The organism is Micrococcus sp. MS-ASIII-49, assembly GCF_000946635.1.
GTDB classification, from domain to species: domain Bacteria; phylum Actinomycetota; class Actinomycetes; order Actinomycetales; family Micrococcaceae; genus Micrococcus; species Micrococcus luteus.
This window is the reverse complement of record NZ_JXSP01000114.1, coordinates 1-48,197: the sequence shown is the minus strand read 5'-3', so window position 1 is coordinate 48,197 and position 48,197 is coordinate 1. Positions and strand designations below refer to the sequence as shown.

Here is a 48,197-nt window from a genome sequence, read left to right as displayed (position 1 = left end):
CCACCCGATACCGCCCCCGAGGCGTGTCGGGGGCCCCGGGCTCGGCTCCCTAGAGTGGGGTGCATGGCCCACGCATCCGAGACCCCGCTCGCCTACCGCGCCCCCGCCCCGCAGCCGGACGACGACGGCGGCCCGCGCCGGGACGCCCGCGAGGAGAAGTCGGGACGTCGGCGGCGCCTCGAGTACCCGCCCGCGCCGGAGCCGCTGCCGGTGCCCGTCGTGGACAACCACACGCACCTCGACTTCCGCGACGGCCTGGTCCGCGTGGACGTCCACCAGGCGATGGACGCGGCGGAGGCCGTGGGCGTGGTCGGCGCGGTCCAGGTGGGCTGCGACGTCACCTCGGCCCGGTTCACGATCATGGCGATCGAGGCCGAGCCCCGCCTGCTCGGCGCCGTGGCGCTGCACCCCAACGACGCGGCCCGCCTGGCCGAGCGCGGCGAGTTCGAGGAGGCGTTCGCGCAGATCGCGGAGCTCGCCCGCCACCCCCGCGTGCGCGCCGTCGGCGAGACGGGCCTCGACTACTTCCGGACGCAGGACGAGGCCGGCCACGCGGCGCAGCAGGAGTCCTTCCGCCGGCACATCCGACTCGCCCGCGAACTCGGCACGGCCCTGCAGATCCACGACCGGGACGCCCACGACGACGTCGTCCGAATCCTGCTCGAGGAGGCGGCCGACGGCGGGCTGCCCCCGCACGTGGTGTTCCACTGCTTCTCGGGCGGCCCCGATCTGGCCCGCACGTGCACCGAGCACGGCTGGCACATGTCCTTCGCCGGCCCTGTCACCTTCAAGGCCAACGACGAGCTGCGCGAGGCGCTGCGGACCGCCCCGGCCGAGCTGCTGCTCGTGGAGACGGACGCGCCCTTCCTCACGCCGCATCCGCACCGGGGCCGCCCCAACGCGCCCTACCTGGTCCCGCTGACGCTGCGGGGCATGGCGGCGACGCGCGGCGACGACGTGGACGCCCTCGCCCGCGCGGTGAGCGAGAACACCGCCCGGGTGTACGGCTCGTTCTGAGCCGATCCAGACCCGGCCCCTAGGATGGACGACGTGCTGACCCGACTCCTCAAAGCCCGGCTGCCCGAGGGAACGCAGTACCTGGTGGACCGCCCCATGCGGATCCGCCTCGTGTTCGTGGTCCTCGGGTCCGTCCTCGTGGCCGGCCTCGAGATGGTGGCGCTCGCCTCGATCCTCCCGCTGGTCAGCCTGCTGACCTCGGGGGAGCTGGGCTCCCCGGCGCTCGAAGGGCTGCTGGCCCGGTTCGGGGCCGTGACGGTGCCGGAGCAGACGGTGGCCTTCGCCGTCGTGATCGTGCTGGCCTTCCTGCTCAAGGCGATCCTGGTGCTCGCGTTCCGCTGGTGGACCATGGGGTTCACCAACCAGAACCTGATCCGCACGTCCGCCACGCTGCTGCGCTACTACCTGCGGGCCGACTACGGCCTGCACCTGACGCGCACGGTGGGCACCCTGGTCAACAACGTCACCGGCACCTCCAGCATGGCGTACACGGGCGTGGTGAACGCGTCTGTCACGTTCCTCACGGAGGCCGTGACGCTCGTCGCGGTGGCGGTCGTGGTGGGCGTCTCCATGCCGCTGACGGGGCTCGGGATGGCCCTGTACTTCCTCGCCGTCGCCTGGGTGATCAAGACCGTGATCCGCCGCCCGGCCTCCCGCCTGGGCTGGACCCTGGTGACCGCGGGGGAGCGGGCCAACACGGCGGCGCTGCAGGGCCTGGAGAACTACAAGGACGTGAAGATCCGCGGCAACGACTCGGCCTTCATGGAGGAGTACCGCGCTGCCCGCATGGAGAGCGCCGAAGCCACGCGGCTCAAGATGATCCTCACGATGATGCCGCGCTACGTGCTCGAGGTCGCCTTCGTGGCCGCCATCGCGGCGCTCGTGGCCGTGGCCTTCATCCAGGGCCGCGGCGGGGAGGCGTTCGGCTCGCTCGCCCTGCTCGCGATGGCCGGCTTCCGCGTGCTGCCGTCCATGGCCGCGCTCATGGCCACCACCAACGAGATCCGCACGTCCTGGCCGGCCTTCGAGCGCACGACGGCGGAGCTCGCCGCCGCGCAGCCGGTCCTGCACGCGGCGGACCGGCCCTACGAGCGCGTCACGTTCGAGGAGTCCATCGAGGTGCGGGACGCGTCCTTCACCTACCCCGGCAAGACCGAGCCGGTCCTGCGCGACATCGACCTGCGCATCCCCTTCGGGTCCTCGTACGCCTTCGTGGGCGGCAGCGGTGCCGGCAAGACCACCCTGGTGGACCTGGTCATCGGCTTCCACCACGCCCAGCGCGGTGGGGTCCACGTGGACGGGGTGGAGCTCGAGGCCAACCCGCGGGGGTGGTGGGACAACGTGGCGTTCGTCCCGCAGTCCGTCACCGTGGTCAACGGGACGGTGCTGCACAACGTGCTCCTGGACGTCGAGGCCGCCCAGACGGCGGACCGGGCCGAGGTGGAGCGCGTGCTGCGCGAAGCCCAGCTGGGCCAGTGGCTGGACGAGCTCCCCGACGGCCTGGACACCGTGATCGGCGAAGGGGCCGTGGGCGTCTCCGGCGGCCAGCGCCAGCGCCTGGGCATCGCGCGCGCGCTCTTCCGGCGCCCCCGCCTCCTCGTGCTCGACGAGGCGACGTCGGCCCTCGACAACCTCACGGAACGCCGGGTCACCGAGGTGATCGAGTCGCTGCGCGGCCGGATCACGGTCATCGTGGTCGCCCACCGTCTCTCCACGGTCAAGCGCTGCGATCAGATCGTGCTGATGGACCAGGGGCGGATCATCGGCCAGGGCACGTTCGCCGGGCTGCAGGAGACGAGCCCCGAGTTCCGCGAGCTCGTCCGGCTCGGTGACCTCTCCACCTGAGCGGACCCCGCGCCGCTGCGTCCCGGCTACCCCGTCCGGCGCCCCGATAGACTCGCGGGCATGGTCCAGCCCTCCCCGCACCCCGCCCCCGCCCCGCTGCTGAGCGCCGCGGACGTGCGGCGCATCGCCGCCGAGCTGGACCTGCGTCCCACCAAGCAGTGGGGCCAGAACTTCGTGATCGACCCGAACACGATCCGGCGCATCGTGCAGGCCGCGGACGTGACCGCGGACGAGCACGTGCTCGAGATCGGCCCCGGTCTGGGCTCGCTCACCCTCGGCCTGCTGGACGCGGCCGCCGCCGTCACCGCCGTCGAGATCGACCCGGTCACCGCCGCCCGCCTGCCGCGCACCGCCGCCGAGTTCCGCCCCGGGGCCGAGGACGCCCTCGCCGTGCTGCACGCGGACGCCATGACGCTGAGCGAGCAGGCCCTGGCTGAGGTCCGGCCCGCCGCCGCCGGCGGCCCCACCGCGCTCGTGGCGAACCTGCCCTACAACGTGGCCGTGCCCGTGCTGCTGCACGCGCTCGCGGTCCTGCCGGGGCTGCGGCACGGCCTGGTCATGGTGCAGGAGGAGGTCGCGGACCGTCTCGCGGCCGGGCCCGGCTCCAAGGTCTACGGCGTGCCGTCCGCCAAGGCGGCGTGGTACGCGGACGTGCGCAAGGCGGGCACCATCGGCACCCAGGTGTTCTGGCCGGCTCCGCGCATCCACTCCGGGCTGGTCGCCTTCACCCGGCGCGAGCCGCCGGCGGGCGGCGCTTCCCGCCGGGAGGTCTTCGCCGTGGTGGACGCCGCCTTCGCCCAGCGCCGCAAGACCCTGCGCGCCGCGCTCGCCTCCTGGGCGGGGTCGCCGCAGGCGGCGGAGGATGCCCTGGTGGCCGCCGGCGTGGACCCGCGCGCCCGCGGCGAGGCCCTGGACATCGCGGCCTTCGCGCGGATCGCCGAGCACGGCCCGCGGCGTGCGGCGGAGGAGGTGAGCGCATGACGACGGAGGACCTCGGCCTCGACCCCACGGCCCGGCACGTCACGGTCAGCGCCCCCGGCAAGGTGAACCTGTCCCTGCGGGTGGGACCCCCCGGCGCGGACGGCTACCACCCCGTGGCCACCGTGTACCTGGCCGTCAGCCTGCGGGAGACCGTCACGGCGATCGCGCGCACGGACGGGAGGATCACCGTCGGCCCGTCGGCCCGCCACATCAGTCTGGTGGACACCCAGGACGTGCCCTGGGACGAGCGCAACCTCGCGCACCGCGCCGCCGCGCACCTGCGGCGCACCCTCGGGCTCGATCCTGACACCCACGGCGTCCACCTCGAGGTCGCCAAGCAGGTCCCGGTCGCGGGCGGCATGGGCGGCGGCTCCGCCGACGCGGCCGCCGCGCTGCTCGCGTGCAGCGCCCTGTGGGAGACCGGGCACACCCGCGCCGAGCTCGCCGAGCTGGCCGCCCCGCTGGGCGCGGACGTGCCCTTCAGCGTGCTGGGCGGCGCCGCCGTCGGGCTCGGAACGGGGGCGGAGCTGACCCCCGTCGCGGCCCGCACCCCGGTGCACCTCGTCCTCGTCCCGGCGGACGCCGGGCTGTCCACCCCCGTGGTGTTCCAGACCCTGGACGAGCTGCGCCGGGAGGGCCACCTGTCCGACGGGCCGACGCGCCCGGAGGTGAACGAGGCCGTCCTGCGGGCCCTCACCGCGGCCGATCCGCTCGAACTCGCCACCGCCATGGACAACGACCTGCAGACCCCGGCCGTCGTCCTGTTCCCCGAGCTCTCGGACGTCCTCGACCTCGGTATGGACGAAGGCGCGCTGCGCGGCATGGTCTCCGGCTCCGGCCCCACCCTGCTCTTCGTGGCGCAGGACGAAGACTCCGCGCTGCGGCTGGCCTCGGCCATCGAGGAGCGCACGGGCGTGCGCGCCCTCCCCGTCCACGGCCCCGTGCCCGGCGCCCACGTGCTCTGACACCCGGCGGCGCACCCCGCCGCACCCGACCACCCCTCCTCCGTCCGGAAAGGACCCCCTCCTCCATGGCCCACCTGCTCGGCGCCGAGAACATCGGCATCGCCTTCGGCACTCGCACCGTCCTCGAGGGCCTCTCCCTCGGCGTGGATGAGGGGGACCGGATCGGACTCGTGGGCCGCAACGGCGACGGCAAGTCCACGCTCATGCGCATCCTCGCTGGCCTCCAGGAACCCGACACGGGCCGCGTCACCCGCCGCGGCGGCGTCCGCGTGGGCGTGCTGGACCAGCAGGACCGGCTCGACCCGGAGCACACCGTGCGTCAGGCCGTGGTCGGGGACGTGGAGGACCACGTGTGGGCCTCGGACCCCAAGGTCCGGGACGTCCTGGGCGGTCTCCTCGACGGCTTCGACCTCGAGCAGTCCGTGCGGGGCCTCTCCGGCGGCCAGCGCCGTCGCGTGGCCCTGGCCCGTCTGCTCGCCGGGGACGACGACGTCCTCTTCCTCGACGAGCCCACCAACCACCTGGACGTGGAGGGCGTCGCGTGGCTCGCCCGCCACCTGAAGCAGCGCTGGCGCCCCACCGACGGCGGCCTCGTGGTGGTCACCCACGACCGGTGGTTCCTCGACGAGGTCTGCACGCGCACGTGGGAGGTGCACGACGCCACGGTGGACCCGTTCGACGGCGGCTACGCCGCGTGGATGCTCGCGCGTGCGGAGCGCTCGCGGCAGGCGGCGGTGACGGAGCAGAAGCGTCAGCAGCTCGTGAAGAAGGAGCTCGCCTGGCTGCGCCGTGGCGCCCCGGCGCGCACGTCCAAGCCGAAGTTCCGCATCGAGGCGGCCAACGCCATCATCGAGGACGTCCCCGCCCCGCGCGACTCGGTGTCCCTGGCGAAGATGGCCACGGCCCGGCTCGGCAAGGACGTCCTCGACCTCGAGCACGTGAGCCTGACGCTGGGGGAGAAGCCGATCCTCGACGACGTCACCCTGCGCCTGGCGCCCGGCGAGCGGCTCGGCGTGGTCGGCGTCAACGGTGCGGGCAAGTCGACCCTGCTGCGCCTGCTCGACGGCCGCATCGCCCCGGACTCGGGGCGGGTGAAGCGCGGCAAGACGGTGGTCTCGGCCACCCTCACCCAGGACGTGAAGGAGCTCGACGACGTCGCCCACCTGCGCGTCGCCGAAGTCATGGCCCGCGAGGGCTCGTCCTTCCAGGTCGGTGACCGCGAGATGTCCTCCGGCCAGCTGCTCGAGATGCTCGGCTTCGGCACCTCCCGGCAGTGGACTCAGGTCTCCGAGCTCTCGGGCGGCGAGCGCCGGCGCCTGCAGCTGCTGCGCCTGCTCGTGGGCGAGCCCAACGTCCTCATGCTCGACGAGCCGACCAACGACCTGGACACGGACACCCTGGCCGCCGTCGAGGACGTGCTCGACGGGTGGCCGGGGACCCTGGTGGTGGTCTCCCACGACCGTTACCTGCTCGAGCGCGTCACCGACCACCAGGTCGCCCTGCTCGGGGACGGCAAGGTCCGCGGCCTGCCCGGCGGGGTGGACCAGTACCTCGAGCTGCGCGCCGCGATGGACGACGCCGGCGGCCCGGCCCGCGGAGCCGGCGCGGCCCGAGGCCGCAACGACGTCGTCGGGACGTGCGCGGGCATGGGAGGGCCGGAGGAGGACACCGGGCCCACCGAGGCGGAGCGACGGCTGGCCCGCAAGGAGATGGCCCGGCTCGAGAAGCAGATGACCCGGCTCCGGGACCGCAGGTCCGGCCTCGAGGCGCGGATGGCCGAGCTGGGGCAGGCGCAGGACTTCGACGCCCTCACCGCGGCCTCCGCCGACCTGAAGGAGCTCGACGCGCAGCTGGACGTCCTGGAGGAGGAGTGGCTGCAGGCCGCTGAACTCGCCGAAGGAGACTGACCGGCGGGCGCGCACAGGAGGGTGCGGCGGCCATCACAGCCATTCACAATTTCCGCCCTATAATCGGGGGCCGGGGCACAGCACCATGCCCGACCCCACATGACGTGGACCATCCCCTGCGTCAGGACGGAGGAGCAGAGCGTGATCGCGAGTCCCGGTGATGAGTCGACCACGCACCGCATGGGCTCGACCGCCCACGGTCGTGTCCTGGGTCGGCCCTGGGAGCAGGGACTTCCGCTGCTCGTCCTGGTCGTGGACGTGGTCGCGGTCCTGCTCGCCACCTTCGTGTCGGCCCAGCTCCGCTTCGGCGGATCGCGGCGCATCACCCTCCCCGGCACCGAAGCCATCGACTACAGCGTCATCAGCCTCGCGCTGAGCGCGGCCTGGGTGCTCGCGCTGACCATCCAAGGCTCCCGGGACATCCGGATCCTGGGGGTGGGCAGCGAGGAGTACAAGCGGGTCCTGCAGGGCACCCTCTACCTCTTCGGCACCGTCGCGATCCTCGCCTATGCGGCAGGTCTCGAAGTGGCGCGCGGCTACGTGGGCCTGGCCCTGCCGCTGGGCGTGCTCCTGCTCCTGCTGGGCCGGTTCCTCGTGCGCGGGTGGGTGGCGCGGCAGCGACACCGCGGCAGGTTCCGGCGGCGGCTCCTGCTCGTCGGCGGCCCGAAGGCGGTCCGGCACATCTTCCAGACCCTCGACTCCGAGGCCGGCGCCGGATACGCCCCCGTGGCGGCGGCCCTCCCCGGATACAAGACCCGGCAGGAGGACTACCTCCCGATACCGGTCTCCACGGACCTGGACACCGTGGAGGACGTGGTCGCCCTCGTGGAGGTCCGCGACGTCGACGCCGTGGTGATCACCTCGGGCCACTCGTTCGTCCCCGGGGACGTCCGCCGACTGGGCTGGGAGCTGCAGGAGCGAGGCGTCTCCCTGATCATGGCGCCCGCCCTCGTGGACGTCGCCGGACCCCGTCTCCACACGCAGCCCCTCGCGGGTCTGCCGCTCATCCACCTCTCCACCCCGCGCCTCTCCGAGGGCAAGGCGTTCGTCAAGCGGACGTTCGACGTCGTCGCGTCGGGTCTGGGCCTGATCGCCATCTCGCCGCTGCTGATCGCCGTCGCGATCGCGGTCAAGGCCACGGACGGCGGGCCGGTGCTGTTCCGGCAGGAGCGCATCGGTCTCGGCGGCAGGCCGTTCACCATGCTCAAGTTCCGTTCCATGGTGGTGGACGCCGAGGAGATCCGGCAGCGGCTCGTCTCGGACGGCGGGGATGCGGACGTCCTGTTCAAGATGAAGGACGACCCGCGCATCACCCGGGTCGGCAAGCTCATCCGCCGCACCAGCATCGACGAGCTGCCCCAGCTCGTGAACGTGCTGCGGGGAGACATGTCCCTCGTGGGCCCGCGACCCCACCTGCCGCACGAGGTCGAGGCCTACGAGCAGTACGTGCACCGCCGCTTCCTGGTGCAGCCCGGCATCACGGGCCTGTGGCAGGTCTCCGGCCGGTCCGACCTCCCGTGGGAGGAGGCGGTCCGCCTGGACCTCTACTACGTGGAGAACTGGTCCATCCTGGGCGACCTTGTGATCCTGGGGCGGACCGTCAAGGCCGTGATCGCCGCCGACGGCGCCTATTGACCCCGGATCCGCGCGACCTGTGTGGAAGAATGGGCCGTCGTCGCCGCCCCCTGGGGTCCGGCGCTCCGCCCTGGTGTAATGGCAGCACGCCGGCCTTTGGAGCCGTGCGGTCTAGGTTCGAATCCTAGGGGCGGAACCCCCGTCCTCTGACCCCCACCGGTGCAGGAGCCCCCATGTCCCAGCCGTCCGCCCGTCCCTCCGCCGTGATCGTTCTGGCCGCGGGTCAGGGCACCCGCATGAAGTCGACGACGCCGAAGATCATGCATGCGATCGGGGGGCGCTCCCTCGTGGGCCACGCGCTCGCGGCGGCCTGGTCGCTCGCGCCGGAGCACCTCGTGGCCGTGGTCCGGCACGAGCGGGCCCGCGTGGCCGAGCACATCGAGACGGTGGCGGCCCAGCTGGGCATCGACGCGCTGGCGATCGCCGACCAGGACGACGTGCCGGGCACCGGCCGCGCCGTCGAGCTGGGCCTGGCCGCCCTGCCCGCGGACCTCGAGGGCACCGTCGTGGTGACCTACGGCGACGTCCCCCTGCTGACCCCGGAGACCCTCGCCCGCCTCGTCGCGGACCACGAGGCGGACGGCAACGCCGTCACCGTGCTCACCGCCACCCTCGAGGACGCCACGGGCTACGGCCGCATCGTCCGCGACGCCGAGGGCCTCGTGGAGCGGATCATGGAGCACAAGGACGCCCTCGCCCACGCCGAGTCCACGGGGGACGACTCCTTCGTGGCGATCCGCGAGGTCAACTCCGGCATCTACGCCTTCGACGCTGCCCTGCTGCGCCGCACCCTGCCGGAGATCTCCACGGACAACGTGCAGGGCGAGAAGTACCTCACGGACGTGCTCGGCATGGCCCGCGCCGAGGGCGGCCGCGTCGCCTCGGTGGGCACGGACGACGTGTGGGAGGTCGAGGGCGCCAATGACCGCCTTCAGCTCTCCGACCTGGGCCGCCAGCTCAACGACCGCGTGCTGCGCGGCTGGATGAAGGAGGGTGTCACGGTCGTCGACCCGTCCTCCACGTGGGTGGACGTCACCGTCTCCCTCGCCTCGGACGTCACGCTCAAGCCCGGCACCCAGCTGCATGGGGCGACGTCGGTGGCCACGGGCGCCGTCGTCGGCCCGGACTCCACCCTCACGGACACGCAGGTGGGGGAGGGCGCCGTGGTGAAGCGCACCGACGCCACGGAGGCCGTGATCGGCGCGGGCGCGACCGTCGGCCCGTTCACCTACCTGCGCCCGGGCACGGTGCTGGGGGAGGACGGCAAGATCGGCGCGTTCTACGAGACCAAGAACGTGACCGTGGGCCGCGGCGCCAAGCTCTCCCACCTGGGCTACGCCGGGGACGCCGAGATCGGCGAGTACACCAACATCGGCTGCGGCAACATCACCGCCAACTACGACGGCGTCGCCAAGCACCGCACCGTGATCGGGGCCCACGTGCGCACCGGCTCGAACACGGTGTTCACGGCCCCGGTGACCGTGGGCGACGGCGCCTACACCGGCGCGGGCGCCGTGGTCCGCGAGGACGTGCCCGCCGGGGCCCTGGCGCTGAACGCCGTGAGCCAGCGCACCCTCGAGGGCTGGGTGCCGGCCAAGCGCCCGGGCACCTCCTCGGCCGAGGCCGCGCGGGCCGCCGGCGCGGAGGGCTCCGGCGCTCAGGGCTGACCCCGCGCGCCCGACAAGAGGTCGGCGTGTCACAACCGTACCGATTCCGGTACGGTTGTGACACCAGAGATGAGGTGGTGATCCCGTGACGTATCGTGACGATCTGTGGGACGTGGCTGCGGGGAACCACGGGGTCATCACCACTACGGAAGCGGAGGAGGCGGGCGTGCCCGCCGTCGAGGTCCGCAAGCTCGCCCAGCGCGGCGTTCTGCGGAGGCTGGCCCACGGGGTGTACCTCCATCGCCAGGTTCCCCGCGACCGGTTCACGGACGCGGCGGAGGCCGTGGCCACGGGCGGTGAAGATGCATTCCTGGACTGGGACGCAGTGCTGTCACTGTACGACCTCGCCCTGGTCGATCCCTCCGTCGTACGGGTGGGCGTGACGAGGCGGTACCGCGGCTCGCCGCGCGCGCATGTACGAGTGACACGACGCCGTCCCCCGCCGGGCGACGAGGACCTCACCTTTCACGGCGGCGTGCGAGGCCTCACGATCAACCAAGCCCTTCGTGAGGCACTCGACCGCATCCCTCTCGAGCGCGTCGCCGCTGCGATCGAGGAGGCCCGCGCGCGCGGGCTGCTCACGGTGGGCGAGGCGAGGAGCTTGAAGAAGGACCTGGAGGCGCGGCAGAACGGTGGACATCGTGGCGGTCGATGACGTGGTCGTGGGCCTGGGCGATCTGGGAGCTCGAGGTGCGCCCAGGAGCGAAGGCCAACTCAACCGTCGACTGGAGGCGATCGCTGACGCGATGGGCGTTCCGGTGGACCGGGCGCGCCGGTTGCTGGGAGCAGTGATCGTGGCGCAGATGTTGCCGGAAGGCGTCGTAGTCAAGGGTGGAAATGGCGTTCGACTCCGACATGGAGCCACCGGGACGCGGGCGACCCGGGATCTCGATCTACTGGCTCGCGATCCCCAGCAGGCGCTGAAGGACTTGACCGGGTTCGTCGACCGGGGATGGGGGGCCGCGCCCGGGAGCAAGAGGGAACTCAAGGCCGACCCGGCTGCGACCCGGGTGGCCTTCTTCGGCACGGTGCATGAGGACGATCCTGCGGAGCCTCTCGGAGTGCCCGATCCCTACGTCCTGTCACGAGCGAAGGTGACCCTGCATTTTCTCTCCGCGAGGACAAGTTGGGTGTCGGTCCCGATCGAGATCGGGCGCGACGAATTCGAGGGCAGCACGCTGGCGCAGCCAGTCGAGGTCGTGGCACCCCAGGTCGCGGAGGCGGTCACCGCGTTGGGATGTGGAACACCGCGGTCTGTGGCCGTGATGGCTGTCGAGCAGCAGCTCGCACAGAAGATCCATGCCGTCACGGATCCACATCAGACGCGAGGCCACGATCTCGTGGACATCCAGTTGCTCTGGCATGGGGCGGAGGCCGAGGGTGGTGTCGACATCCCGTTGCTCGCAGATCTCGTCAGCCGTACTTTCATGTTTCGGTCACCCGGCCGGACTGCGGCAGGACACACACCGCATGAGTGGCCGCCTCCGGTCGCTCACGTCCGGACTCTCGAGCAGGGGTACCTGGATGCGCTGGAGGAGACACGAGTGGGTGCGGAGGGACAGGCCAGGCTCCTGCAGCCGCGCGTGTCCGACGCGGCGGATTGGCTGGAGTCGTTGATCACAAGGATCGCGCGGGCCGCCGGCGCCGAGGGCTCCGGCGCTCAGGGCTGACCCCGCGCGCCCTAGGATGGGTGCGAGGACCGGGCCGCCCCGGGCGGCCGACACCGACGCCGGACGCCGTCGGTCCTGAAACGCGAGACCACGAAGGATGTTGAGGACGTCATGACGGAGCTGAGCCGCAGCGAGGACAAGCGACTGGTGCTGGCCACGGGCCGTGCCCACCCCGAGCTCGCGCAGGAGATCGCCGAGGAGCTGGGCACCGAGCTGCTCCCCATGAGCGCCTACGACTTCGCCAACGGCGAGATCTACGTGCGCTCGGGCGAGTCGGTGCGCGGCAAGGACGTGTTCATCATCCAGTCGCACCCGGCGCCGCTGAACAACCACCTCATGGAGCAGCTGATCATGGTGGACTCCATGAAGCGCGCCTCCGCCCGCCGCATCACGGTGGTCTCGCCGTTCTACCCGTACGCCCGCCAGGACAAGAAGGGCCGCGGCCGCGAGCCGATCTCGGCCCGCCTCGTGGCGGACCTGTACAAGACCGCCGGCGCCTCCCGCGTGATGAGCGTGGACCTGCACACCGCCCAGATCCAGGGCTTCTTCGACGGCCCGGTGGACCACCTGTTCGCCATCCCGCTGCTGGCGGACCACATCCGCTCCAGCGTGGAGGGCGAGGAGGTCACGGTGGTCTCCCCGGACACCGGTCGCGTGCGCGTGGCGGAGCAGTGGGCGGACCGCCTGGGCGGCGTGCCGCTGGGCTTCGTGCACAAGAGCCGGGACCTCACCGTTCCGAACAAGGCCGAGTCCAAGACCGTGGTCGGGGACGTCGAGGGCCGCGTCTGCGTGCTGATCGACGACATGATCGACACCGGCGGCACCATCGCCGGCGCCGTGCAGATCCTCAAGGACGCCGGCGCCAAGGACGTCATCATCGCCGCCACGCACGCGGTGTTCTCGGACCCGGCCGCCCAGCGTCTCGGCGAGTGCGGCGCCCGTGAGGTCGTGGTGACCAACACCCTGCCCATCCCGGAGGAGAAGCGCTTCGAGACCCTCACCGTGCTCTCGATCGCCCCGCTGATCGCCCGCGCGATCCGCGAGGTCTTCGAGGACGGCTCGGTCACCAGCCTCTTCGACGGCGTCGCCTGACCATGGCCGAGCGCGTCGAGCCGGCCCACGGGGAAGACGGCGGCGCGGTGGCCGCGCCGCAGCCTCATCGTCCGCGCCTGCCGTTCTGGGCCTCCCTGCTGCTGAACGTGGTGGTGGCCCTCGCGGTCGTCGCCGTGGTGCAGGCCCTGTGGGTGAAGGTGTACTCGGTGCCGTCCGGCTCGATGGAGAACACCCTCGAGGTGGGGGATCGCATGCTGGTCAACCGCACCGCCTATCCGGACGGGGCGGCCGACGCCCAGGACGTGGTGGTCTTCACGGCGAACGAGGACTGGGCTCATCCCATGCCGCCGGAGGGGGCCGTGGAGAACGCCGTCCGCACGTTCGGCGACCTCACCGGCATCGGCCGCTCGCACGAGCAGGCGCTGGTCAAGCGCGTGGTCGGCACCGCGGGGCAGACCGTGGAGTGCTGCACCGCCGAGGGCGCCGTGACCGTGGACGGGGAGCCCCTGGATGAGCCGTACATCCACAACGACCTGCCGTTCATCCGGGACGAGCTGGACTGCGAGTCCGAGGTGATCTCCGCGCGCTGCTTCGGCCCGGTCACCGTGCCGGAGGACTCGATGCTCGTGCTCGGCGACCACCGCTCGAACTCGGCCGACTCCGTGATCGCGTGCCGCGGCATCCCCGCCGACCAGGCCGGGGACTGCGCGCGCTTCGTCACCCGCGAGGACATCGTGGGCGAGGTCTTCGTGACCGTCTGGCCGCCCACGCACTGGGGCGGGCACTGATCTCCTGAGGGGGCGGGGCGTCCTGGGCGCCGGCCGCCTCCGGGCCGTGCCGGCTCAGCCGGTCGTGGCCAGCTGCGCGGTGACCAGGGCGTCCATCGCCTCCCGCACCCGGGCCTCGGCGTCCTCGGGCACGGGCCCTTCGGCGCGGAGGCGGGCCACCACGTCGGCGGCCGTCCGCGGCTCGTCCAGCAGGAGCCAGACGGACGGGCCCAGACCTTCGAGCACGACCAGGCGGTCCGAGGCGAGCAGGACCAGGCGGCCGCTGTCGGTCAGGATGCCGTCGTCGACGGTGCAGCGGGACACCGCGCCCGGGGCCGCCGCACCGACCGAGGCCCGCAGCTCTTCCTCGGTGAGCGCCTCCCAGGCGGGGGTGACGGGCGTGGGCGGGGCCGCCAGGAGGCCGTCGACGACATCCCGCAGGTCCTCCGCTTCGGCGTAGACCAGGCGTTGGGCGCCGCCGACCGTGTCGAGGACGCGGCAGAGCGTCACGAGACCGCGGGGGAGCAGGGAGAGGGAGGAGGTCTGGGGGACGAGCGCCTCGAGCGCGGCCACGAGTTCTATGGCCTCCGCCCGCGGCGTCACCGGGCCTGCCGGATCCCGCACGCGGTCCAGCACGGCGATCCGGGCCAGCCGGGCGTCGGGGAGGGTCGGACCTAGACCCAGGTCGTCCGGGCCCCGCTGGGTCTTCGGGCGCACCCCCCGTGACCCCAGCAGGGACAGCGGCTTGGGGTAGGGCGTGACGGTCAGGCCGTCCGGTGCGATGATCGCCGTCTCGTCGGTGAGGTAGGCGAAATGGGGTCCCAGCCGGCGCGTGGCCGTCGTCTTGCCCGTCCCGGACGCCGCCACCAGGACCATCGCCGCCCCGGTGTCCGGTGCGGCGAGGCACGCGGCATGGAACAGCAGGTGGGTGCCGCGGGCGGACTCGATCGCCCGTGAGGTCGCCAGGAACACCAGGTCCTCGTGCCACTGGAGCCACGGAGACGCGGTGTGGGCGCCGCGGTGCGCATCGGTGTGGGTGGGCGGCTGCACGACCTCCACACCGCACCGGTCCCAGGACGCGATGACCTCCGCGCGCTCGTCTCCTGTGAGGCCGCTCACCGTCACGGCATCGAGACCGGTGCCGATGCGCAACGCGGTGGTCTCGCTCATGGCTTCGTCCTCCCCCTGGGCGCCGGGCATGGCTCACCCTTTCCATCCCGTGGCTGTCCGGTCAGTGTACTGAGCGCCGTGCGGGCGGCCATGGCGTCGCCCCACCGGCTGGCACGGGTCTTCGCCAGAGCCTCCCTATACTCGACACAGGTTCTCGGGCGCTGAGTGCGCCGTCCATCCGAGCTGAGGGAGGAGCCCGCGTGGCAGCCCAGTCGCCCACGGCGGCGGTGACCGTGGTGATCCCGCACTACGGCGATCCGGCCCCCACCCTCGCCCTCGTCGACCGCCTGCTGACCGATCCCGGAGACGCGCTGGCCGCCGTCGTGGTCTCGGACGACGCCTCGCCCACCCCGTACCCCGAGGCGCACGATCCGCGTCTGACCGTGGTGCGCCGCGAGCGCAACGGCGGCTTCGGGGCGAATGTGAACACCGGCCTGGCCGCGGTCACCACCGAGCTGGCCCTGGTCCTCAACTCGGACGCCGAGATCACGGGGGCGCAGATCGACGCGCTGGTGGCCGCTGCCGCTCCGTATCAGCCGGCCGTGGTCAGCCCGCAGGTCGTCAACGAGGACGGCACGCCGCAGTGGTCCGGGCGGCACTTCCCGACGGTCCTGCACCAGACCGTCGAGTGGCTGACTCCGCTGGCCCGCTTCCGTCACCTGGACGTGCTTCACGAGGCCGTGGGGCACGACGTCGCGGCGGCCCGGTCCGCCTCGCCCGTGGCGGTCGACTGGGTGATGGGCGCCGTGCTGCTCCTGCCGATGGCGCAGGTCCGCGCCGTCGGCGGGTTCGACGAGGAGTACTTCATGAATTCCGAGGAGGTCGACCTGCAGCGCCGCCTGCGCGAGCGCGGCGTCCCGTCGATCGTGGTCCCGGCCGTCCGTGTGCCGCACGGGCTGCACGGCTCCTCGGATCCGCTGCGCCGACGCGGCTGGCTGGTGGACTCCCGGTACCGCTACGCCCGGAAGTTCGGTCACCCCCGGGTCCTCAAGGCCGCGCTCACCGCGGCGACGGGGGCGAACTTCGCCGTGAACGCGCTCCGGCAGGCCCGGGGTGTGGACGTGGACGCCCGCGCCGTGCTCCGGGACGAGCACGCGCTGGTCTGGAAGGGGCAGCGCCGATGAGCGCCACCGGCTACACCGTGCCGGCCCCGCCCGACGCGCGGGGCGGCCGCTCACCGGAACGGCTGTTCCTCGTCTCGCCGGCGTTCCACGGCTATCACCGCTCCATCGCAGCGGCGTGGGCGGCCCAGGGTTTCGACGTCACGGTGCACTGCTACGACGCCTACGCCACGCTCGGGATGAAGCTGCGGAACAAGGGGCTGCTCGAGCTGCCGCAGAAGGCGGGCGTGGACCGCACGGCCGCGCGGGTCGCCTGGGACACGGGGCGTGCCGTGGCCGCGCTGCGCGAGGCCCGGCCGGACCGTGTGCTCGTCATCAAGGGCGACTCGCTGGGTGAGGACTTCTGGTCCGAGATCCTCGATGCGGGCCTGCCCCGCATGCTCTGGCTGTACGACGACCTCGCGCGGCACGACTACTCGATGGAGTTCCTGCGCTCCGTCGGGCCGGTGCTCAGCTACGCCCGTACCGAGGCCGAGCTGCTGGCCGGCGAGGGCGTGGACGCCCATTACATGCCCAACGGCTTCGACCCGGCGATGGCGCTGCCCCAGGTGCCGCGGCGCGACGAACTGGTCTTCGTGGGCTCGCGCTACCCGAATCGCGTGGAACTGCTCTCGCGCCTGGCCGCGGCCGGGGTGCCGGTGCGCGCCTACGGGCGTCAGTGGAGCCACCACCCGGTGGACCGCCTGCGCACGTGGGAGCTGACCCGGCCGGACCTGCCGGCCGAACGGGACATCCCCCTCGAGGAGGCGTACGCCGTGCAGGCGGCCGCCGCGGGCGCCATCAACATCCACGGCCTGCAGGCCGGCCACGCGATGCGGACCTTCGAGGTGCCCGGCATGGGCGGTCTCCAGCTGGTCGATCGGGCCGACGTGGCCGAGTTCTACGTCCCGGACGAGGAGGTGCTCGTCTTCGAGGACGCGGACCACCTCATCGAGCTGGGCCGCCGGATCGTCGCGGACCCCGCCTGGGGGGCGCTCATCCGCGAGGCCGGCCGCCGCCGGTCGCACGCGGAGCACACGTTCGCGCACCGGGCGGCCATGGCCCAGGGGTGGTGGGCATGACCGACGCGCCCCTCTTCTGGCGCTCCGAGGACCTGCCGCGCTGGCACGCCTGGCAGCGCGCCCAGTGGCCGCTGACCCGGCGGGTCGCGGACACCGCGCGCTCGGCTGTGCGCGGCGTGGCCGGCGCCGTGACGCGCCGCCGGTCCGCCGGCGACGGCGTCCCGCGCCTGCTCCTGCCGGCGGGGGACGTGCATACGCTCGTCGCCCTCGAGTCCTTCGGCCCCACACAGCTGGCCGCGCTGGCCTCGCCCGTGGCCGCCCTGGCCACAGCACGGCCGGAGGCCGCCGCCGGGGTCGGCTGGGTGCTGCCCCCCGGTGACGCACCCGCCCTGCCCGGGGCCGCGGGCCACCGGGAGCACGCCGCCACCGCCGACGTCGTGACGGATCGCCTGTCCGGGCTCCGCCGCGTCCTGGTGGCGGGGGAGTACCTGCCCTCGGGCCGCGCCGCCGTGCGCTGGGCCCGGCAGCGGGGGGCGCGGATCGGCGTCGTCCAGCACGGGCTGCTGGCCGTGTCCACGCCGCCCGTCCCGCAGGACGCCACCCTGTACGCCTTCACGAGCACGGACGCGGACTGGTGGACCCAGGGCCGCGCCGATGTGGAGGCCGTCCCGGTGGGCTCGGCGCTGCTGGAGCAGGCCCGCCGGACCGCGCCCGCGCTCTCGGGTGCCGGGGACGACGGCCCCGGGGTGTTCCTCGGTCAGCTGCACGGCGCCGAGCTGCCCCGCCGGGACTTCGCCGCGGCCGCCGAACAGTACGTGCGGGCCACCGGCGCCGCCTACCGCCCCCACCCGGCCGAGCGGGACCGCCTCTCCCGCGGCCAGCACGCGGCCTGGCGCAGGTCCGGTGTGCGGATCGACGACGCCGGGGCGCCCCTCGTCGCCACGCGCGGGCCCGTGGCCGCCGTCTTCTCCACCGGGATCCTCGAGGCCGCGCAGGCCGGCAGACCCGCGTGGGCCGTCCACCCGGACCCGCCCGCCTGGCTCGAGGGGTTCTGGCGGCGCTACGGCATGACCCGGTGGCGGCCCGGCCGCACCCCGGAGCCCACCCCGCCCCTGGCCTCGCCGACCGCGGACCCCGCGGCCGCGATCGCCGAGCACGTCTGGAAGGAGTCCGCGTGAGCATCCTGTGCGTCATCCCCGTGCGCGGCGGGTCCCGGGGGCTGCCCGGCAAGAACATCCGCCTCCTGGGCGGCCACCCGCTCGTCGCCTGGACCATCCAGGCCGCCCTCGAGGCGGAGGAGGACCTGCACGTGGTGGTCTCCACGGACTCGGCCGAGATCGCCGAGGTCGCCCTCCGCTACGGCGCGGACGTGCCGGGCCTGCGTCCGGCCCACCTGGCCCAGGACTCGACCCCCACCGAGCCCGTGATCGAGCACGTGCTCGCGGCCGAGCGCGCGGCCGGCGTCGAACCCGAGGGCGTGATGCTGCTCCAGGCCACCAGCCCGCTGCGCCTGCCCGGCACCCTGGACCGCGCCGTGCGGCAGTTCCGACAGACGGGGGTGGACTCGCTGGTCGGCGTCGTCCCGGTGTCCCCGTTCCTGTGGCGCCATCCCGAGGATCCCGACGGGGACCCGATCCCGGACTTCGACGTCACGGCGCGCAAGCGCCGGCAGGACATGACGCGCGCCGACCTGCGGTTCCGCGAGAACGGGTCCCTCTACGTGACGCGCCCCTGGGTCTATGACCGGCTGCACAACCGGCTCGGCGGCCGGATCGGCATGCTGGAGCTCGACGACCTCGAGGGCGTGGACATCGACACCGAGCTGGACTTCGCCCTGGCCGAGCAGCAGATGGACCAGTACCTGGCGGTCCAGAAGGTGCTCCAGCACCGCCCCGACCTCGGTGCCCCGTACACCGCCGAGACCCCCACCACCGGCCCGAACCGCACCCCCGGAGGCACGCAGTGATCATCGAACGCAGGCTCACCCCCTATCTCGTCTTCCCCGAGGACTCGCTCCTGGCCGCCCTGCAGAAGATGACCGACAACCGCGAGCGCACCGTGTTCGTGGTGGACTCCCACGGCTTCCTCGTCGGCTCCCTGACGGACGGGGACGTGCGCCGCTGGCTCGTGGCGCATCCGGAGGCGTCGCTGGACGTGGCCGCGGCCGACGTCGCCCATCGCGACCCGGCGACGGCGTCCCTGGGCGCCTCCCCGGCCGAGATGCGCGAGGCCCTGCCCGCCGGGGCGCTGCACCTGCCGCTGCTGGACGAGCGCGGCCGCCTGACGGCCCTGGCGATCAACCGGGAAGCGGAGCTGCGGATCGGCGGGCACCGGATCGGGGAGGGCCACCCGGCGTTCCTGATCGCGGAGATCGGCAACAACCACCAGGGCGACGTGGACCTGGCCCGCCGTCTCGTGGACCTGGCCGTCGAGGCGGGCGCGGACGCCGTGAAGTTCCAGCTGCGGGACATGGACGCCCTGTACCGGCAGTCCGGTGCGGCCACCGCCGGCGAGGACCTGGGGGCCCAGCGCACCCTGGACGAGCTGGCCAAGTTCTCGCTCTCCGCCGAGGACATGGTGCGGGTGTTCGACCACGTCCGGGACGCCGGCGTCGCCCTGATGTGCACCCCGTGGGACGCCCCGTCCATGCGGGTGCTGCGGGAGTACCCGGTGGACGGCGTGAAGATCGCCTCGGCGGACCTGACGAACCACGGTCTGCTGCGGGACGCGGCCGCCTCCGGCCTGCCGATGGTGCTCTCCACCGGCATGTCCCGGGAGGAGGAGATCCGCGAGTCGGTGGACCTCGTGCGCTCCTCCGGCGTCCCCTTCGCGATGCTGCACGCCCAGTCCACGTACCCCGCCCCCTACAAGGACGTGAACCTGGCCTACCTGGACCGGCTCGCGGAGATCGCCCAGACGCCGGTGGGCTACTCGGGCCACGAGCGCGGCTTCCACGTGGCCCTGGCCGCGGTGGCCCGGGGCGCCGCGATCATCGAGAAGCACTTCACCGTGGACCGGGGGCTCGAGGGCAACGACCACAAGGTCTCCCTCCTGCCGGAGGAGTTCGCGCAGATGGTGCGGCAGACCCGGGACATCGAGGAGTCGATCGGCGTCGGGACCGAGCGCGTGGTCTCCACCGGTGAGGCGATGAACCGCATCAACCTGGCCAAGTCCCTGGTGGCGGCCCGTCCGCTGCGGGCCGGCGCCACGATCACCGCCGACGACGTGACCGTGAAGTCCCCGGGCCGCGGCCTGCAGCCCAACGAGCTGCCGCGCCTGGTCGGCCGCACGCTGCACCGCGAGATGGCCGAGGGCGACTTCTTCTTCGCCGGTGACCTCACGGACACGGTGCCCACCGGGCGCCAGTTCCAGTTCCGGCGCCCCTGGGGCCTGCCGGTGCGCTACCACGACGTCGAGGCGCTGACGAAGGACTGCACCCCGGACTTCCTGGAGTTCCACTTCTCCTACAAGGACCTCGAGATCGACATCGACTCGGTGTTCCGCGAGCCCATGCCGATGGGCTTCACCACGCACCTGCCGGACATCTTCTCCGGTGACTTCCTCGTGGATCTGGCCAGCGACGACGACGCCGTGTGGGAGCGCTCGATCGCCGAGGTGCAGCGCACGATCGACATCACCCGGGACCTGAAGCGCTGGTTCCCGCACGAGGAGGAGCCCATCATGGTCATCACCATGGGCGGGTTCACCCTGGACCGGCACATCCGCCCGGAGGAGCGGCTGCCGAAGTACGAGCGCATCGCCGAGGCCGTGCAGCGCCTGGACACCTCCGGCATCCGGATCGCCGCGCAGACGCTGCCGCCGTTCCCGTGGCTGATGGGCGGTCAGCAGTACCACAACCTCTTCATGGACCCGGACGACACCGTGGCGTTCGTGGAGGCCACGGGGGTGCCGCTGTGCCTGGACATCTCCCACTCCAAGCTCTCGGCCACGTTCCTGGGGATCCCCTTCCCGGAGATGGTGGAGAAGCTGGCCCCGCACACCATCCACCTGCACCTGGTGGACGCCACCGGTGTGGACGGGGAGGGGCCGCAGATCGGCGAGGGCGACGTCGACTGGCCCGTGCTGTGCGAGCAGCTGGACCGCCTGGCCCCCGGGGTGAGCTTCATCCCGGAGATCTGGCAGGGCCACATCAACAACGGCGAGGGCTTCTGGACGGCCCTGGACCGCCTGGAGCAGTGGCTGTGATCCCCGAGGCCGCGAGGACCACTCCGGCCCCGCTGACGCTTTGGGTGGTGCCCGTCGCCGACCTCGGCGGCGTGGCCCGGCACGTCCTCGACGTCGCGCGCGTGGGCCTGCCCGGCCTGCGTCTGGCGGTGCTCTGCCCCGAGGGGCCGCTCGCCGAGCGCCTGCGCGAGCAGGGCGCGGCGGTGTTCACCGGGGACGTCGGGCCCGACGCCGGCCTGGCCGCCTCGGTGCGGACGCTCCGGACGGCGGTGCGCACCCTGCGCCCGGCCGCGGTCCACACGCACCTGGCCTACGCCGACCTCGCGGCCTTCACGGCGCTGGGCACGGGGCGGGCCCTGCGGCGGGCCGGTGCGCCGGCGCTGCTCAGCACCGAGCACGGGATCGCCCCGGACGACCAGCTGTACAACCGCGCCGCCGCGGCCCGGGTGAAGAACGCCGCGCACCGCGCCCGGCTGCGCGGCACGGACCTCGTGATCGCCGTGGCGCAGTCCACCGCGGACGTGCTCCGCCGCAAATGGGGCGCGGGGGCGCCCCTCACCGTGGTGCGCAACGGCGTGGACGGGCCCGCGGTGCGCGCCGCGGCCGCGGGGCAGCGGCGCGCACCGGGGGAGGGGTTGCGGATCCTCTCCCTGTCCCGGCTGGCCCCCGAGAAGAACCTCGACCGGCTGATCGCCGCACTGCCCGCCCTGCTGGAGCGCGACCCCGGGGCGCGGTTGACGCTGGCCGGCGCTGGCCCCCTGGAGGGGGAGCTGCGCGCCCAGGCCGAGGCACTCGGTGTCGCGGAGGCGGTCGACCTGCCCGGCTTCGTGGAGCCGTGGGGCACCATGGCCGAGCACGACGTGCTGGTGCAGCTCTCGGCGTGGGAGAACCTCAGCTACACCCTGCTCGACGCCGCGGCCGCCGGCCTGCCCGCCGTCGCCACGGACGTGGGCGGCAACGGGGAGATCCTGCCGCCCGAGCGCCTCGTCCACGAGACCGCGCCGGCGGCCATCGCCGACGCCGTCGTGCGCGCCGCCGCCGAGGGACCGGGCGAGGTGCGCGTGGGCGACGTGGAGACCATGGCTCGGGCCACCGCCGAGGCGACCCTCGAGGTGCTCGGGCGCCGGGCGGGGAAGGTGGGTACCCGATGACCGCGGCGAGCCCGAACGAGCCGGGGGCGGCCTCGGTGGTTCCGGCCGAGAAGCGAGTGCCGGGGCCCAGGTTCCGGGAGCTGGACGGGCTTCGGGGGATCGCGGCGCTGGCCGTGGTGTTCTCGCACTTCGGCGGTACGCACAATTTCCACTACCGCGACGATCCCCCCGCTTTTCATGACTTCGTCTGGGGTGGCACGGGGGTCCAGCTGTTCTTCATGATCAGCGGTTTCGTGATCCTCATGACCGCGCGCCGGGCCTCGCGTCCCAGCGATTTCGTCATCTCCCGAGCCGCGCGGCTGTACCCGCCGTACTGGCTCTCGCTTGCGTTCGCCGTGGTGATCCTCGCCCTCGTGCAGGTGCCGGGGTACTCGCTGAGTCCGGGGCAGATCCTCGTCAACCTCACGATGGTCCAACGATGGTTGCTGGTCGACGATGTGGTCGACGTCTACTGGACCCTGGCGGTCGAGATGCAGTTCTACGCACTTGTCTTGACCCTCCTCATCCTCAGCCGGTGTCGCCTGTCGGACCGTCTCGTCCTGTGGGCATGCCTGGGTTGGTCTGTGTTGTCCTGGACGGTGGTGGCTGTGACGTCACAGGCCGCGGCGCCACGCCCAGCGGGGGACCCCACGTGGGTCAAACTCGTCAACAACATCACTGTTGCCGAGTATGCGCCCATGTTCGTCCTGGGCATGGTGGTGTTCCTGGCACGGGAGACGGGTCGCCACCGACGAGCGGTGGCCGCAGCCTATGCATCGGCTGTCGTGAGCCCCTTCGTCTTGCGCGACATGACCCTTGGTCTCTGGGTGCTGGCAGCAGCGACCCTGTTCACTGCTGTGGCCCTCCGACGAAGGACGTGGCTCCTCACAACGCCGCCCTTCCAGTTCTACGGCCGGATCAGCTACTCCCTGTACATCATCCACGTCATTCCCGGTTATCTGGTCATCCATGCTCTATGGCCGTACGTAGGCCGGAACATGGCCATGCTCGTGGCCTTGGCCGTGGTCTCCGTGCTCGCCTGGGCCCTGCAGAAGTACGGCGAGGAGCACCTCGGCCGTGCGGCCAAGCGGGGGCTGACTCGCGTCCGCACCGTCGTGGACGCGCGCACCGGTCATCCCCGTTCCCTGGAGCCGGCCCGATGACCGGACGTATCTGGATCCTGGCGAACCAGGGTGAGGTGGGCGGCGGCGAGGTGATGCTGCACCACCTCGCCACGGCGCTGCGCGAGCTCGGGCGGGACGTGGGCGTCGTGGCCCCGGCCCACCCGGCCGAGACCGCCGATCGTCTGGCCGCGGACGGTTTCGACGTGGTCCGCGTGGGCGGGCCCGGACGCCTGGGGTACCTGCGCGCTCTCCGGGCCTGGGACCGTGGCCGAGGCAAGGACGACGTCGCGTGGTGCAACGGGCTGCTGCCGGCCGCGGCGCTGGCCGGTCGGCCGCGCCGGATCGTGCACCTGCACCAGGTGCCCGAGAAGCCGGTTCTGCGCGTGTTCTCCGCCCTGGCGCGTCCCGGTGCGCTCGCGGTTCTCGTGCCCTCCCGGTTCGCGGCGGACCGCATCCGCGGGGCCCGCGTGCTCCACAACTGGGTTCCGGCCCCGACGGCGCCACAGACACGGCGGGCCCGCGGTGCCGATGAGCCGGTGACCGTAGGCTTCCTTGGCCGCCTGTCCGAGGACAAGGGCATCCTCACCCTGCTGGAGGCCGCCGCGCTGCTGCGGAGGACCGACCCGCGCGCCTTCGTGTTCCGGGTCGCGGGGGAGAGTCGATTCGTGGCGGAGGACGAGGCCGAGCGGCTCGCCACCGCCCTGAAGGCAGCCGGTGAGGACGTCCAGGTGCTCGGCTGGCAGGACACGGGCAAGTTCCTGGCCTCCGTGGACGTGCTGGCCGTGCCGTCGCAGTGGGCCGAGGTCTTCGGCCTGGTGACGGCCGAGGCGATGGCCGCGGGCGTTCCGGTGGTGGCCTCCGATGCCGGGGCCGTTCCCGAGGTGGTCGGCAGCGCTCACCCCTTCGTTTTTCCGCAGCGAGACGCGGCCGCGCTCGCGGACTGCCTGCGGGCCGTGCGCGCGGTCGATCTGGGCACGGTGGCCCACTCCCAGCGGCACCGCTGGGCGTCGCTGTTCTCACCCGAGGCCGGACGCGCCGCCGTCGCCGAGCTCCTGGATGACCTGTCCCTATGAACCCCGCGGAGGACTCATGACAGAGACGCCCCTGACCCCCGAGGCCAGCGTGATCGTCCCCAGCCGAGGCGGCGCCCAGCGGCTGCCGCGCCTGATCGGCGCCCTCGCCGCGCAGGAGGACGCCCCGCCGTTCGAGGTCCACGTGGTCGTGGACGGGGATGTGGACGGGTCGGAAGCGGTGCTCGCCCAGTTGGCCGCAGAGCATCCGGGCCTGGGCCTGAGCTGGACCGTCTTCCGGGAGAACCGCGGACGGGTCGCTGCGCTCAACGCCGGTGCCGACGCGACGTCCGGCCGCATCCTCATCCGCGCGGACGACGATCTCGAGCCCGGACCGCACTACATCCGGGACCACGTGGCCGCGCACGCGGGCGGGCATGGCGGCGTGATCGGATTGACGGCCAATGTCCTCCCGGACTCCGCCTATCAGCGCGTCTACGGTGACGCCCAGGACGAAGCGCACCGTCGCCATGCCTATGCCCTTCCGGCAGAGCAGCAGTGGCGGCACTGGGCGGGCAACGTGTCCGTGCCCCGCACCCTCCATGCGGAGCTCGGCGGCTACGACCCGGACTACCGCCGCTATGGCTGGGAGGACGTGGACTTCGGCTACCGCCTCCACGTCGCCGGGTATCCGGTGGAGATCCGGCCGGAGCTGGAGACCCGTCACCACGCGGCGGCGGTCACCACCTACACCAAGGCGCGCCGGGCTCTGCATTCCGGGTCCGCCCGGCAGATCTTCATCGCCAAGCACGGGGCGGACGCACTCGGCGGGGACCGCGCCCCGGGCGGGCCGTGGGGCGCCGCCGTGCGGGCGGTGGCTGCTCTGAGCACGGAGCGCACGATCCAGTACAGCTCTGCCGTCGTCGAGCGTGCCGCTGTCGTGTTGCCAGCCCCGGTCGCACGAAAACTGATCGCCTTGCAGGTCGAAGCCGCCGCGGAGACTGGACGCACCCGGCCGGGGCGTGCCCGCCGACAGTTCTGAGGGGATCACCATGACCGACATGACACGCGGCCGTATCGCCATCGCCCACGACTACCTCACCCAGAAGGGCGGGGCGGAGCGGGTGGTGCTCGCCCTGCACCGGATGTGGCCGGACGCGCCCATCTACACGACGTTCTACGACGCCGAAGGCACGTTCCCCGAGTTCAAGGACGCGCACATCATCACCTCGCCCCTGAACCGGGTGGGGCTGCTGCGGAAGGACCCGCGGAGAGCACTGCCGCTGCTGCCCCTGGCCTCCTCGCTGATGCACGTGAAGGAGCCGGTTGCCGTCGTCTCGACGTCCGGCTGGGCGCACGGATTCCGCTACGACGGCGCCACGCTCGTCTACTGCCACACGCCGGCGCGCTGGGTGTACCTGCTGGACGACTACCTGGGCGAGGGCGGCCGGGACAGCATCAAGGGCCGGATCGCCCGCGTGCTGCGCCCGGGTCTGCGCAGGTGGGACCGCGCGGCCGTCCGGCGTCGATCACGCTATGTGGCCAACTCCACGGTGGTGAAGGAGCGGATCGAAGAGGTCTACGGGCTCGACGGCGTGGACCTGGTGTTCCCGCCGCACTCCGTGAGCACGGATGGCCCGCAGGAGCCGATCCCCGGCGCCGAGCGGCTGGCGGAGGACGGTTTCCTGCTCTCGGTCGCGCGGCTCATGCCGTACAAGCACGTGGATGTGGCCATCGAGGCTGCGGCCCGCGCGGGGCGGCCGCTCGTGGTGATCGGCAAGGGCCCGGAGGAGGCCCGGCTGCGCGCGATGGCGGGGGAGGACGTGGTGTTCGGCCAGGACCTCACCGACGCGCAGCTGCGCTGGGCGTACGCGCACGCGACGGCACTGATCGCCGCGAGCCACGAGGACTTCGGCATCACGCCGCTCGAGGCGAGCGCGTGGGGCGTGCCCACCGTGGCGCTGCGCGCCGGCGGCTACCTGGACACCATCGTGGACGGCGTCAACGGGGTGTTCGTGGAGGAGCCGACGGTGGATGCGGTGGCCGGCGGGGTGGAACGTCTGCTGGCGCATGACTGGGACCGGGCGGCGATGCAGGCGCATGCCGAGCGGTTCTCGGAGGACGCGTTCGGGCGGCGGATCCGTGCGTTGGTCGGGGAACTGCCCGCTGGGCCCGGACATTGAGGCAGGCGATAGCGAGATGTTCGCAGTGATCGACAGGATTTGAAAGGCAGGACGCATGGACCTTCTCCACTCCGCTCGTCGGCTCAAACACCGTCTCTGGCTGGCGCAGAAGCACGGAGCACATGTGGTGGCGGAGGGGAGGGACCTCATCTACCGGATGCACTCGACGGTGTCCCCTGCCCGCTACGACGCCGCACGATATGAGCTGGACTTCACGGCCCTCACGAGTCGCAACACGTCCTGGAAGTCCGACCGGCCGATTCCCCGTGTGGTGTGGTGCGTCTGGTCAGGGACGAATGCCATGTCCGTCAATCGCGCCGCCTGCCTGCGGTCCATCCACGAGGTCCAGCACGATCTGGACGTCCGGCTGGTCACTCCCGGCACCTTGCACGAGGTGGTGGTGGACGGTCACCCGCTCCATCCGTCCTATGAGCACCTGTCGGATGTCCATCGCTCGGATTACCTCCACGCATATCTGATGCACCATCATGGCGGCGCGTTCACGGATATCAAGAAGCATCACCACGCGTGGGCACCGCTCATCGAGGAGATGCAGGAGGACGTGGACGCGTGGGTCACCGGATATCGCGTGCCACGGTCCTCCGAAGCGGCGTACTTTCACGGCCCGCTTGGAAGGGATGTCCGCAAGAACTTCAGTCTCCTCCTCGGATTCAGCGGCAAGATCGTTCGACCGGGAAGCCCGCTGACGTCGGAGTGGCTGGCCGAGGTGGAGCGCCGACTCGACTACTACGGTTCGTTGCTGGCGGAGGTGCCGGGCAACGTCTACGGAGACAATCCTGGGTATCCGGTGCCCTGGACGCGCATCGGATCACAGGTGTTCGAACCCCTCACCCTTAAATATCGCGAGCACATCCGGATCGATCCGCGGCTGAAGCCCCAACTGTGGGGGCATCGGTGACCGCAGTGACCGGCAGACACTCGCGCCGAATCCCCTGAGCTCCTCTGACCCTCCTTGTCACGGAAGGGCAGATCGGGCGGCCGCCAGGGTGGACTCGGCCACGCTCACCGCCCGGACTCCAGCAGCTCCAGGAGGTACCGCCCGTACCCCGACTTCACGAGCGGCTCGGCGCGCTCGCGCAGCTCGTCCTCGGTGAGCAGGCCCTGGCGCCAGGCGACCTCCTCGGGGGAACCGACCTTGAGGCCCTGGCGGGACTCGATGGTGCGGATGAAATTGGAGGCGTCGTTCAGGTCGTGGAACGTGCCGGTGTCCAGCCATGCCGTACCGCGTGGGAGGACTTCGACGTTGAGGCTGCCGCGTTCGAGATAGGTGCGGTTCACGTCGGTGATCTCGAGTTCACCGCGCGCCGAGGGCTTGAGGCTCTTCGCAATCTCGACGACGTCGTTGTTGTAGAAGTAGAGGCCTGGCACCGCATAGTTGCTCTTGGGTTCCTCAGGCTTCTCCTCAAGTGAGACGGCCTTGCCGGCGTCGTCGAACTCCACCACGCCGTAGGCGCTGGGGTCCGCCACCCAATAGCCGAACACGGTGGCTCCGTCGACCTGGGTGTGACGGCGCAGCTGCTGGCCCATGCCGGGGCCGTAGAAGATGTTGTCCCCCAGGACGAGCGCGACATGCTCGTCGCCGATGTGGTCCTCCCCGAGGATGAACGCCTGTGCCAGGCCGTCGGGGGAGGGCTGCTGGACGTAGCTGAGCGAGATCCCGAACTGGGAGCCGTCGCCCAGGAGCCGCTGGAACTGCTGCGCGTCGTGCGGGGTGGTGATCACCAGGATGTCGCTGATGCCCGCCAAGATCAGCGTGGACAGCGGGTAGTAGATCATCGGCTTGTCGTAGACGGGCACGAGCTGTTTCGAGATGCCATGGGTGATGGGGTGCAGTCGGGAGCCGGTGCCGCCGGCGAGGATGATGCCCTTCATGGGCCCGAGTCTACGGGGCCTCTTACCCTCCGTTCAGGCCCCGGCGATGGCTAGACTCGCCCACAAAGGACGTCCGCGCTGTGCGACGTCTGGGGGTTCGGGCTGAATTCCCCCCTGACGCGGACAGGAGTCTCATGATCGAAGGGTCGTCGTCATCCCAGGCATTGCGGATGGGCTCGGTGCTCCCGTATCCCATCGCGAGACACGGCGGGGACTTCGCCTTAGAGACGCGCGCGTTCGAAGCGCTCGACGCCATGGGCAGGCTCTGGAACGGAGAGTTCCTCGTCTTCTCCCCGGGCCTGACCGATCTGGCGGAACGTCCCCGCACCGGTTACCTGAGGCCGCCGTCGGAGCTGCCGTTCAGGGTCGTGGAGGTCCGGCCGGACCTGGCCGACCTGCGGGACCACCCCGTCGACCTCGTAACAGGCCTGCTCGTCCCCACGTCGGCGCCCATCCTTGACATCGGTGCTCCCGCGATCCTGACGACAGAGCTCACCTACCGGACTCGGCTGGACATCCACCGAGCGGAGGCGACCGCGCGGGTCCTTCCTCGCATGGCGCTCGGACTGGCGCGCACCGAACTCCGATTCCGCTCCATGGTGCGGCGGGCCGCCGCGGTGGAGTGTAACGGGCCGGCAGCGACGCGGACCTACGCGCGGCTCGCCCGCCGGTCGATGTCCTATCGTGACCACCGGTTGCACCGCGCTGATGTGGCGGCGGCGGCCCGTGTCCCGGTCTGGGACGGAACTCGGCCCCTGCACGTGGGGTTCTCTGGGCGGCATGAAGCCGTCAAAGGTCCCCAGTTCGTGGTGGAGGTGGCCCGCCGGGCCTACCACGCGGGCCTGCCGGTCACGTTCTCCATCTTCGGGCGAGGGCCCCTGGAGCAGGAGCTCCGCGCCGCGGCCCCGCCCACGGTCCGTTTCCGAGGGTTCCGCGACTTCCGCACCGAGTGGGTCGCGGACGTTCAGAACGAGATCGACGTTATGATGCTGCCCCACATGCAGGGCGACCCCTCGTGCACCTACAGCGAGTCTCTGGGCTCTGGGGCACCGGTGCTCGGCTTCCACAACGAGACCCTCACCCCCCTCGTCAAAGAGCACGGGGTCGGCTGGGCTGTTCGCCGGGGGGATACGGACGCGCTCTACGACCGGCTGACCCGCCTGCTCAAGCACCCCGATGAAGTGGACGCCGCCCGGAAGGCGGGGCTGGCCCTCGTGGGCTCCGAACCCTTCGAAGACCTCATGGAGCGCCGTGCCGCGTTCTTCCGGGCCGTCGCCCTCGAGGAGGAGTCGGTGTGAGTGCTGCCAGTGAGGGGAGGCCCGTGGTCTCCGTCATCACCCCCGCCTTCAACGCGGAACGGGTGCTCGGTCTCCAGCTCGACTCCCTGGCTGATCAGGGCGGTGCCCCGGCCTACGAGGTGTTGGTGGTGGACAACAACTCTACGGACGGCACCGCGGATCTGGTGCGAGACCGCACCTCCGCGTTCCCCGTTCCGCTGCGCCTGATCCGTGCTGCCGAACACCAGGGGCCTGGATACGCACGGAACGTCGGCGTCGCTCGCGCGCGAGCGGACCTGCTCCTGTTCGCTGACGCGGACGACGTGGTCTCCCGTTGGTGGGTGCGCAACGGGGCGCGGGCCTTCGAGTCGTCCGATTTCTGGTCCGGCGGGGCCGTGCTCATGACCGATGAGCAGATGGCCCAGGACCTCGCCGGGATCCGAGCGGCCCTGGGCGATGTGGACGAGTGGACGGGGGTCGAGTCGGGTGACTTGACGAACGCCTTCCCGGTCGTCATGGGCGGCGATTTCGGCATGACGCGGGCGGCGTACGAGCGCGTCGGGGGCTTCGACGTGACACTGGGCACGGTCTACGAGGACAACGACCTGGGCGCCCGGGCCCAGCTGGCCGGCCTGACCGTGGACAGCGCTCCGGCGGTGCGCATCGCCTACCGCGGCAAGTGGGAGGTGGGATTCCGCGCCCGGCTGGCTCGCCGCTCCGCCCGAGCCCACGCCCTCGTCGCCGCGCGCTACGGCCTGCGCTCCCGTTCGCCCTATCCCAGCCCCTGGCGAGAGATGCCGCGCGCCGTGGGCAGCGCTGCCCTCATGACGCTAGGCCGCAAGGACCCGGACTGGGCCGGTGTGTGGATCCGGACCAACACCGCAGCCGGCCACGCGCTTGGCCGCCTGCAGACACGGCTCCCCTGGGCAGTGGCGCCGGCCACGGTCGGCGTCGGCCTGGACGCCGGTCCCGAGGTGGAGGAGACGTGCGCATGAAGGTCCCCGGGGGCGCCACCGCGCGGCGCGCCGCGCTGCTGTTCTCTCGTTCCGAGCTGGTGCCCAACCGGCTTCGGCCCGCTCGGCTGGACCGGTTCGGGCTGCGGGCCCCGCAGGGAGTCTGGATCTCCGCGAATGTCCGCATCCTGGACCCGACGCTCCTGACCCTGGGGGAGGGCGTCTACCTCAACCGGGAGGTGTACATCGACAACGGGCCGGTCACCCTGGGACGCAACGTGTATGTGGGCCCGCGTGCCATGATCATCACGGCCAAGCACTCCCTCGGCGGGCCCGAGCTCCGGGCCGGCGACGGCGGGCCTGAACCCGTGGTCATCGGGGACGGCACATGGATTGGCGCGGGGGCGATCATCCTGCCCGGGCTCACCGTGGGTGCCGAGTGTATCGTCGCCGCTGGCGCCGTTGTGACGAAGGACTGCACCCCGAACGGCCTCTACGCCGGCGTGCCGGCCCGCCGCATCCGGGACCTGGACGAGGCAGGCGCGGCATGACCGCGGTGGCCGAACATCCCGCCGAGCCGCTAGTCAGCGTCCTCATTCCGGCCAAGGACGTCGCTCAGTGGATCCCCGAACAGCTCGCCGCCCTGGACGACCAGGTGGACGCCCCGCCCTTCGAGGTCGTCATCGCCGACAACGGCAGCACTGACGGCACACCGCAGGCAGCGCTGGCCGGCGCGCACGCCTTCACCGTGCGGGTTGTCGACGCCTCGGGACCGGTGAGCGCGTCCCACGGGCGCAACATGGCGGCTCGGGCAGCGCGGGGGAGGATCCTGCTCTTCTGCGACGCTGATGACCTCGTGGGCCCCGCGTGGGTGCGATCCCTCACCGACGCCGTCGTGGACGATCCCTCTCGAATCGCCACCGGTGCACTCCACCACGGGCGCTTCAACTCGCCCGACGTCCTCGCCGCCTATCGGATCGGACCGGACCCCGAGGTCGACGAGCTCGCCCGCCCGACGGCGGTGAAAGAGAACCCCGGCGGGTTCGCTGGCCATCTTCCGACAGTGGCCGGGGGCAACTTCGCGATCCACCGATCGGCGTACCTCGCCCTCGGGGGGATGGACGTCGCGTATCCGGGCGGCGCGGAGGAGACGGACTTCGCCTGGCGGGCCCAGCGGGCCGGGATGAAGGTGGTGAGTGTGCCCCAGGCAGTCGTCCACTATCGGCTCAAGTCCGAACCACGAAGCCTGTTCCGGCAGCAGCGCATCCAGCAGCGCGGTCGCATCTACCTGTGGACCCGCTATCGCGACAGCTCGATGCAAGGGCCCAGTCTGAAGGGGGCCGCATTTGAGGTGGTGCGAGGCGCGGCCGCCTTCCCGGCATCGCGGCGTGACGAGGGGGCCCAGCTCGCCTGGTCCGCCCGTGTGGGTGCTCATGTCGGCGCCCTCGAGGGGATGGTGCGATACCGCTGGGCACCGTCGGGCCGGAGGACACGACTGCTCCGTCGGGGGCGCGGCCGGGGCACCACATGACCTGGGTGGTGACCGGCGGAGCCGGGTACATCGGCGCCCACGTGGTGCGCGCCCTGCAGGGGGCGGGCATGGACGTGGCCGTCGTCGACGACCTCTCGACCGGGTTCGCGGACTTCGTGCCCGCCGACGTGCCCCTGCTCCGGGCCGACGTCGGCGACGTCGGGCAGGTGGCGGCGTTCCTGACGCGCGTGGGCGCCGCCGGCGTTGTGCACGTGGCCGGGTACAAGTTCGCGGGCGAGTCCGTCCGCGAGCCGCTGCACACCTACCGCGTGAACGTGCGCGGCACCCTGGGCGTGCTCGAGGCGATGGAGCGGGCCGGGGTCTCCGCCGTCGTCTTCTCCTCCTCGGCGGCCGTGTACGGCACCCCGGACGTGGAGCGCGTCACGGAGGCGACGGCGACCGCCCCGGAGTCCCCCTACGGGGAGAGCAAGCTGATCGGGGAGTGGCTGCTCGCGGACCAGGGCCGGGCCACGGGGCTCCGGCACACGAGCCTGCGCTACTTCAACGTGGTCGGCTCCGCGGATCCGGCGCTGTCCGACACGAGCCCCCACAACCTCTTCCCCCTCGTGTTCCGCGCCCTGGACCGCGGCGAGCGCCCGCGCCTGCTCGGCGCCGACCACCCCACGCCGGACGGCACGTGCGTCCGGGACTACGTCCATGTGGCCGACGTCGCCCGGGCCCATGTGGCCGCCGCCCGGGCGCTCGCGGAGGGCCGGGCCCTGGCCCCGGTCTACAACCTCGGCTCCGGGGCGGGCACCTCGGTCCGGCAGATCATGGAGGCCGTCGGCCGGGTCACCGGGCGCGACGTCGACCCGGTCGTGGAGCCGCGCCGTCCCGGGGACCCCGCGCGCATCGTGGCGGACGGCTCCCTCGCCGCGCGCGATCTCGGGTGGGAGAACCGCCACACGGTGGAGGACATGGTCCGCTCCGCGTGGGAGGCCCGGCGGCCGCCCGAGACGCGCTGAGGCTCAGACTTCGTCCCAGCGGGTCGGGGCGTCCGAGCGCAGTGGGCGCAGCGTCCCGCGCGGGTACCAGGCCGCGTCCGTGAGCGGCTGACCGGCCAGGAGGGCCTCCCACGCGGCGCGCAGGGCGTCGTCGTCGAGGGCCCCGAGCCGGCGCCAGTGGTACGCCTTGTCCTCGGGGGTGTCGGCGAGCGCGATCGCCTGCGCGCCGGTGCGGCTCTTGCGGGCGAACTGCTCGAAGGAGCGCCACGGCAGGTGCAGGATCCGCAGGCTCTCCGCGCGGACGCCCGGACGCAGGACCTCATGGTTGCCCATCTCGACGACGGCCCCGGGGCGCGGGCGGAACGCGACCTTGACGTTGAAGTGTGCGGTCGTGTCCAGCAACGGGCCGGAACCGTCCGCCGCCGGGAACGCGTTGTGCATGACGGCGCGCAGCACGGGTGCGTCGGCGGCGGCCAGGGCCTCGGCGAGCGTGCCCTCGGCGCCGAACCAGAGCTCGTCCGCATCGAACGGGACCACCCACGTGGCGCCGGCGGCCGATGCCAGGTCGGCCAGCCGGGTCATCTTGGCGGACTGCACGTAGGCCGGCTCCCGGTCCGCGCCGACGACGAGCCCCGGGATCTCCCCGGCCAGCCGACGCAGGATGTCCGGCGTCGCGTCCTTCGACCCGTTGTCCACGACGACGATGTGCGGGATCCCCTGGTCCGCGAGGTGGCGCACGGAGCGCTCGATCACGTCCGCCTCGTCGCGGACCATCGCGACGGCGCACGGGCCGGACATCGCCGGCAGCTCCGGCAGGTCGAACCCGGCCGAGGCGAGGGCGTACTCGCGGGCGAACCGCTCCGAGCCGCGGACGGCGGCGGCCTGCCGGACCACCTCCCGGGCCCGGCGGAGGAGGAACAGGCGGTGCTTGGCCTGGCGGGCGAGGTCGAGGGGGGAGGGCATCGGGTCTCCTGTCGGGTGCGGCGGGGAGGGCGGTGTTGGGGCGGGCCGGAGGGTCAGACGGGTGCGGCGTTCAGCCCAGGGCGGCCAGCTCCGCGTCGAGGGTCGGGGGGAGGGGCCAACCCATCGCGGTGCAGAGCCGCTGCAGGCGCAGCCGCCAGTCCAGCTCCCGGCGGGCCCGGCGCCGCTGCTCGGCGGCCCGCTCCGGCGTCCAGGCGGCGGCGGCCTCTGCGAGCACGGGCCAGGCGTCGGCGCGGGAGTCGGGCGAGACCTCGAGCGTGGCCTCCGGCCATAGGAGCGTGGCCGCGGACCGCGGGGCGACGCCGGCCACACGGCATCCCGCCGCGAGGGCGTCCGTCCACCGGCCCGTGAGGTAGTCGCGGGTCGGGTGCGTGTACGGCGCAGGGCTGACGAGGTTGGAGAACGCGAGCACGAGGCGCGCCTGCGCCAGCGCGGTGCGGACGGCCTCCTGGTTCTGCAGCGGATCGGGCGCCGACGGCGGCCGGCCCCGGAACACGAGGCCGTGGTCCTGCGCCTCGCGGGCGGTGCGGGCGTCGTCGTCCCAGGCTTCCGGCTGGCGGCCCAGACGCAGCAGGTCGACCGGGCGGGGGCCGTCGTCGGCGGCGACGGCGAGGGTGTCCGAACCCCACGGCAGTGCGTCCACGGGGCGGCCGGTCAGCGCGCTCCACTCATCGACGAGGTCCGGGTCCGTCACGAACAGTCGGTCGAAGTGGGGCCGGTGCCGGGCGATCCCGGCGATCCGGTCGGTCCAGAACGAGTCGACGATCCAGGCCGCCGTGGACTCGTGCCCGGGCCACCACAGGTCCCGGCGCGCGGCCAGGGCGAGGGCGGCGGGGTTGCCGGCGAGCACCAGGAGGCGGCGCCCGCGGGCCCGCCGGCCGCGCGGCAGGAGCACGGACGCGCGCTGGGCCCACGAGGCGGCGCCGCGGTCCTCGACCTCGACGAGTCGACCCTCGAGCAGCCGGGCGGCCAGGCGCGCGAGGACGTCGACGGGACCCCAGCCGCTGCCGCCGGGACGGACGTAGAGGACGTCGATGGTCATACGACCAGCCTAGGCGTCGCGCGATCAAGTCGGGGGCGAGGTCCTCGCCAGTACGCTGGGATCGGGTACGTCTGTTGTGGCGGCGGAATTGAGGAGGCCACCGATGCGAAGCCTGATGAGGATGAGGACGCCCCGAGACATTGCTGCCGGAGTGCTGGCCATGGTGCGCCGCACCGACCCTCCAGTGATCTGGGGGGCAGAGCCGATGAACGGTGGCAATTTCCTCTACCTGTGGGCCACGGCCTGGGCGCGCCGCCGGGAAACGGGACGTCCGTGGCTGGTGCGCTACAAGCCCAAGATGGAGCCGTGGTTGACAGAGTTCCCCGCCCTCAGGGATCTCACGGTGCGGGAAGACGATGTGTCCTTCCGGCAAGAGCGAACGGTCGAGTGGGGCCAGCAGACCTACCAGGACTGGTTCTTTCGTGACCTCCTGGACTTCACGCGCGAGAGGTTGTTGACGAGCAACGGATTTCAGGCGCGTCTGAAGCAGGTAGACCGCGGGGCAGTCGTGGTGAACGTGCGTCGGGGGGACTACTACTCCGATCCGGTCCACCGCGCCAACTTCGGGTTCGACATCGCCGGGTACGTCCGGGCCGCTGTGGCGAGGATTCCTCGAGACGAGGTAGGTCGAATCATTCTCGTCTCCGATGATGTCGGCTGGTGCCGCGAGAACCTCGGCTTCCTCTCGGCCTGGGGGGACGTGGGGACGATTCCGGGCGAACACGACATGTTCAATGACCTGGCGCAGCTCGCCGGCGGTCGGCACCTGGTCCTGGCGAACTCGACGTTCTCCTACTGGGGTGGATACCTGGCGAGTGCAATGCCTCCGAGCGACCGCCCGCAGAGCGTCCAGGCACCCCTGCACTTCAACCGGCTGTACGCGCGAGGTGAGTCTCCCTTGCTGCTCCCGCAATGGCAGGCGATCCCCGATGACGCGTTCATCTGACGTCGTCCAGCACGGGCTCGGTGCTGTTCCCCGTTCCCGCCCACGGTGGGGTGGAGTTGGCGCGGCGGACAGGACTGTCCCCGCACCATGACTTAGGTTGGACCCATGCGTGCTGTAGGTGCCGTCAAGGCGTCCATTCTCCGAACCGTCCGACGGGGCGCGCCCGTCTCGTGGGCTCCCGAGTGGATGGGGCTGGGGAATCTCCTCTACCAGGGGCTCTGGGCGTATGAGGGGGCCTCTCTGGGGGAGCCCCGGTTCGTCTTGCTTCCCGAAAACAGGGTGGGCGTGATCGAGCTGTTCCCACGTCTCCGCGAGAAGAGATTCCTGCGGCGGTCTCACGTGCCCTTCACTTCACAGCGGGTGCGCCCGTGGGAAAACGAGGAGCGATCCACCGGTCGCTTTGCGCCACCCCTGCTTGAAGATTTCATTCGCGATGATCTCCTCCCAGGATCTGCAGTTTCCCCGGCCACGGATTCTTACGACGATGCGATCGTCGTCAATGTTCGGCGAGGCGACTACTACAGCGTCGACAGGCATCGGGCTCAATTTGGCATGGACCAGAAGAAGTACCTGCGTTCGGCTCTCGCAGAAGCCGTGCGCACGCAGGGGTCCGTGGGTCGCATCGTCGTCATCTCGGATGGCCTCGACTGGTGTCGCGACCACGTGAATGATCTTCTCTCCGAGTTCGCACCGGTGGAGTATGAAGACGGCGACATCGCGCATGACCTCAAGGCGATCATCCACGCGAAGCGACTCATCATCACCAATTCCACTTTCTCGTATTGGGGCGGCTACATCGGCGACGTCCTCAATCCAGGACGACAGGTGATCGCTCCGTGGTTCTTCTCGCGTACCGAGAACGGTGGTCGCTCTCATCTTCTGGCTCCCAGCTGGACTGTCATCGAAGGTGACTTCTAGGCGATGCGTGAGGCCGCGGAAGAGTGGCTTCTCCCGATACCCTGACCTCATGAGCCGCATATCCTCCCGTCGCGTCATCTCACTTGCCGGATCGCCCCGTCGTGAGGTCTTCTTCAGGCAAGAGGCCGCCCGCGGGTTCGAAGTCTTTGACGCCTTCGATGGGCGTTCAGGCGCTGGACGGGACAGGTTCGATGCAGAGTACTTCCAGCGTCGGTACGGCCGTCCCCCCGAGGGAGGTGAGATTGGATGCGCGCTGTCCCATGCCGCACTTTGGGCAGAGTTCGGCTACGCGGCGGGAGATGACGATGACTTGATGCTCGTCGCGGAGGACGATGCGGTCTTCTCTTCCGCATTCCCCGGTGTCGTCCGCAGAGTTGCACGACGAGTAGTGGACTTCGCCGTCCTTGCGCAGCCCGGAGAGGATCCCAGAGACAATCCGTTCTGGTCGCTCGAGGGCGTGTCAACTTGTCTGTGTAAGCGGGGTGGTCACAGGTAGGGGTTGATCCGGTCGGGGTAGGCCGCGGCGAGCTGGGCGAGGGCCTGCTTCCAGTTCGTGACGGCCTGACCTTCGACGAGCCGGCCCTGGGCTTTGCGCTGGCCGGCGGGTTTGCCCCGGTCCCGAGCGCGTTCGGCGGCGCGTTTGTCTTCGATGTTGCAGATCGCCAGCCAGAGCAGCTTCACCGCCGCCTCGGTCGAGGGGAAGTGGCCGCGGTTCTTGGTCACCTTCCGTAGCTGGAAGTTCAGCGACTCGATGCTGTTGGTCGTGTAGATGACCTTGCGGAGCATGGGTGGGAACTGCAGGAACGGGATGAACCGCTCCCAGGAGTTCGCCCAGGTCGCGGCTGCAGACGGGTACTTCGTGCCGAGCTCGGAGGCCTCGAACTCGGCCAGCGCCTTCCTCGCGGTCTCTTCGTTGGGGGCGGTGTAGATCGGCTTCAGCGCGGCGGCGACCTTCTTGCGGTCCTGGTAGGCCACGAACCGCATCGCGGCCCGGATCAGGTGAACCACGCAGGTCTGGACCATCGAGTCCGGCCACGTCGCCTCGACCGCCTCCGGCAGGCCCTTGAGCCCGTCGCAGCACACGATCAGCACGTCCTGCACGCCCCGGTTGGCGAGATCGGCGCAGACGTGGGCCCAGAACGCCGAGCCCTCGGTGTCCTGGACCCAGATCCCCAGCACGTGCTTGATGCCCTCGAGGTCCACGCCGACGGCGATGTAGGCGGCACGGTTGAGGACCTGGCTGTTCTCTCGGATCTTGATCCGGATTGCGTCGAGATAGATCACCGGATAGAACTCCTCCAGCGGCCGCGACTGCCACGCCAGGACCTCTTCGCTCACGGCGTCGGTGATGTTGGAGATCGTCTCGTGCGACAGGTCCGTGCCGATCGTGGAGGCCAGGTGGTGCTGGATGTCCCGGATCGTCATTCCGCCGGCATAGAGGCTGATGATCATGTCATCCAGGCCCCCGAGGCGCCGCTGGCCCTTGGGCACCAGGCGCGGGGTGAACGACCCGCCCCGGTCTCGCGGGACGTCCAGCTCGATCGGCCCGACCTCGGACTCCACGGTCTTCGGGGTGGTCCCGTTGCGGGAGTTGGCGTGCTTCAGCGCCTCGCTCGAGCCCTTCTCGTAGCCCAGATGGCTGGTCAGCTCGGCCTGCAGGCCCCGCTCGAGCGCGGCCTTGACCAGCGCGGGCACGAACCCGCCGTCACCGGTGAGCTCGACGCCGCCCGCGTCGATCTGCGCGAACAGGGCATCAAGCTGCCCTGAGGCTTTCAGCTGCTCGACCAGGTCCTGGCCCGAGGGCTCGCCTGGGTTCTTCTCGTCGATCATGGTCATGATTCTTACCGTTCCTCTCGGTACGGCTTACACAGACCATCTGACACGCCCTCGCTCGACAGGGATCTGATCCACCTCTCCCTGTTTGCTAGGCCTGTCGGCTGGCCATGGCGATGGTCCCATCGGCTTGGTGCGTATGAAGGACCACTTTGCTGCGCTGGCCTCTACCTCGTCTCACGCCGAACGGCCCGGCGGCTCGTGGAAGCCATCCCCGCTGAAGGGCAGGGATGGCCAGCGGACGACTACGCGGAGTGGGAAGAACGCGCTGGCCTGGCAGTTCATCTCCTCCGCCCAACCATTGCCGGATGGCTGGGGGGCTCGGAGATCAATCCAGTCGATCGCCCCCACTTCCACCAGACGCACTACGTTGCTAGCCAGTGGGGTCGACAGGCTTGGATCCGCCGTGTGTCGCGTGTAAGGGCAGGGGCTCGTGTTGCCCGTCATCGGCTTCGTAGCCGGCGATCCGGCGTAACGCCTAGGTTCGCGGAGGGTCAGCGGTAGTCGGAGGTAACCACGCGCAGGGTGCGGTCCACCTCCACATGGTTCAGATATTTGAGCTGCAGCGGCTGATAGACGTCGGCCCCAATGCCGATCCAGGTGATCGGATAGCCGCCCTCTCTGCCATAGGGATCGCGGGCCGGATGTGACCGTAGATCGCGATGGTAGTAGTCAAGGCGACGCTCGACCTCGTTCAGCCATTCGGCAGTGAACGGGGTGCGTGGCCGGCAAGCCATCGCTTGAATCCCCACGAGGACGGATCGATGCGTGCGAGTGTCGTCGCCCAGAGGCCCATGCAAATTGCCGACAAGTCGGTGATCGGGGTCGGGCGCGCCAACAACCCAGAGGTGTTTGTCCTCCTGGAGGCGCTGCAGCGGTTGAATCAAAGACCCATTCCCCGGGGGCTTAAGGTCTGTATACGCGCCTCCATGATGGTGAAGGACATACGCGCGAAGGTAGTCCGAGCGGTGCACGAAAGACAGCAGGTCATACGCGGGGTGCAGAGGGTGGCCGGGAACAGTGATCGACGGCAGGATGTCGTCTGTCACCAGACGGAACCCCGCCTCGCCGTAGGCTGCTTCGAGGGCCTGGACAGATCTCGCCCTGTTGGGGGTAAGGGCGTTGGGGCCTGTCCAGAAGCACCACACCGTGGACGGAGCTTCAGCCCCTTCGAGAACTTGGCCGTCACGGGGCTCCCGATGTAGGAAGTGGTCGAAGGGCGGAAATCCGTTGCGGTCCTCATATCGCCGAGCGTCATACCGGTAGGGGCGTAACCGAGGGCGAAGGTGTGACCACGCATCGCCACCGGCGCGCCGAGCGCGACGGGTCATGATGGCCATATGGTGCTTGATGCGGCGTGCTCCGCAGGCCGGGGCAGAGATGAGGCGCATGAAGGCATGCTAGCTGTAGGAGGGCGTGACGTTGTTGACTCGCGCCGGGGGGGCAAGGAAATGGGAGCGTGATTCTCGTAGCCTGAGACCCATGCGCATCCTCGTCACCGGCGGCGCCGGGTTCATCGGATCGAACTTCGTCCACCACGTCGTCCGCGAGACCGGGCACGACGTCGTCGTCCTGGACAAGCTGACCTACGCCGGCAACCGGGAGAACCTCGCCGGCCTGCCGGAGGACCGCGTCACTCTCGAGGTCGGGGACATCTGCGACGCGGCCCTGGTGGACCGCCTGGTCGCCGAGTCGGACGCCGTCGTGCACTACGCGGCGGAGTCCCACAACGACAATTCGCTGAACGATCCCTCGCCGTTCATCCAGACGAACATCGTCGGGACCTTCGTCCTCCTGGAGGCGGTCCGCAAGCACGGCAAGCGCTTCCACCACGTGTCCACGGACGAGGTCTACGGCGACCTCGAGCTGGACGATCCGGCGAAGTTCACCGAGACCACCCCATACAACCCCTCCAGCCCGTACTCGGCCTCGAAGGCCGGCTCGGACCACCTGGTGCGCGCGTGGGTCCGCTCCTTCGGCGTGCAGGCCACGCTGAGCAACTGCTCCAACAACTACGGCCCGTACCAGCACATCGAGAAGTTCATCCCGCGCCAGATCACCAACCTGATCGACGGCGTCCGCCCCCGCCTCTACGGCCAGGGCGTCAACGTCCGGGACTGGATCCACACGGAGGACCACTCCTCGGCCGTGCTGCGCATCCTCGAACGCGGCGAGATCGGCCGCACGTACCTGATCGGTTCGGACGGCGAGAGGAACAACAGGGAGATCGTGGAGATCCTCCTCGAGCTCTTCGACCGCCCCGCGGACGACTACGACCTCGTCGCCGACCGCCCGGGCCACGACCTGCGCTACGCGATCGACAACACCGCCCTGCGCACCGAGCTCGGCTGGGAGCCGCAGTTCACGGACATCCGCGCCGGTCTGGCGGACACGGTCCGCTGGTACCGCGAGAACGAGACCTGGTGGCGCCCGGCCAAGGCCGCCGTCGAGGCCAGGTACCGCACCCAGGGCCAGTGAGGGGGCACCGCTGATGCGCATCACCGAGACCGCCATCCCCGGCCTGCTCGTCCTCGACCTCGACGTCCACGGGGACAACCGCGGCTGGTTCAAGGAGAACTGGCAGCGGGAGAAGATCCGCGCCCTCGCCGCCGAGCACCCCCGCCTCGCCTCGCTCGCCCCGGTGCAGAACAACATCTCCTTCAACGACGCCGTCGGCACCACCCGCGGCATCCACGCCGAACCGTGGGACAAGTACGTGGCCGTCGCCCACGGCCGGATCTTCGGTGCCTGGGTGGACCTGCGCGAAGGGCCGTCCTTCGGCGCCGTCGCCACCGTGGAGCTCGGCCCGGAGAAGGCCGTCTTCGTGCCGCGCGGGGTGGGCAACTCCTACCAGACGCTCGAGCCGGACACCGCCTACACCTACCTGGTGAACGACCACTGGTCCGCCGACGCGCAGGGCCAGTACACGTTCCTCAACCTCGCGGACCCGACGGCGGCCATCGCCTGGCCCATCGCGCTCGAGGACGCCGAGCTCTCGGACAAGGACCGCGCCCACCCGCTGCTCGACGACGTCGTCCCGATGCCGCCGGCTCCGATCCTGGTGCTGGGCGCGGGCGGCCAGCTCGGGCGCGCCCTGGTGGCCCGGGCCGAGGCCGCCGGTATCCCGGTGGAGGCCCACGGCCGGGACACGTGGGACATGGCCGATCCGGCGTCGTGGCCGCGGGAGCACTTCCGCGGCCTGCGCGCCGTGGTCAACGCGTCCGCCATGACCGCGGTGGACACCGCCGAGACGACCGAGGGCCGGGCCCAGGCCTGGGCCGTCAACGCGACCGCCGTCGCCGAGCTCGCCCGCCGCTGCACCGAGGCCGGCGTCCCCCTGGCGCACGTGTCCACGGACTACGTGTTCGACGGCGCCCTCCCCGTGGGGCAGGAGCACCCGGTGGACCACCCGCTCGCGCCGCTGGGCGTCTACGGCCAGTCGAAGGCCGCCGGCGAGGCCGCGGTGGGCACCGTGCCGCGGCACTGGATCGTGCGCACCTCCTGGGTGATCGGGGAGGGGAAGAACTTCGTGTCCACGATGGCCTCGCTCGCCGAGCGCGGGATCGACCCGGCCGTCGTCGCCGACCAGCACGGCCGCCTCACCTTCGCCGACGACCTCGCCGACGCCCTGCTGCACCTGGTCACCACGGACGCGCCCACGGGCACGTTCCACATGACCAACAGCGGCGACGTGGTCACCTGGCACGACGTCGCCCGGTGGGTCTTCGAGGACACCGGTCACGACGCCGCGCGCGTCTCCGCCACGACCACCGCCGCGTACCTGGCCGGCAAGGAGGGCGTGGCCCCGCGGCCGACCAACAGCGCCCTCGACCTCGGGCCCCTGGCCGCCGTCGGCTACACCGCCCCGGACCAGCGCGAACGCCTGCGAGACCATCTGACGGAGTTCAAGGCTGGCACCTGCTGATACTCTTCCCTTGGATGTGTCTGCACAGCGGAAATACATCAGGCACACGTAGTCCTCCTGAATCAGGCACGCGTAGTCCTCCTGGAAGGTCCCGTTATGAACGCTCACTCTGCTTCCACCACCGAGTCAGGCCCGAGCCGACGCGCCGTCGCCACCGGTCTGGCCTGGTCTGTCCCCGCCGTCGCCATGGTCTCGGCGGCACCGTCCTTCGCCGTCTCGCTGCGCAAGGATCCCGGCATCAACGGCTGGGTGCTGAACTCGCCGACTAATCGGGGCAATTGCCGCTATGATCTCGAGGTGAACTCGGCGCCGTCCAACCCGCGCCCCACTCCCGATGGCGCGCCCTGGGGGCTCTACCTCTACGACGTCTCCAAGGACGCCAGCTACAGCAACGCCAAGCTCGTCTACTGGGTGCGCGGCACTCATACTGCGACACAGAACCCGATCACATGGCAGGCGGCCGCCGGGCATTCAACGAAGTGGTCAGGCCCCGTGCTGGGTGCCCCGCAGGTCAAGGCCGACGGGTTCGTGTACACCCCCTACACCTGGACGTACACCGGCACCATCGACCCGGCAAACGTCGCGAGTGACGGGCGGCTGTACCTCGAGACCTTCCATGTGAAGGCCGTCAACTTCTCCATGTGGGAGAATGGCCGTTGCCTGCCCCTGGACTACTGGACGTACCGGGAGATCACTGTGGACCCGGACGGGCCCACCGGGCCGCAGCAGCCGATGACACTCAGCTTCGAACGCCGCAACGGGCCGAGCGGACCCTACGTTCCCGGCGCTCAGGGGCGCATGGCGGTCACGCCGGACGCCGAAGCCACAGCAAATCTGCAGCAGCTGAGCAGCTGAACCGGGCCACCCGCCCCCGTCGTGCGGGTGGTGTCCTGTCGGGGTTGCCCAGGCGAGGGAGCGCGCGCTCCGTGATCGACGGGGCCGCAGCCAGCACTGGCCGGCTCGCACAGACGTAGTGGGGCCCCGCACCGGAAGGTGCGGGGCCCCAGCGTGTGGAGGGGACTGGCGTCAGCCCTTCTTCGCCCGTGCGGCCCGACGGGACTTCTTTCCGCCCTTGCCGGTTCCCTGCAGGTACTTGTCATGGGACTTGTGGTACGTGCTCTCGTACCCGTAGCCGTAGGAGTAGCCGCCGCCGCGCTGGGAGCGCGCGACGCCGTTCATGACCACGCCCAGCAGATGCGCGTCCACCGCGGCGAGATTCTCCACAGCCGCCTCCAGGTGGTCCTTGCGGGTCCGCCCCTGACGCACCACGAGCACAGTCCCGTCCACGGCCGTGGCCAGGAGGGAGCCGTCCGTGACGGGCAGCAGGGGAGGGGAGTCGACGATGACGAAGAAGTCCTCCGATGCCAGCTTCAGCAGGGCCCGCATGCGCTTCGAGCCCAGCAGCTCCGACGGGTTCGGGGGCGTCCGGCCGGCGGGAAGCAGCGTGAGGTTCGGGATGCCGGTCGCCGCGAGGGCGTCGTCCGGCTGCACCTCACCGGCCAGCACCTCGGACAGGCCCACGTCGCCCGCCACCTGGAAGAGGTCGTGCTGCCGGGGCCGCCGCAGGTCGGCGTCCACCACGAGCACCCGTTCGCCGGCCAGGGCCAGGGCGCGGGCCAGGTTCGATGCGACGGTCGACTTGCCCTCGGAGGGGTCCGCGCTCGTGAACGAGACGACGCGGGGCGGCTCGTCGACGGAGACGAACTTGAGATTGGTGCGCAGCGCCCGGATGGCCTCGCCGGCCCGGGGGTCGAGGTCCACGGCCTCCTCGCCCGTGCGGGTCAGGGACGCGTTCTCCGGGACGGCCCCGATGACGCCGGCGCCGGTGATCTCCTTCACGTCGGCGCGGCTGCGCACCTTCACGTCCAGGAGACGACGGAGCACGGCGATGGCGAGTCCCGCACCCAGTCCGGCCACCGCGCCCAAGAGGACGTTGCGCCGGGTGTCAGGGCTCACGGGGGCAGAGGGCACGCGGGCATCGGACAGCGGCACGACCTCCAGCGGGCTGTTCTTGTCCACGTCCGCCGCCACGTCCGCCGTCGCCTGCAGTGCACTGTTCGCCAGCTGCGCGGCGGTCTCGGGATCGGTCGAGGTGGCGGTCACCTTGATCATGCTGGACTCGGGGACGAGCACCGCGGAGAGCGAGCCGTCGCCGTCCTGCCCCGTGTCCTGTGCCACGCGTTCACGCACGGCCTCGCTGTTGATCAGGGCGACGTAGGCCTGAGCCCGGCTCTCGGCGGGCAGGTTGCTGGTGATGAGGCTCTGATCTGCAGCCCGGGCGGCGAGGAACCCCTGAGATTCGGATGCGTAGATCCGGGGCTGCAGTGCGGAGTAGCCCCAACCCAACAGACCCCCCACAAGGGCTGCTGCCAGGAGCAGCAGGAGGTTGGCGCGCAGGAGGCGGAAGAAGTCGACGATCGTCACGGAGCACCTCGGGGGTCATGGACGGGGATGCGCGGGCCGTTGTGGCCAGGAAACGCACAGGTCCACGGTACCAACACCCACCGTGCGCTCTGAGGCCCCGAGGACGAGGCCCGCCACCGCGCTACGCTGAGCCGAGTATTGCCCGGCGTCCACGAAAGGTTCCGCACCATGCGCCCGAGCACGCCCCGTGACCGGACGGCTGCCCGCGCCATGGGGGCCGTCGCGCCACCCGAGGCCCGGCCTGCCAGGCGTCACGCCTCACTCGGCCTCGTCCCGGACGGTCAGGCCGCGTGGACCCGCTCCCCGTGGAACCCCTTGGTCACGCCGGCCTCACCGCGGCTGTTCGAGGCCGTGCTGGCCATCGGCCTGGTGATGGATGCGTTCACCGCTCCCGGCCTGCCGATCCCGTTCGCGGAGTTCTCCGCCATCCTTCTGCTGCTCCTCGCCTCATTCCGGCAGCCCCGCCGGGACCTCTCCCACTACGGCGTGCTGGCCCTCGTCGCACTGGCCCTGGTGGCGTATCTCGTCGCGGTGACCGTGCACAACGACCTCGACCCCACGCGTCGCGCCACGAGGATCACGCTCCTGATCCTGCTGATCTACGCCATCGCCAGCGAGAGGATCGACATCAAGGGCGTCCTCTACGGGATGACGGCCGGCGCACTGATCAACGTGCCCCTCTTCTACGCGGGCCTGGCCCCGGACACCTACGGCGGCTACCTCACCGGGTTCCTGGGGGACAAGAACGTCTCCGGCCTCTTCTACGCGCTCCTGCCCGTGCTGCTCGTGGCCACCATGCAGCGCATGGGCCCCAAGCTCCTCGTGCTGGGCGCCGGCTCCGCCCTGACGTTCCTCACCGGCTCGCGGACCTCGATGGCCGGTCTGCTCTGCGCCGTCGTGTGGATCCTCGTGAGCCCCTACCTGGGGCGGGTCCTCCGTATCGCACTCGCGGTCGTCATGGGCTGGTTCGTCAGCTGGGCCGAGGAGAACCTGGCCGACCTCGGCATCTTCGGAGACCGCACCGGCACGGACTGGTTCCGGGCCGAGATCCAGCAGGCGTCCGCGGAGAAGGTGGCCGACACCTCGTTCTTCGGCCAGGGGCTCTCCACCGCCGTCGTCGATCTGGACAACGTGACCATGTTCTTCCACAACTCCTATCTGGGGCTGCTGGTGGAGGGCGGCTGGCCGTTCCTGATCGTGGTGGTGGGCGCCTACCTGTGGCTGTGCCTGCGGCCCTTCGCCCGGACGCACCGATCGCCGTCGCGGGTGGCCGTCGAGGCCGCCGCGGTCATCATCCTGGTCACCTCCCTTCAGCTCGGTGAGGTGTTCATCACGATCTTCGGCGCCATCGTGCTCGGCTGCGGCCTGCTGCTGAGCGCCCAGGAGGACGACGAATCCCACGGCGTGTCTGCGGGTGAGCGGGCTCACCGCCGCAAGCTGGACCGCATCGTGGAGCGGTCCCGGCGTGCAGGCGTCTGAGCCGGCCCGCCGGCGTCGGTGCTATCCTGTCCAGGTTGCCCAGGCGAGGGAGCGCGCGCTCCGTGATCGACGAGGCCGCCGCCGCGTGTCAGCATGCTGGCCCGCTGCGGCACTGAAGCCCCCTCCTGGCCGCATCCCGCGCCGCCCCCGGCTGCGCGGCCGAGACCCCCACAGGAGGACGCATCATGTCTGACCAGCTCAAGATCAAGGTCACCCGCCGCACCGACTTCGGCAAGGGTGCCGCCCGCCAGGCCCGCCGTGCCGGCCTGATCCCCGCCGTCGTCTACGGCCACGGCCAGGATCCCGTGCACCTGCTGCTGCCGGCCCAGGAGACCACCCTGGCCGTCCGCAACCCCAACGCCCTGCTCACCGTCGTGAACGAGGCCGGCGAGGAGCACCTGGTCCTGCCCAAGGACATCCAGCGCCACGCCATCAAGGACACCGTGGAGCACCTGGACCTCATCGAGGTCCGCCGCGGCGAGAAGGTCATCGTCGAGGTCACCGTGCATGTCGAGGGCGAGGTCGCCCCCGGCAACGACTACGTGCTGGACTACGTCACCGTGCCGGTCGAGGCCGACGCCACCGACCTGCCCGAGGCCGTCACCATCTCCGTCGAGGGCCGCGAGGCCGGCGACCACGTGTACGCCCCGGACGTGCAGGTCCCCGCCGGCACCACCCTGCAGCTCGAGGACGACATCGTCATCGCCACCGTCTCGGAGGTCGTCGAGCAGGACCTCGGCGACGAGTCCGTGCAGGAGGAGCAGGCCGCCGAGTCCGCCGAGGGCGAGTCCGAGGGCTCCGAGGACTGATCACGCCATGACGACGGGGACCACGCTCATCGTCGGGCTCGGCAATCCCGGGCCCGAGTACGAGCGCACCCGTCACAACGTCGGCCAGATGGTGGCGGATGAGCTCGCCTCCCGCATGGGGGTCGGGTTCACCCGCCACCGGGCCGGCGCCGTGGTGGCCACGGGTCGCCTCGGCATCGGGGGACCGCGCGTCGTGCTCGCGAAGTCCACCGGCTACATGAACGTCTCCGGACGCCCCGTCTCCGCGCTGGCGTCCTTCTACGGGATCGGCCCCGAGGACCTCGTGGTGGTCCATGACGAGCTGGACATCCCGTTCGACACCCTGCGCCTCAAGCGCGGCGGGGGAGAGGGCGGCCACAACGGCCTGAAGTCCATCACCGCCTCGCTCGGCACCAAGGACTACGCCCGCGTGCGCGTCGGCATCGGCCGACCCCCGGGCCGCATGGACGTGGCCGACTTCGTGCTGCGCCCCTTCACCAAGCCCGAGCAGGACGTCCTGCCCCTGCACGTGGACCGCGCGGCGGACGCCGTCGAGAAGCTCGTCACGGACGGGCTCGCGCCCGCCCAGCAGGCGTTCCACTGAGCCTCCCGCCCCGGGCGGACGTCCTCGACGGGGGTGCAGCCCCACGCTCAGGGGGTCGGGGTCACGGCGCGGGCCAGAGCGTCCGCGATGGTCTCCAGGGCGGGATCCATGATCTGGATCATCTCCGCGTACCCCTCCACCGGCCCGCGGAACGGGTCCACGACGTCGAGGGGCTGGGCGGTCGACCGCGCGAGGGCCCGGTGGCGGGCCGCCTCCGCCGCGAACGCA

General features: G+C 71.3%; 43 protein-coding genes, 1 tRNA gene and 1 pseudogene. 37 read left to right on the top strand and 8 right to left on the bottom strand.

All coding sequences use genetic code 11. From position 1 onward, the window contains the following. Positions 1-63: 63 nt before the first annotated feature. From SJ20_RS08465 to lepB, 12 genes are all read left to right on the top strand, one after another. Positions 64-1,017 (top strand): TatD family hydrolase, encoded by a 954-nt coding sequence (locus tag SJ20_RS08465; RefSeq protein ID WP_044659590.1) that lies wholly within the window; start codon positions 64-66, stop codon positions 1,015-1,017. Positions 1,018-1,050: 33 nt separating this feature from the next. Beyond that, a complete protein-coding gene (locus tag SJ20_RS08460) occupies positions 1,051-2,862 on the top strand; it encodes an ABC transporter ATP-binding protein (protein ID WP_044659589.1) in 1,812 nt (603 codons plus the stop codon). A 60-nt stretch (positions 2,863-2,922) separates the two neighbouring features. Further along, on the top strand, positions 2,923-3,843 hold the full coding sequence (gene rsmA / locus SJ20_RS08455; protein WP_044659588.1) for a 16S rRNA (adenine(1518)-N(6)/adenine(1519)-N(6))-dimethyltransferase RsmA: 921 nt from the start codon (positions 2,923-2,925) through the stop codon (positions 3,841-3,843). Continuing rightward, on the top strand, positions 3,840-4,808 hold the full coding sequence (locus tag SJ20_RS08450) for a 4-(cytidine 5'-diphospho)-2-C-methyl-D-erythritol kinase (RefSeq protein WP_044659587.1): 969 nt from the start codon (positions 3,840-3,842) through the stop codon (positions 4,806-4,808). Before rsmA ends, SJ20_RS08450 begins: the two co-directional genes overlap by 4 nt. Positions 4,809-4,873: 65 nt before the next feature. Continuing rightward, a complete protein-coding gene (locus SJ20_RS08445; RefSeq protein ID WP_044659586.1) occupies positions 4,874-6,715 on the top strand; it encodes an ABC-F family ATP-binding cassette domain-containing protein in 1,842 nt (613 codons plus the stop codon). Between the two features lie 141 nt (positions 6,716-6,856). Continuing rightward, positions 6,857-8,350, top strand: coding sequence for a sugar transferase (locus SJ20_RS08440; RefSeq protein ID WP_044659585.1), 1,494 nt, complete (start codon positions 6,857-6,859; stop codon positions 8,348-8,350). A 64-nt stretch (positions 8,351-8,414) separates the two neighbouring features. After that, positions 8,415-8,486: transfer RNA gene (locus tag SJ20_RS08435), tRNA-Gln, on the top strand. 37 nt (positions 8,487-8,523) lie between these two features. Then, positions 8,524-10,017, top strand: a complete 1,494-nt coding sequence (glmU, locus tag SJ20_RS08430) for a bifunctional UDP-N-acetylglucosamine diphosphorylase/glucosamine-1-phosphate N-acetyltransferase GlmU (RefSeq protein ID WP_044659584.1) — start codon at positions 8,524-8,526, stop codon at positions 10,015-10,017. A gap of 85 nt (positions 10,018-10,102) precedes the next feature. Further along, positions 10,103-10,672, top strand: a complete 570-nt coding sequence (locus tag SJ20_RS08425) for a type IV toxin-antitoxin system AbiEi family antitoxin domain-containing protein (RefSeq protein ID WP_020627445.1) — start codon at positions 10,103-10,105, stop codon at positions 10,670-10,672. Continuing rightward, a complete protein-coding gene (locus SJ20_RS08420) occupies positions 10,650-11,687 on the top strand; it encodes a nucleotidyl transferase AbiEii/AbiGii toxin family protein (RefSeq protein ID WP_020627446.1) in 1,038 nt (345 codons plus the stop codon). The genes SJ20_RS08425 and SJ20_RS08420 overlap by 23 nt, the downstream gene beginning before the upstream one ends. Positions 11,688-11,798: 111 nt before the next feature. Further along, a complete protein-coding gene (locus tag SJ20_RS08415) occupies positions 11,799-12,779 on the top strand; it encodes a ribose-phosphate diphosphokinase (RefSeq protein ID WP_020627447.1) in 981 nt (326 codons plus the stop codon). A 2-nt stretch (positions 12,780-12,781) separates the two neighbouring features. After that, positions 12,782-13,528, top strand: a complete 747-nt coding sequence (lepB, locus tag SJ20_RS08410; protein WP_044659583.1) for a signal peptidase I — start codon at positions 12,782-12,784, stop codon at positions 13,526-13,528. Positions 13,529-13,582: 54 nt separating this feature from the next. On the opposite strand, the gene SJ20_RS08405 is transcribed toward lepB, so the two are convergent. Next, positions 13,583-14,677 carry a PqqD family protein gene (locus SJ20_RS08405; RefSeq protein ID WP_131661479.1) on the bottom strand — a complete coding sequence of 365 codons (1,095 nt, stop codon included), beginning with the start codon at positions 14,675-14,677 and terminating at the stop codon, positions 13,583-13,585. Between the two features lie 200 nt (positions 14,678-14,877). Here SJ20_RS08405 and SJ20_RS08400 point away from each other — a divergent pair, with 200 nt between their 5' ends. From SJ20_RS08400 to SJ20_RS08350, 11 genes are read left to right on the top strand one after another with little or no spacing between them, the layout of a single operon-like run. Continuing rightward, a complete protein-coding gene (locus SJ20_RS08400; protein WP_044659581.1) occupies positions 14,878-15,801 on the top strand; it encodes a glycosyltransferase family 2 protein in 924 nt (307 codons plus the stop codon). Further along, positions 15,798-16,859 (top strand): glycosyltransferase, encoded by a 1,062-nt coding sequence (locus tag SJ20_RS08395; RefSeq protein WP_052833451.1) that lies wholly within the window; start codon positions 15,798-15,800, stop codon positions 16,857-16,859. Before SJ20_RS08400 ends, SJ20_RS08395 begins: the two co-directional genes overlap by 4 nt. Then, a complete protein-coding gene (locus SJ20_RS08390; protein WP_052833450.1) occupies positions 16,856-17,977 on the top strand; it encodes a hypothetical protein in 1,122 nt (373 codons plus the stop codon). The genes SJ20_RS08395 and SJ20_RS08390 overlap by 4 nt, the downstream gene beginning before the upstream one ends. Continuing rightward, positions 17,974-18,765 (top strand): cytidylyltransferase domain-containing protein, encoded by a 792-nt coding sequence (locus SJ20_RS08385; RefSeq protein WP_044659580.1) that lies wholly within the window; start codon positions 17,974-17,976, stop codon positions 18,763-18,765. The genes SJ20_RS08390 and SJ20_RS08385 overlap by 4 nt, the downstream gene beginning before the upstream one ends. Further along, positions 18,762-21,005, top strand: a complete 2,244-nt coding sequence (locus SJ20_RS08380) for an N-acetylneuraminate synthase family protein (protein ID WP_044659579.1) — start codon at positions 18,762-18,764, stop codon at positions 21,003-21,005. Before SJ20_RS08385 ends, SJ20_RS08380 begins: the two co-directional genes overlap by 4 nt. Continuing rightward, on the top strand, positions 20,996-22,135 hold the full coding sequence (locus SJ20_RS08375) for a glycosyltransferase (protein WP_235281281.1): 1,140 nt from the start codon (positions 20,996-20,998) through the stop codon (positions 22,133-22,135). Before SJ20_RS08380 ends, SJ20_RS08375 begins: the two co-directional genes overlap by 10 nt. Beyond that, positions 22,132-23,277, top strand: a complete 1,146-nt coding sequence (locus SJ20_RS08370) for an acyltransferase (protein WP_052833449.1) — start codon at positions 22,132-22,134, stop codon at positions 23,275-23,277. Before SJ20_RS08375 ends, SJ20_RS08370 begins: the two co-directional genes overlap by 4 nt. Next, on the top strand, positions 23,274-24,311 hold the full coding sequence (locus tag SJ20_RS08365) for a glycosyltransferase (protein WP_044659577.1): 1,038 nt from the start codon (positions 23,274-23,276) through the stop codon (positions 24,309-24,311). The genes SJ20_RS08370 and SJ20_RS08365 overlap by 4 nt, the downstream gene beginning before the upstream one ends. A 16-nt stretch (positions 24,312-24,327) precedes the next feature. Beyond that, complete coding sequence (locus SJ20_RS08360; RefSeq protein WP_044659576.1) at positions 24,328-25,290, top strand: glycosyltransferase family 2 protein; 963 nt, start codon at positions 24,328-24,330, stop codon at positions 25,288-25,290. A 10-nt stretch (positions 25,291-25,300) separates the two neighbouring features. Beyond that, complete coding sequence (locus SJ20_RS08355; RefSeq protein WP_044659575.1) at positions 25,301-26,431, top strand: glycosyltransferase; 1,131 nt, start codon at positions 25,301-25,303, stop codon at positions 26,429-26,431. 55 nt (positions 26,432-26,486) lie between these two features. After that, positions 26,487-27,350, top strand: a complete 864-nt coding sequence (locus tag SJ20_RS08350) for a hypothetical protein (protein WP_044659574.1) — start codon at positions 26,487-26,489, stop codon at positions 27,348-27,350. Between the two features lie 104 nt (positions 27,351-27,454). Here SJ20_RS08350 and rfbA read toward each other — a convergent pair whose 3' ends face one another. Next, a complete protein-coding gene (gene rfbA / locus SJ20_RS08345) occupies positions 27,455-28,324 on the bottom strand; it encodes a glucose-1-phosphate thymidylyltransferase RfbA (RefSeq protein ID WP_044659573.1) in 870 nt (289 codons plus the stop codon). A gap of 179 nt (positions 28,325-28,503) precedes the next feature. Between rfbA and SJ20_RS08340 the strand changes: the two genes are divergently transcribed. The 5 genes from SJ20_RS08340 to galE are packed head-to-tail and all read left to right on the top strand — an operon-like array spanning position 28,504 to position 33,050. Further along, complete coding sequence (locus SJ20_RS08340) at positions 28,504-29,622, top strand: glycosyltransferase (RefSeq protein ID WP_165577059.1); 1,119 nt, start codon at positions 28,504-28,506, stop codon at positions 29,620-29,622. Positions 29,623-29,645: 23 nt separating this feature from the next. Then, entirely contained in the window at positions 29,646-30,596 is a 951-nt protein-coding gene (locus SJ20_RS11605) for a glycosyltransferase family A protein (RefSeq protein ID WP_052833448.1), read from the top strand. Beyond that, positions 30,593-31,105, top strand: coding sequence for a DapH/DapD/GlmU-related protein (locus SJ20_RS08330; protein ID WP_044659571.1), 513 nt, complete (start codon positions 30,593-30,595; stop codon positions 31,103-31,105). Before SJ20_RS11605 ends, SJ20_RS08330 begins: the two co-directional genes overlap by 4 nt. After that, complete coding sequence (locus tag SJ20_RS08325; RefSeq protein ID WP_052833447.1) at positions 31,102-32,085, top strand: glycosyltransferase family 2 protein; 984 nt, start codon at positions 31,102-31,104, stop codon at positions 32,083-32,085. Before SJ20_RS08330 ends, SJ20_RS08325 begins: the two co-directional genes overlap by 4 nt. After that, positions 32,082-33,050: a UDP-glucose 4-epimerase GalE gene (gene galE / locus SJ20_RS08320; RefSeq protein ID WP_044659570.1), complete on the top strand. Its 969-nt coding sequence runs from the start codon at positions 32,082-32,084 to the stop codon at positions 33,048-33,050. The genes SJ20_RS08325 and galE overlap by 4 nt, the downstream gene beginning before the upstream one ends. A gap of 3 nt (positions 33,051-33,053) precedes the next feature. On the opposite strand, the gene SJ20_RS08315 is transcribed toward galE, so the two are convergent. Together SJ20_RS08315 and SJ20_RS08310 are read right to left on the bottom strand one after the other, a co-directional pair. Continuing rightward, positions 33,054-33,992 (bottom strand): glycosyltransferase family 2 protein, encoded by a 939-nt coding sequence (locus tag SJ20_RS08315; RefSeq protein WP_044659569.1) that lies wholly within the window; start codon positions 33,990-33,992, stop codon positions 33,054-33,056. Between the two features lie 70 nt (positions 33,993-34,062). Beyond that, positions 34,063-35,052 carry a hypothetical protein gene (locus SJ20_RS08310; RefSeq protein ID WP_044659568.1) on the bottom strand — a complete coding sequence of 330 codons (990 nt, stop codon included), beginning with the start codon at positions 35,050-35,052 and terminating at the stop codon, positions 34,063-34,065. Between the two features lie 160 nt (positions 35,053-35,212). Between SJ20_RS08310 and SJ20_RS08305 the strand changes: the two genes are divergently transcribed. The 3 genes from SJ20_RS08305 to SJ20_RS11760 all read left to right on the top strand — a co-directional run bounded on the left by SJ20_RS08305 (position 35,213) and on the right by SJ20_RS11760 (position 37,412). Then, the gene (locus tag SJ20_RS08305; protein ID WP_165577058.1) at positions 35,213-35,998 is read left to right on the top strand and encodes an alpha-1,2-fucosyltransferase; all 786 of its coding nucleotides are present in this window, start codon (positions 35,213-35,215) and stop codon (positions 35,996-35,998) included. Positions 35,999-36,283: 285 nt separating this feature from the next. Next, complete coding sequence (locus SJ20_RS11600) at positions 36,284-36,916, top strand: alpha-1,2-fucosyltransferase (protein WP_165577057.1); 633 nt, start codon at positions 36,284-36,286, stop codon at positions 36,914-36,916. Between the two features lie 49 nt (positions 36,917-36,965). Continuing rightward, positions 36,966-37,412, top strand: coding sequence for a glycosyltransferase family 25 protein (locus SJ20_RS11760; protein ID WP_131661477.1), 447 nt, complete (start codon positions 36,966-36,968; stop codon positions 37,410-37,412). Here the strand turns inward: SJ20_RS11760 and SJ20_RS08295 are convergent. Beyond that, positions 37,403-38,746: an IS256-like element ISMlu11 family transposase gene (locus tag SJ20_RS08295; RefSeq protein WP_044658726.1), complete on the bottom strand. Its 1,344-nt coding sequence runs from the start codon at positions 38,744-38,746 to the stop codon at positions 37,403-37,405. The genes SJ20_RS11760 and SJ20_RS08295 overlap by 10 nt on opposite strands. A gap of 497 nt (positions 38,747-39,243) precedes the next feature. Beyond that, positions 39,244-39,798 carry a glycosyltransferase gene (locus SJ20_RS12025; protein WP_052833444.1) on the bottom strand — a complete coding sequence of 185 codons (555 nt, stop codon included), beginning with the start codon at positions 39,796-39,798 and terminating at the stop codon, positions 39,244-39,246. Positions 39,799-40,231: 433 nt separating this feature from the next. Here SJ20_RS12025 and rfbB point away from each other — a divergent pair, with 433 nt between their 5' ends. The 3 genes from rfbB to SJ20_RS08275 all read left to right on the top strand — a co-directional run bounded on the left by rfbB (position 40,232) and on the right by SJ20_RS08275 (position 43,529). After that, complete coding sequence (rfbB, locus tag SJ20_RS08285) at positions 40,232-41,227, top strand: dTDP-glucose 4,6-dehydratase (protein WP_044659567.1); 996 nt, start codon at positions 40,232-40,234, stop codon at positions 41,225-41,227. A gap of 13 nt (positions 41,228-41,240) precedes the next feature. Then, positions 41,241-42,674: a sugar nucleotide-binding protein gene (locus SJ20_RS08280; RefSeq protein WP_044659566.1), complete on the top strand. Its 1,434-nt coding sequence runs from the start codon at positions 41,241-41,243 to the stop codon at positions 42,672-42,674. Positions 42,675-42,770: 96 nt separating this feature from the next. Continuing rightward, positions 42,771-43,529, top strand: coding sequence for a hypothetical protein (locus SJ20_RS08275; protein WP_131661474.1), 759 nt, complete (start codon positions 42,771-42,773; stop codon positions 43,527-43,529). A 171-nt stretch (positions 43,530-43,700) separates the two neighbouring features. Here SJ20_RS08275 and SJ20_RS08270 read toward each other — a convergent pair whose 3' ends face one another. After that, positions 43,701-45,098, bottom strand: coding sequence for a polysaccharide biosynthesis tyrosine autokinase (locus SJ20_RS08270; protein ID WP_020626568.1), 1,398 nt, complete (start codon positions 45,096-45,098; stop codon positions 43,701-43,703). A 168-nt stretch (positions 45,099-45,266) separates the two neighbouring features. Here SJ20_RS08270 and SJ20_RS08265 point away from each other — a divergent pair, with 168 nt between their 5' ends. The 3 genes from SJ20_RS08265 to pth all read left to right on the top strand — a co-directional run bounded on the left by SJ20_RS08265 (position 45,267) and on the right by pth (position 47,969). Continuing rightward, positions 45,267-46,577: an O-antigen ligase gene (locus tag SJ20_RS08265; RefSeq protein WP_231119446.1), complete on the top strand. Its 1,311-nt coding sequence runs from the start codon at positions 45,267-45,269 to the stop codon at positions 46,575-46,577. Between the two features lie 185 nt (positions 46,578-46,762). Beyond that, positions 46,763-47,386, top strand: coding sequence for a 50S ribosomal protein L25/general stress protein Ctc (locus SJ20_RS08260; protein WP_044659564.1), 624 nt, complete (start codon positions 46,763-46,765; stop codon positions 47,384-47,386). A 7-nt stretch (positions 47,387-47,393) separates the two neighbouring features. Continuing rightward, entirely contained in the window at positions 47,394-47,969 is a 576-nt protein-coding gene (gene pth, locus SJ20_RS08255; RefSeq protein WP_044659563.1) for an aminoacyl-tRNA hydrolase, read from the top strand. A 47-nt stretch (positions 47,970-48,016) separates the two neighbouring features. Here pth and SJ20_RS08250 read toward each other — a convergent pair. Beyond that, positions 48,017-48,197 (bottom strand): annotated as a pseudogene (locus SJ20_RS08250) (phosphotyrosine protein phosphatase); the annotation flags it as partial.

Bases quoted from the DNA above. Each gene is read 5' to 3' on its own strand.
- SJ20_RS08465 (WP_044659590.1), top strand. From the start codon at position 64: ATGGCCCACGCATCCGAGACCCCGCTCGCCTACCGCGCCCCCGCCCCG.
- rsmA (WP_044659588.1), top strand. From the start codon at position 2,923: ATGGTCCAGCCCTCCCCGCACCCCGCCCCCGCCCCGCTGCTGAGCGCC.
- SJ20_RS08450 (WP_044659587.1), top strand. From the start codon at position 3,840: ATGACGACGGAGGACCTCGGCCTCGACCCCACGGCCCGGCACGTCACG.
- SJ20_RS08445 (WP_044659586.1), top strand. From the start codon at position 4,874: ATGGCCCACCTGCTCGGCGCCGAGAACATCGGCATCGCCTTCGGCACT.
- glmU (WP_044659584.1), top strand. From the start codon at position 8,524: ATGTCCCAGCCGTCCGCCCGTCCCTCCGCCGTGATCGTTCTGGCCGCG.
- SJ20_RS08415 (WP_020627447.1), top strand. From the start codon at position 11,799: ATGACGGAGCTGAGCCGCAGCGAGGACAAGCGACTGGTGCTGGCCACG.
- lepB (WP_044659583.1), top strand. From the start codon at position 12,782: ATGGCCGAGCGCGTCGAGCCGGCCCACGGGGAAGACGGCGGCGCGGTG.
- SJ20_RS08405 (WP_131661479.1), bottom strand. From the start codon at position 14,677: ATGAGCGAGACCACCGCGTTGCGCATCGGCACCGGTCTCGATGCCGTG.
- SJ20_RS08395 (WP_052833451.1), top strand. From the start codon at position 15,798: ATGAGCGCCACCGGCTACACCGTGCCGGCCCCGCCCGACGCGCGGGGC.
- SJ20_RS08390 (WP_052833450.1), top strand. From the start codon at position 16,856: ATGACCGACGCGCCCCTCTTCTGGCGCTCCGAGGACCTGCCGCGCTGG.
- SJ20_RS08370 (WP_052833449.1), top strand. From the start codon at position 22,132: ATGACCGCGGCGAGCCCGAACGAGCCGGGGGCGGCCTCGGTGGTTCCG.
- SJ20_RS08365 (WP_044659577.1), top strand. From the start codon at position 23,274: ATGACCGGACGTATCTGGATCCTGGCGAACCAGGGTGAGGTGGGCGGC.
- SJ20_RS08360 (WP_044659576.1), top strand. From the start codon at position 24,328: ATGACAGAGACGCCCCTGACCCCCGAGGCCAGCGTGATCGTCCCCAGC.
- SJ20_RS08355 (WP_044659575.1), top strand. From the start codon at position 25,301: ATGACCGACATGACACGCGGCCGTATCGCCATCGCCCACGACTACCTC.
- SJ20_RS08350 (WP_044659574.1), top strand. From the start codon at position 26,487: ATGGACCTTCTCCACTCCGCTCGTCGGCTCAAACACCGTCTCTGGCTG.
- rfbA (WP_044659573.1), bottom strand. From the start codon at position 28,324: ATGAAGGGCATCATCCTCGCCGGCGGCACCGGCTCCCGACTGCACCCC.
- SJ20_RS08330 (WP_044659571.1), top strand. From the start codon at position 30,593: ATGAAGGTCCCCGGGGGCGCCACCGCGCGGCGCGCCGCGCTGCTGTTC.
- SJ20_RS08325 (WP_052833447.1), top strand. From the start codon at position 31,102: ATGACCGCGGTGGCCGAACATCCCGCCGAGCCGCTAGTCAGCGTCCTC.
- galE (WP_044659570.1), top strand. From the start codon at position 32,082: ATGACCTGGGTGGTGACCGGCGGAGCCGGGTACATCGGCGCCCACGTG.
- SJ20_RS08315 (WP_044659569.1), bottom strand. From the start codon at position 33,992: ATGCCCTCCCCCCTCGACCTCGCCCGCCAGGCCAAGCACCGCCTGTTC.
- SJ20_RS08310 (WP_044659568.1), bottom strand. From the start codon at position 35,052: ATGACCATCGACGTCCTCTACGTCCGTCCCGGCGGCAGCGGCTGGGGT.
- SJ20_RS08305 (WP_165577058.1), top strand. From the start codon at position 35,213: ATGGTGCGCCGCACCGACCCTCCAGTGATCTGGGGGGCAGAGCCGATG.
- SJ20_RS11760 (WP_131661477.1), top strand. From the start codon at position 36,966: ATGAGCCGCATATCCTCCCGTCGCGTCATCTCACTTGCCGGATCGCCC.
- SJ20_RS08295 (WP_044658726.1), bottom strand. From the start codon at position 38,746: ATGATCGACGAGAAGAACCCAGGCGAGCCCTCGGGCCAGGACCTGGTC.
- rfbB (WP_044659567.1), top strand. From the start codon at position 40,232: ATGCGCATCCTCGTCACCGGCGGCGCCGGGTTCATCGGATCGAACTTC.
- SJ20_RS08280 (WP_044659566.1), top strand. From the start codon at position 41,241: ATGCGCATCACCGAGACCGCCATCCCCGGCCTGCTCGTCCTCGACCTC.
- SJ20_RS08275 (WP_131661474.1), top strand. From the start codon at position 42,771: ATGAACGCTCACTCTGCTTCCACCACCGAGTCAGGCCCGAGCCGACGC.
- SJ20_RS08265 (WP_231119446.1), top strand. From the start codon at position 45,267: ATGCGCCCGAGCACGCCCCGTGACCGGACGGCTGCCCGCGCCATGGGG.
- SJ20_RS08260 (WP_044659564.1), top strand. From the start codon at position 46,763: ATGTCTGACCAGCTCAAGATCAAGGTCACCCGCCGCACCGACTTCGGC.
- pth (WP_044659563.1), top strand. From the start codon at position 47,394: ATGACGACGGGGACCACGCTCATCGTCGGGCTCGGCAATCCCGGGCCC.